This is a genomic window from Curtobacterium citri (assembly GCF_030362955.1).
In the GTDB taxonomy this organism is placed as follows: Bacteria; Actinomycetota; Actinomycetes; order Actinomycetales; family Microbacteriaceae; genus Curtobacterium; species Curtobacterium citri.
In genome coordinates, this window is the sequence record NZ_JAUCML010000009.1 from 55,365 (window position 1) to 111,513 (window position 56,149).

54 protein-coding genes (2 of these 54 only partly in view) are annotated in these 56,149 nt (G+C 73.1%); 30 read left to right on the forward strand and 24 right to left on the reverse strand.

Annotated elements, in window-relative coordinates; translation table 11 throughout:
• Positions 1–438, reverse strand: the start of a protein-coding gene (locus QUG92_RS13335) for a CPBP family intramembrane glutamic endopeptidase (RefSeq protein WP_289459392.1). It extends 666 nt beyond the left edge of the window; the window shows 438 of its 1,104 coding nt (coding positions 1–438); the start codon lies at positions 436–438; its stop codon lies beyond the left edge, outside the window.
• Positions 439–474: 36 nt separating this feature from the next.
• On the opposite strand from QUG92_RS13335, the gene QUG92_RS13340 reads away from it, so the two are divergent.
• Entirely contained in the window at positions 475–1,413 is a 939-nt protein-coding gene (locus QUG92_RS13340; RefSeq protein ID WP_289459393.1) for an EamA family transporter, read from the forward strand.
• Between the two features lie 26 nt (positions 1,414–1,439).
• On the opposite strand, the gene QUG92_RS13345 is transcribed toward QUG92_RS13340, so the two are convergent.
• The gene (locus tag QUG92_RS13345; RefSeq protein ID WP_289459394.1) at positions 1,440–1,913 is read right to left on the reverse strand and encodes a GNAT family acetyltransferase; all 474 of its coding nucleotides are present in this window, start codon (positions 1,911–1,913) and stop codon (positions 1,440–1,442) included.
• Positions 1,914–2,022: 109 nt separating this feature from the next.
• On the opposite strand from QUG92_RS13345, the gene QUG92_RS13350 reads away from it, so the two are divergent.
• Together QUG92_RS13350 and QUG92_RS13355 are read left to right on the forward strand one after the other, a co-directional pair.
• A complete protein-coding gene (locus tag QUG92_RS13350; RefSeq protein WP_289459395.1) occupies positions 2,023–2,829 on the forward strand; it encodes a class E sortase in 807 nt (268 codons plus the stop codon).
• Complete coding sequence (locus tag QUG92_RS13355) at positions 2,826–3,002, forward strand: hypothetical protein (protein ID WP_182047193.1); 177 nt, start codon at positions 2,826–2,828, stop codon at positions 3,000–3,002. The genes QUG92_RS13350 and QUG92_RS13355 overlap by 4 nt, the downstream gene beginning before the upstream one ends.
• A gap of 50 nt (positions 3,003–3,052) precedes the next feature.
• Here QUG92_RS13355 and QUG92_RS13360 read toward each other — a convergent pair whose 3' ends face one another.
• The 4 genes from QUG92_RS13360 to QUG92_RS13375 form a co-directional block, all read right to left on the reverse strand.
• Complete coding sequence (locus QUG92_RS13360) at positions 3,053–6,112, reverse strand: AAA family ATPase (protein WP_289459396.1); 3,060 nt, start codon at positions 6,110–6,112, stop codon at positions 3,053–3,055.
• Positions 6,112–7,275: a metallophosphoesterase family protein gene (locus tag QUG92_RS13365; protein ID WP_182047178.1), complete on the reverse strand. Its 1,164-nt coding sequence runs from the start codon at positions 7,273–7,275 to the stop codon at positions 6,112–6,114. Before QUG92_RS13365 ends, QUG92_RS13360 begins: the two co-directional genes overlap by 1 nt.
• Positions 7,276–7,369: 94 nt before the next feature.
• Positions 7,370–8,575 (reverse strand): S24/S26 family peptidase, encoded by a 1,206-nt coding sequence (locus tag QUG92_RS13370; protein WP_289459397.1) that lies wholly within the window; start codon positions 8,573–8,575, stop codon positions 7,370–7,372.
• A 19-nt stretch (positions 8,576–8,594) separates the two neighbouring features.
• Positions 8,595–9,197, reverse strand: coding sequence for a M73 family metallopeptidase (locus tag QUG92_RS13375; protein ID WP_289459398.1), 603 nt, complete (start codon positions 9,195–9,197; stop codon positions 8,595–8,597).
• A gap of 244 nt (positions 9,198–9,441) precedes the next feature.
• Here QUG92_RS13375 and QUG92_RS13380 point away from each other — a divergent pair, with 244 nt between their 5' ends.
• Both QUG92_RS13380 and QUG92_RS13385 read left to right on the forward strand, forming a co-directional pair.
• On the forward strand, positions 9,442–10,008 hold the full coding sequence (locus QUG92_RS13380; protein ID WP_182047181.1) for a MarR family winged helix-turn-helix transcriptional regulator: 567 nt from the start codon (positions 9,442–9,444) through the stop codon (positions 10,006–10,008).
• A 60-nt stretch (positions 10,009–10,068) separates the two neighbouring features.
• On the forward strand, positions 10,069–10,578 hold the full coding sequence (locus QUG92_RS13385; protein ID WP_069712460.1) for a mycothiol transferase: 510 nt from the start codon (positions 10,069–10,071) through the stop codon (positions 10,576–10,578).
• A 74-nt stretch (positions 10,579–10,652) separates the two neighbouring features.
• On the opposite strand, the gene QUG92_RS13390 is transcribed toward QUG92_RS13385, so the two are convergent.
• Together QUG92_RS13390 and QUG92_RS13395 are read right to left on the reverse strand one after the other, a co-directional pair.
• Positions 10,653–12,749 (reverse strand): DEAD/DEAH box helicase, encoded by a 2,097-nt coding sequence (locus tag QUG92_RS13390; protein WP_289459399.1) that lies wholly within the window; start codon positions 12,747–12,749, stop codon positions 10,653–10,655.
• 266 nt (positions 12,750–13,015) lie between these two features.
• Positions 13,016–13,870, reverse strand: coding sequence for a PPK2 family polyphosphate kinase (locus tag QUG92_RS13395; protein ID WP_069712458.1), 855 nt, complete (start codon positions 13,868–13,870; stop codon positions 13,016–13,018).
• A gap of 115 nt (positions 13,871–13,985) precedes the next feature.
• On the opposite strand from QUG92_RS13395, the gene QUG92_RS13400 reads away from it, so the two are divergent.
• Complete coding sequence (locus tag QUG92_RS13400) at positions 13,986–15,008, forward strand: alpha/beta hydrolase (RefSeq protein ID WP_289459400.1); 1,023 nt, start codon at positions 13,986–13,988, stop codon at positions 15,006–15,008.
• A gap of 78 nt (positions 15,009–15,086) precedes the next feature.
• Positions 15,087–15,341: a hypothetical protein gene (locus QUG92_RS13405; RefSeq protein WP_069712456.1), complete on the forward strand. Its 255-nt coding sequence runs from the start codon at positions 15,087–15,089 to the stop codon at positions 15,339–15,341.
• A 13-nt stretch (positions 15,342–15,354) separates the two neighbouring features.
• Here the strand turns inward: QUG92_RS13405 and QUG92_RS13410 are convergent, their stop codons facing one another.
• Together QUG92_RS13410 and yczR are read right to left on the reverse strand one after the other, a co-directional pair.
• Positions 15,355–18,774: an efflux RND transporter permease subunit gene (locus QUG92_RS13410; RefSeq protein WP_289459401.1), complete on the reverse strand. Its 3,420-nt coding sequence runs from the start codon at positions 18,772–18,774 to the stop codon at positions 15,355–15,357.
• 52 nt (positions 18,775–18,826) lie between these two features.
• Entirely contained in the window at positions 18,827–20,269 is a 1,443-nt protein-coding gene (gene yczR, locus QUG92_RS13415; RefSeq protein WP_289459402.1) for a MocR-like transcription factor YczR, read from the reverse strand.
• A gap of 62 nt (positions 20,270–20,331) precedes the next feature.
• On the opposite strand from yczR, the gene yczE reads away from it, so the two are divergent.
• Both yczE and QUG92_RS13425 read left to right on the forward strand, forming a co-directional pair.
• Positions 20,332–21,060, forward strand: coding sequence for a membrane protein YczE (yczE, locus tag QUG92_RS13420; RefSeq protein WP_289459403.1), 729 nt, complete (start codon positions 20,332–20,334; stop codon positions 21,058–21,060).
• Entirely contained in the window at positions 21,003–21,872 is an 870-nt protein-coding gene (locus tag QUG92_RS13425) for a sugar phosphate isomerase/epimerase family protein (RefSeq protein ID WP_289459404.1), read from the forward strand. Before yczE ends, QUG92_RS13425 begins: the two co-directional genes overlap by 58 nt.
• An 18-nt stretch (positions 21,873–21,890) precedes the next feature.
• Here the strand turns inward: QUG92_RS13425 and QUG92_RS13430 are convergent, their stop codons facing one another.
• From QUG92_RS13430 to QUG92_RS13445, 4 genes are read right to left on the reverse strand one after another with little or no spacing between them, the layout of a single operon-like run.
• The gene (locus tag QUG92_RS13430) at positions 21,891–22,922 is read right to left on the reverse strand and encodes a Gfo/Idh/MocA family protein (RefSeq protein WP_289459405.1); all 1,032 of its coding nucleotides are present in this window, start codon (positions 22,920–22,922) and stop codon (positions 21,891–21,893) included.
• A complete protein-coding gene (locus tag QUG92_RS13435; RefSeq protein WP_289459406.1) occupies positions 22,919–23,932 on the reverse strand; it encodes a Gfo/Idh/MocA family protein in 1,014 nt (337 codons plus the stop codon). Before QUG92_RS13435 ends, QUG92_RS13430 begins: the two co-directional genes overlap by 4 nt.
• The gene (locus tag QUG92_RS13440; RefSeq protein ID WP_289459407.1) at positions 23,929–24,930 is read right to left on the reverse strand and encodes an ROK family protein; all 1,002 of its coding nucleotides are present in this window, start codon (positions 24,928–24,930) and stop codon (positions 23,929–23,931) included. The genes QUG92_RS13435 and QUG92_RS13440 overlap by 4 nt, the downstream gene beginning before the upstream one ends.
• Positions 24,927–26,147, reverse strand: coding sequence for an ROK family transcriptional regulator (locus tag QUG92_RS13445; protein WP_289459408.1), 1,221 nt, complete (start codon positions 26,145–26,147; stop codon positions 24,927–24,929). Before QUG92_RS13445 ends, QUG92_RS13440 begins: the two co-directional genes overlap by 4 nt.
• 139 nt (positions 26,148–26,286) lie before the next feature.
• On the opposite strand from QUG92_RS13445, the gene QUG92_RS13450 reads away from it, so the two are divergent.
• From QUG92_RS13450 to QUG92_RS13490, 9 genes are all read left to right on the forward strand, one after another.
• Positions 26,287–27,243 carry a carbohydrate ABC transporter permease gene (locus QUG92_RS13450; protein WP_083263861.1) on the forward strand — a complete coding sequence of 319 codons (957 nt, stop codon included), beginning with the start codon at positions 26,287–26,289 and terminating at the stop codon, positions 27,241–27,243.
• 10 nt (positions 27,244–27,253) lie between these two features.
• Entirely contained in the window at positions 27,254–28,156 is a 903-nt protein-coding gene (locus tag QUG92_RS13455) for a carbohydrate ABC transporter permease (protein ID WP_289459409.1), read from the forward strand.
• 97 nt (positions 28,157–28,253) lie between these two features.
• A complete protein-coding gene (locus tag QUG92_RS13460; RefSeq protein WP_289459410.1) occupies positions 28,254–29,558 on the forward strand; it encodes an ABC transporter substrate-binding protein in 1,305 nt (434 codons plus the stop codon).
• 145 nt (positions 29,559–29,703) lie between these two features.
• Positions 29,704–30,549 (forward strand): DUF4097 family beta strand repeat-containing protein, encoded by an 846-nt coding sequence (locus tag QUG92_RS13465; RefSeq protein WP_289459411.1) that lies wholly within the window; start codon positions 29,704–29,706, stop codon positions 30,547–30,549.
• Entirely contained in the window at positions 30,546–31,127 is a 582-nt protein-coding gene (locus QUG92_RS13470) for a PadR family transcriptional regulator (protein WP_069712447.1), read from the forward strand. The genes QUG92_RS13465 and QUG92_RS13470 overlap by 4 nt, the downstream gene beginning before the upstream one ends.
• A gap of 118 nt (positions 31,128–31,245) precedes the next feature.
• On the forward strand, positions 31,246–32,010 hold the full coding sequence (locus QUG92_RS13475; protein WP_069712446.1) for a hypothetical protein: 765 nt from the start codon (positions 31,246–31,248) through the stop codon (positions 32,008–32,010).
• A 99-nt stretch (positions 32,011–32,109) separates the two neighbouring features.
• The gene (locus QUG92_RS13480; protein WP_289459412.1) at positions 32,110–32,379 is read left to right on the forward strand and encodes a DUF3072 domain-containing protein; all 270 of its coding nucleotides are present in this window, start codon (positions 32,110–32,112) and stop codon (positions 32,377–32,379) included.
• A gap of 157 nt (positions 32,380–32,536) precedes the next feature.
• Positions 32,537–32,977 (forward strand): DoxX family protein, encoded by a 441-nt coding sequence (locus tag QUG92_RS13485; RefSeq protein WP_182047434.1) that lies wholly within the window; start codon positions 32,537–32,539, stop codon positions 32,975–32,977.
• A 180-nt stretch (positions 32,978–33,157) separates the two neighbouring features.
• Positions 33,158–33,379, forward strand: coding sequence for a DUF3073 domain-containing protein (locus QUG92_RS13490; RefSeq protein WP_069712443.1), 222 nt, complete (start codon positions 33,158–33,160; stop codon positions 33,377–33,379).
• Between the two features lie 648 nt (positions 33,380–34,027).
• Here QUG92_RS13490 and purM read toward each other — a convergent pair.
• Complete coding sequence (gene purM, locus QUG92_RS13495) at positions 34,028–35,128, reverse strand: phosphoribosylformylglycinamidine cyclo-ligase (protein ID WP_289459413.1); 1,101 nt, start codon at positions 35,126–35,128, stop codon at positions 34,028–34,030.
• 71 nt (positions 35,129–35,199) lie between these two features.
• Here purM and purF point away from each other — a divergent pair, with 71 nt between their 5' ends.
• On the forward strand, positions 35,200–36,657 hold the full coding sequence (gene purF / locus QUG92_RS13500) for an amidophosphoribosyltransferase (protein ID WP_069712441.1): 1,458 nt from the start codon (positions 35,200–35,202) through the stop codon (positions 36,655–36,657).
• Between the two features lie 87 nt (positions 36,658–36,744).
• On the opposite strand, the gene QUG92_RS13505 is transcribed toward purF, so the two are convergent.
• The gene (locus QUG92_RS13505; RefSeq protein WP_083263860.1) at positions 36,745–37,194 is read right to left on the reverse strand and encodes a hypothetical protein; all 450 of its coding nucleotides are present in this window, start codon (positions 37,192–37,194) and stop codon (positions 36,745–36,747) included.
• Between the two features lie 200 nt (positions 37,195–37,394).
• Between QUG92_RS13505 and QUG92_RS13510 the strand changes: the two genes are divergently transcribed.
• On the forward strand, positions 37,395–40,001 hold the full coding sequence (locus tag QUG92_RS13510) for a helix-turn-helix transcriptional regulator (protein WP_289459414.1): 2,607 nt from the start codon (positions 37,395–37,397) through the stop codon (positions 39,999–40,001).
• Between the two features lie 297 nt (positions 40,002–40,298).
• On the opposite strand, the gene QUG92_RS13515 is transcribed toward QUG92_RS13510, so the two are convergent.
• On the reverse strand, positions 40,299–40,661 hold the full coding sequence (locus QUG92_RS13515) for a sterol carrier family protein (protein ID WP_182047438.1): 363 nt from the start codon (positions 40,659–40,661) through the stop codon (positions 40,299–40,301).
• Between the two features lie 57 nt (positions 40,662–40,718).
• On the opposite strand from QUG92_RS13515, the gene purD reads away from it, so the two are divergent.
• Together purD and QUG92_RS13525 are read left to right on the forward strand one after the other, a co-directional pair.
• Entirely contained in the window at positions 40,719–41,987 is a 1,269-nt protein-coding gene (purD, locus tag QUG92_RS13520; protein WP_182047439.1) for a phosphoribosylamine--glycine ligase, read from the forward strand.
• Positions 41,984–42,853, forward strand: coding sequence for a phosphoribosylaminoimidazolesuccinocarboxamide synthase (locus tag QUG92_RS13525; RefSeq protein ID WP_289459415.1), 870 nt, complete (start codon positions 41,984–41,986; stop codon positions 42,851–42,853). The genes purD and QUG92_RS13525 overlap by 4 nt, the downstream gene beginning before the upstream one ends.
• Positions 42,854–42,934: 81 nt before the next feature.
• Here the strand turns inward: QUG92_RS13525 and QUG92_RS13530 are convergent, their stop codons facing one another.
• On the reverse strand, positions 42,935–44,131 hold the full coding sequence (locus tag QUG92_RS13530; protein ID WP_289459416.1) for a PP2C family protein-serine/threonine phosphatase: 1,197 nt from the start codon (positions 44,129–44,131) through the stop codon (positions 42,935–42,937).
• Positions 44,132–44,210: 79 nt separating this feature from the next.
• Here QUG92_RS13530 and QUG92_RS13535 point away from each other — a divergent pair, with 79 nt between their 5' ends.
• Positions 44,211–44,531, forward strand: coding sequence for a hypothetical protein (locus QUG92_RS13535; protein ID WP_141718912.1), 321 nt, complete (start codon positions 44,211–44,213; stop codon positions 44,529–44,531).
• Positions 44,532–44,582: 51 nt separating this feature from the next.
• On the opposite strand, the gene lepB is transcribed toward QUG92_RS13535, so the two are convergent.
• Together lepB and QUG92_RS13545 are read right to left on the reverse strand one after the other, a co-directional pair.
• A complete protein-coding gene (gene lepB, locus QUG92_RS13540) occupies positions 44,583–45,206 on the reverse strand; it encodes a signal peptidase I (protein ID WP_289459417.1) in 624 nt (207 codons plus the stop codon).
• Entirely contained in the window at positions 45,203–45,757 is a 555-nt protein-coding gene (locus QUG92_RS13545) for a hypothetical protein (RefSeq protein ID WP_182047443.1), read from the reverse strand. Before QUG92_RS13545 ends, lepB begins: the two co-directional genes overlap by 4 nt.
• A gap of 110 nt (positions 45,758–45,867) precedes the next feature.
• Here QUG92_RS13545 and QUG92_RS13550 point away from each other — a divergent pair, with 110 nt between their 5' ends.
• The 3 genes from QUG92_RS13550 to QUG92_RS13560 all read left to right on the forward strand — a co-directional run bounded on the left by QUG92_RS13550 (position 45,868) and on the right by QUG92_RS13560 (position 48,285).
• Positions 45,868–46,659, forward strand: coding sequence for an SDR family oxidoreductase (locus tag QUG92_RS13550; RefSeq protein ID WP_289459418.1), 792 nt, complete (start codon positions 45,868–45,870; stop codon positions 46,657–46,659).
• Positions 46,660–46,711: 52 nt separating this feature from the next.
• On the forward strand, positions 46,712–47,584 hold the full coding sequence (locus QUG92_RS13555; protein WP_289459419.1) for a VOC family protein: 873 nt from the start codon (positions 46,712–46,714) through the stop codon (positions 47,582–47,584).
• 134 nt (positions 47,585–47,718) lie between these two features.
• Positions 47,719–48,285, forward strand: a complete 567-nt coding sequence (locus tag QUG92_RS13560; protein WP_289459420.1) for a GNAT family N-acetyltransferase — start codon at positions 47,719–47,721, stop codon at positions 48,283–48,285.
• 72 nt (positions 48,286–48,357) lie between these two features.
• On the opposite strand, the gene QUG92_RS13565 is transcribed toward QUG92_RS13560, so the two are convergent.
• Positions 48,358–49,881, reverse strand: coding sequence for a catalase (locus QUG92_RS13565; protein WP_182047446.1), 1,524 nt, complete (start codon positions 49,879–49,881; stop codon positions 48,358–48,360).
• 9 nt (positions 49,882–49,890) lie between these two features.
• Positions 49,891–50,376 carry a Fur family transcriptional regulator gene (locus QUG92_RS13570; protein WP_289459421.1) on the reverse strand — a complete coding sequence of 162 codons (486 nt, stop codon included), beginning with the start codon at positions 50,374–50,376 and terminating at the stop codon, positions 49,891–49,893.
• Between the two features lie 248 nt (positions 50,377–50,624).
• On the opposite strand from QUG92_RS13570, the gene QUG92_RS13575 reads away from it, so the two are divergent.
• A complete protein-coding gene (locus tag QUG92_RS13575; RefSeq protein WP_259346231.1) occupies positions 50,625–51,485 on the forward strand; it encodes a cytochrome c oxidase assembly protein in 861 nt (286 codons plus the stop codon).
• Positions 51,486–51,730: 245 nt separating this feature from the next.
• Here QUG92_RS13575 and QUG92_RS13580 read toward each other — a convergent pair whose 3' ends face one another.
• Together QUG92_RS13580 and QUG92_RS13585 are read right to left on the reverse strand one after the other, a co-directional pair.
• On the reverse strand, positions 51,731–53,371 hold the full coding sequence (locus QUG92_RS13580; protein ID WP_289459461.1) for a DHA2 family efflux MFS transporter permease subunit: 1,641 nt from the start codon (positions 53,369–53,371) through the stop codon (positions 51,731–51,733).
• A 20-nt stretch (positions 53,372–53,391) separates the two neighbouring features.
• Positions 53,392–54,006: a PadR family transcriptional regulator gene (locus tag QUG92_RS13585; protein WP_069712426.1), complete on the reverse strand. Its 615-nt coding sequence runs from the start codon at positions 54,004–54,006 to the stop codon at positions 53,392–53,394.
• Positions 54,007–54,151: 145 nt separating this feature from the next.
• Between QUG92_RS13585 and purS the strand changes: the two genes are divergently transcribed.
• The 3 genes in view from purS to purL are tightly spaced (at most 17 nt apart) and all read left to right on the forward strand, a layout consistent with a single transcriptional unit that may run on beyond the window.
• On the forward strand, positions 54,152–54,403 hold the full coding sequence (gene purS / locus QUG92_RS13590) for a phosphoribosylformylglycinamidine synthase subunit PurS (RefSeq protein WP_069712425.1): 252 nt from the start codon (positions 54,152–54,154) through the stop codon (positions 54,401–54,403).
• A 5-nt stretch (positions 54,404–54,408) separates the two neighbouring features.
• Complete coding sequence (purQ, locus tag QUG92_RS13595) at positions 54,409–55,104, forward strand: phosphoribosylformylglycinamidine synthase subunit PurQ (protein WP_289459463.1); 696 nt, start codon at positions 54,409–54,411, stop codon at positions 55,102–55,104.
• 17 nt (positions 55,105–55,121) lie between these two features.
• A protein-coding gene (gene purL, locus QUG92_RS13600) for a phosphoribosylformylglycinamidine synthase subunit PurL (protein ID WP_259346086.1) crosses the window boundary here: on the forward strand, positions 55,122–56,149 show its 5' end (the start). It continues 1,354 nt past the right edge of the window; the window shows 1,028 of its 2,382 coding nt (coding positions 1–1,028); the start codon lies at positions 55,122–55,124; its stop codon lies off the right edge, out of view.

Here is a 56,149-nt window from a genome sequence, read left to right on the forward strand (position 1 = left end):
CCCGAGGCCACCGTCGAACGAGAACATGCCCCACGTCTGCACCAGGAACATCGCGATCGCGATGACGAGCGTGGGGAGGAGGCACCAGAGCGTCCAGCGCCAGCGCACCCGGAAGCGGGTGGACGACAGGATGCCGGCGGGCCCGACGCGCGCGATCTTCACCGCGAGCAGGATGCCCGGCAGGAGCACGACCAGCGACACGAGCGACAGGGACAGGACGAGCGGGTCCGTCGGGTCGAGGGCACCGCTGGACAGGTCGTCCTGCAGGCCCATCAGCCCGTCCGCACCCTGCGACGCCCCGATCGGCACGAAGTAGGCGACGGCGATGACGACCTGGCTCGCGACGTACCACCCGACGAGGAACGCGAGGGCGACCAGCGGGCGCCACCAGCGCCAACGGGCATCGACACGGGGCAGGCGGTGGTACGGAACACTCACGCTCCGGAGGCTACCGGCCCGGGCAGGATGGGAGCCGTGCTCACCGTCCTGCTCGGCCTGACCGGCGCGGTCGTCTACGGGGCCGCCGACTTCCTCGGCGGCCTCGCCGCGCGTCGCGTCCGCGCGGTGCGCGTCGCCGCCGCGGCCGCGGCGGTCGGCCTGCTCCCCCTGCTGGCCGGGGTGCCGGTGGTGGGGGCCGGCTTCTCCGGGCAGGCGGTCCTCGCCGGGGTGGCGGCCGGGGTCTCGGGGTCGGTGGCGGTGCTCCTGCTCTACCGCGCCCTCGCCGTCGGCCCGATGAGCGTCCTGTCGCCGTTGACCGCGGTGTTCGCGGCCGTCACGCCCGTCGTGGTCGCCCTGGTGCGCGGGACGGTGCTGTCCGTGCCGGCGTCGGTCGCGCTGGTGGTCGCGGTGGTCGCGGTGGTGCTCGTCGCGGCCGTGCGGGACGCCTCCGGCGCACGGGTCACCGTGACCGGCGTGGTCACGGCGGCGGTGGCGGGGTGCGGCTTCGGCGGGATCGTGCTCGCCTACGACGCGGTACCGGCCGACGCCGGGGTCGCGTCGCTGCTGGTCGCGCGGGTGGTGCAGACGGTCGTGCTGGGTGCGGCGGTGGTCGTGGTCGCGCTGCTCCGGAAGGGAGGCCCGGCGGATCCCGGCACGACGGCCCACCCCGGGCGGTCTGCCGCGGTCACCACGCGCTCGTCGCGCTCGTCGCGCTCGTCGCGCTCGTCGCGCCGGACCGTCGTCGCCGTCGTTGCCTGCGGGCTGCTCGACGCGCTCGCGAACGCCTGCATCCAGGCTGCGCTGCACGTCGGGACGGACGACGCGACGCTGCCGGTCGTCAGCGTCCTCAACGCGCTCTACCCCGTCGGCACGGTCGTGCTCGCCGGGGTGGTCCTGCGCGAGCGGCTCACCGGCGTGCAGTGGACGGGCATCGCGCTGGCGTTCGCAGCCTCGGTCGGTCTCGCGCTCGCCTAGGTCGGTCGCGCGCTCGCCCAGGTCGCTCAGTCGTCGGCGATCAGCCGCTTGCCGAGGGACACCGCACGGTCGGGGGCGTACCCGAGCGAGGCGTAGAAGCCGAGCACCTGCTCGTTGCCCTCGCGGACCTGCACGTTGATCTTCGGGCAGCCGCGGTCGGTCAGGAGTCGCTCGAACTCGGCCATGAAGGCGCGCCCGAGTCCGGTCCCCTGCTGGTCGGGTCGGACCGCGAGGTAGTTCACCCAGCCGCGGTGCCCGTCGTAGCCGGCCATGCCGACGCCCACGAGTCCCGGCGCCGCGCGGCCCTCGCCGGTCTCGACGGCGCTGTCCTCGACGGCGCCGTCCTCGACCGCGACGAGGAAGAGCTCGGGCTGCTCGGCGACCTTGCGCGCGATGTCCCGCCGGGGGTCGTTCCACGGACGGACGAGCCCGCAGGCCTCCCAGAGCGCGACGACCGCCTCGGCGTCGTCGGACCGGAACGGGCGGAAGATCGTGGTCATCCCGCCACGGTAGCGCCGCACCGTGCACCGCCCGGTCCGTCCACACCCCCACCGGCTCGTCGTCGTGGTCTGCTATACCTGTTCGACCACCACCTGGATCAGGAGCACCGTGACCGCACACGACACCGCCCCGTCGCGCAGCTCGGAGCGCGACGCCGAGGACCAGCGGCCGCCACGGCGCACTCGACGTCGCCAGTCCGTCGGCGGAGCACTCGTCGCACTGCTGGCCGAGCTCCTCATCATCGCGGGCGCCGGCACCGGGCTCTACGTCGCGTGGACCGCGTGGTGGACCGACGTCGTCGCCGTGAACGAGCAGACCAAGCTCGTCGACGACCTCGGGCAGAAGCAGGCACCGAAGCTCGAGGGCTCGGAGCACCGCGGCGAGGCACCGGTGCTCGCCGAGCCGCCGGAGCTGACGGACGTGTTCGGGACGATGCAGATCCCCCGCTTCGGCGCGGACTACCTCCGCCCGATCGGCGAGGGCACGGACCGCGAGCGCGTGCTCAACACGATCGGCCTCGGCCACTACCAGGACACCGCCATGCCGGGCGCCGAGGGCAACTTCGCCGTCGCCGGACACCGCGTGACCTACGGCAAGCCGCTCAACCAGATCGCCGACCTGAAGCCGGGCGACCCGATCGTCGTCCGGGTGACGGACAAGGCGAAGGACTTCGACGTCTGGTACGTCTACAAGGTCACCGACTCGCAGATCGTGACGCCGGACAAGATCGAGACGATCGCGCCGGTGCCGAACCAGCCCGGGGTCACGCCGACCGCCGAGGACCGCTGGCTCACCCTCACCGCGTGCCACCCGATGTGGTCCGCCAAGGAGCGGTACGTCACGCACGCCAAGCTCGACTACTGGATGCCCGTCTCGGAGGGCACCCCCAAGGAACTCTCGGAGACGCCGAAGTGATCTTCCCGTTCGTCTGGCGGATCCTGCCCGGCCCCGCCGCCCTGAAGGTCCTCGAGCTGCTCGTGCTGCTCGCCGTGATCGTCTACGCGCTCTTCACCTGGGTGTTCCCGTGGATCGCCGCGGACATCCTGCCGCCGCCCGACGGCACGGTGGACGCCACACCGTCGCCGTAGCCGTAGCCGTGACGGCTCCTGCCGGAGCACCGTCGTGACGGAGCTCCGGCTCAGACGGTCGTCGTGACGCGAGACCCGCCGTCCGGCGTGCGCCGGACCGCGATCCGCTCCGGGATGCGCTGCTTGAGCTCCTCGACGTGGCTGACGATCCCGACCTGTCGGCCGCCAGCGGTGAGCCGCGCGAGCTGCCCGATCACGTCGTCGAGCGTCTCGGGGTCGAGCGTCCCGAAGCCCTCGTCGACGAACAGCGTGCCGAGCGACACCCCGCCCGCCTCGGCCTGCACCACGTCGGCGAGCCCGAGCGCGAGGCAGAGGGAGACCGTGAAGGTCTCGCCGCCCGACAGGCTGCCGGGTGCACGACGGGTGTCGGTGCTGTGGTCGTGGACGGCGAGGGCGAGACCGGTCCGACGGGCTCGGGACCCGGCCTCGCGCTCGTCCGAGGTCTCGAGGGTGAACCGTCCCGCGAGCATGCCACGGAGGCGGTCGTTGGCCGCGGCGACGACGTCCTCGAAGCGGCGCATCAGTACGTAGGTGCCGAGCGTGATGCCGGTCGGGTTGACCCCGGCGGCGCCGTTCGCGACGTCGGCCAGACGGACGACCGCACGGCTGCGCGCCGAGAGGGCGTCGCGGGACCGGACGGCGCGGTCGAGGTCGGTGGCGCAGCGCGCGCTCGCGTCGGCGCGGTCGGTCGCGCTCACCGCCGCACGGGTGGCCTCGTCGGCCTGCTCGACGGCGGCGCGGTGTGCGGCCCGGGCAGCCTCGGCGTCGAGGTCCTCGTCGGTGTCCTCGGCGGCGGCGACGACCCCGGGTTCGGCGAGACCTGCCTCGACCACGGCGTGCTCCCGCTCGGCGGCGGTGACCTCGGTCCGGAGTGCCGACGCCTGCTCGGTCGACAGCACCGCGGTCCGGGCCGTCTCCAGGGAGTCGAAGTCGTGGTCGGCGAGCGTCCGTGCCACCTCGACCTCGCGCTCGAGCACCGCACGTGCGGCGGCAGCGGCGCGCTCGTCCGCTGCGGACACGGCGTCGGCACGGGCGACGAGCGCCTCGAGCGCCTCCACCGCCGCGCGGAGCGACGGGACGGCACCGGCACCGGTACCGGCACCGGCGTCCGGCTCCTGGTCGGTGGTCGCCCACGGGGCGGCCAGCAGCTCCCCGGCTCGGTCGACGGCGTCCGCCACCGCCGCGGCGTCCTGCCCCAGCCGGTCCTCGTCCGCCGCGCTCGTGGCCACCAGGACCGCGCGGTCAGCCTGCACGGCGTGGTGCTCGCGCTCGAGCGCCCGCGTCTCGTCGTCGAAGGCGGTGCGTCGGCCCTCGAGCTCCGCGACGTGGACGGCGGCGTCGTGGGCGGTGCGGAGCCGCGCTGCTGCCGCCGCTGCCCGCTCGGCCAGGGTCGCGGCATCGGTGTCCCCCACGGCTGCGCGGAGCCGCTCGAGCGCGGCTCGCTCGACCGCCAGGTCCGTCGCGGCCTCGGCCAGGGCGGCCTCGGCGGCGCGGGTCGCAGCGGCGGCGGCCTCCACGCTGTCGGCGTCGGGGTGGTCGGACTGCGGCACGGCGACCGCCGGGTGCTCCACCGCGCCGCACACCGGGCACGGGTTGCCGGGCTCGAGTGCGGCGCCGAGCTCACCCGCCAGGCCGGCGATGCGACGGGCGCGCAGGGACCGCTCCGCCTCGAGGAGCTCCTCCGCACGCCGACGCCGCTCGGCGACGACCGGTTCGGCAGCGGCGACGGCGGCGACGGAGGCGTCCCGGGCGTCGAGGTCGGCCCGGAGCTGCCGCACCTGTTCCGTCTCGGCCCGCGCGGCCTCGGCGTCGGACGCCGCCGTCGCTGCGGCCCGGGCGTCCTCGACCAGGGCGGTCCGTCCGGCGGGGCGGGCCTCGAGCGCGACGTCGAGCTCGCGGATGCGCTCGGCGAGGCGTCCGGCCCGTGCGGCGGCGTCCGCCAGCGCACGTCGGCGCCCGGCGATCGTGTCCTCGACCGGCACCAGGTGCCGCACCGCTCCGAGGCACGTGGCGACGTCGGCGCGACGGGCGACCACGTCCGCCGTGTCCGGGATGCCCGAGCGGCGTCGCAGGTCGGACGCGGCTCCGGCGGTGTCAGCGGCCCGGGCGCGGGCGGCGTCGAGCCCGTCGGCGGAGGCGGTGACCCGCGCCGCCCGCTCCGCGAGGTCCAGACGCTCGCGTGCGGCAGCGACCCGGGGAGCCCGCTCGTCGAGCTCCCGGCGCCGGGCGAGGAGCGCGGCGCGTCGGTCGCGGGCGGCGAGCCGCGCGGCGACGTCCTGCTCGTGCGCGCGCGCCCGGTCGAGTGCGGCGACCGCGTTGGCGCGCCGGGTCACGGCCTCCGACGCCGCGGCCTGCAGCGCGTGCAGCGTCGCGGACACCGCGTGCTCGTCAGCCACCGCGTGGTCGTCGGCGGCCGACTGCTCGTCGGCAGCCGTCCCCGCCGCCTGTGCGAAGCGGGCGAGGGCGTCACGGACCCGGGCGTCGGCAGCCTCGACCTCGGCCTGCACCGCACGCCGTCGTGCCGCGAGCTCGTCGGCCGTGCGGTCGTAGACCTGCGTGCCGAACAGGGACTGCAGGAGCTTCCGGCGGTCCTCACCGGGCGACCGGAGGAAGCGGGCGAACTCGCCCTGCGGCAGGACGACGGTCTGCAGGAACTGCGCGCGGTCGAGCCCCACCACCCGGGTGACCTCGAGCCCGATCTCGGGGATGCGCGAGGACACGGGCTCGCCGATCGCGTCCGCCGGGTGTGCGAGGCGGAAGAGCTGGGCGGACGCCTGCTGCCGGACCGTCCCCGCCCCGCGCTGCTTCGGGCGGTCGTACTGCGGTGTCCGGCGCACCCGGTACACCCCCGCACCGGTCTCGAAGACGAGCTCGACGAAGGGCTCGACACCCGGGTCGGCGTGCTGGCTGTGCAGTCGGTCGTGGGTCGAGCCCTCGCCCGCGAGCCCGCCGTACAGGGCGAACACCACGGCGTCGATGATCGTCGACTTGCCGGAGCCCGTCGGCCCCTCGAGCAGGAACACCCCGGACGCGGCGAGCGCCGCGAAGTCGATGGTGACGAGCTCCGGGTACGGCCCGATCGCCCGGAGTTCGAGTCGGTGCAGGTACATCAGCGCCCCCGGTCGTCGTGCATCGCGAGCGCCGCCGCCTCGTACGCCTCGGTCAGGACCGCCCGGTCGTCGTCGTCCGGCGCGGTCCCGGTGGCGAAGGCGACGAAGTCGGCCGCGACCTCGACCGGGTCGGACGTCGCCGTCACCGGGCGCGCTGCCGGGCGCTCGGGGCGGTCGGCGGGTTCGTGGGTGATCGCGAGGGCGTGCGGCAGGTGGTCCTTCACCCGCGCGTACATGCGCTCGGGGTGCACGGCGTCCGTCACCGCGACCCGGACCCAGGCGTCCGCGTCGGCGCGGTGCGCTCCGGACTCGATCTCCGCGATGGTGGCACGCACGTCGACGAGCCGTCGTGGGACGGGCGTCGGCACGAGCTCGACCGTGACCGAGCCGTCCGCCGCCAGGTCGACCACCGTGACGCTCTTGCGCTGGTGTCGCTCGCCGAACGAGAACGCCAGCGGCGACCCCGCGTACCGGATCCGGTCGTCGGGCCCGACGCGCTGCGGACCGTGCAGGTGGCCGAGCGCGACGAGGTCGATGCCGTCGAAGACGGACGCGGCGACCATGTCGACCCCGCCGACCCGGATGTCCTGCTCGCTGTCGCTCGGTTCCGCACCGCCGACGAAGGCGTGGGCGACGACGACGCTCCGGGTGCCGGGACGCGTCGCGAGGTCGGCGCGGACGCGGTCCGTCGCCGCGCCGAGGACCGCCTGGTGCGACCGGGCGAGCGGTTCGTCCGGCACCGCGGCGAGGGCGTGCCGGGTGAGGTCGGGGTGCAGGTACGGGATGCCGTAGACCGCGACCGGGCCGTCGTCGTCGGTGAGCAGCACCGGGGTGCCGATGCTCGTCGGCTCGGCGAGGATCCGCACCCGGTCGTGCATCACACCGGACCCGAAGCCGAGCCGGCCGGCGGAGTCGTGGTTGCCGGGCGTGAGCACGACCGTCGCCGTCGCGGCCAGGCGTTCGAGCGTGCGGGAGAGCATCCGGACGGCGTCCACCGGCGGGATCGCCCGGTCGTAGACGTCACCCGCGATGACCACGAGGTCGACACCCCGGGCACGGACGGTCTCGACGAGGAAGTCGGTGAAGGTCGCCTGGTGCGCGAGCAGGTCCGCCCCGAGCAGCGTGCGACCGAGGTGCCAGTCGCCGGTGTGCAGGATCCGCATGCCGACACGGTAGCGGCGTCCGGGGACATCCCCGGACCGGCACCGCCGGGCTGTGGAGGACCTGCGGATGGCCGGACGCGGTGCAGGACCGGGGTCAGCGGACGCAGCTGGTCCCGTCCCCGAGGCCGATCCCCGCGAGGGACGAGTACCGGACGGACACGGGCGCGCTCGGCACGGCGGTCCACGAGCTCGCGTCGGTGGCCTGCACCCGGACCGCCCGGGTGGTCCCGAGGGCGAGCACGCTGCTCAGCCGGACGGACGCGGACCGGGCCCTGCCGTCGGTCGTCGCGAGCACGGCGCCGGTGTCGTCCGACAGGGTGAACGACCGAGGGTCGTCCCCGGCGTACTGCCACGCGATGACGACGGAGCCGCTCGCGTCGGCGCACGTCGGCGACGTCGCGGGCGCCACGACGGCCGCGGTGAGCCGCAGGTCGGTCGCCGTCGCCCGGCCGAAGGGCCCCGCGTCCGCCCGACCAGCGGGCAGCACGACGGACCCGCCCGCGGCGAGCACGACGAGCACGACCGCCCCGGCACGTTGGGCCCGGCCGCGATCCGCCCCGGCACGATGGGCCCGGTCACGACGGGCCCCGCTGCCCGTGCGCGCGACGGCACGGAGCGACCGACGGCTCGGGTCGGGACCCGCGCCGGACGGCGGGCCGACGTCGGGGTCCCCACGTGCCTCCCGGCCGGTCACCGCAGCGTCGGCGACGGGACCGGCGTGCCCGGCACGACGTGCAGCGCGGTGCGCGGCCGGCCGCCGGAGCGCCCCGTCGACGGTCGCGAGCGCGAGCAGCGCGACGACCACGAGGGTGAGCACACCGGTCTCGACCCACCGCCCCTCGCGGACCCAGAGGACCGGACTCGCGACGAACGGGACGCGGAGGGCGGCCACCCCGTGCACGGCCGAGCGCTCGATCGGGGTCGAGTCGGCCCGCGGGTTGGCGTCGCCCTTCGTGACGACCGTCCCGTCGCCGCCGGGCTCGACGAACCGGTGCATCCGCAGGCGCCCCGGGTGGTCCGGGTCGTCGGCGAGCAGCACCTGCCCGGGCCGGACCTCGGCCGGGGCAACAGGGCGCGAGACGACGACGTCACCCGGCAGGAGCCGCGGCGCCATCGACCCGGTCATCACCGTGGTCGGGTGCCAGCCGAGCAGCGCCGGCGCGGCCGACCAGACGGCGAGGCCGACGAGGGCCGCGAGGACCGCACGGGCCGCCGTCGCGACGACCACCCGAGCCCAGTCGACGGCGTCGTGCAGCCCGTCGTGCGGCGCAGCGCCACCGCGCACGGCGATGGTGACCATGACCGTACCGAGCCCGCCGCTAGTTGTTCTGGGCCTCCCACGTGAGGCCGATCGACGCGGTCGTGCCCTGCGCGGCGTTCGGCGTCGCCGCGGCCACCGAGTAGGTGACCCGGTAGACGCGCGTCTCGTTCGTGCCGCCGGTGGTGGTCCACGCGCCGAGACCGTTGCCGAAGCCGGTCGCCTGGGTGCCGAGGTTCGGCAGGCTGTCGTTGAAGAGCGTGCCGCCGGTCGCCGCCGGGGTGAAGCCCGCGCACGAGGCGAAGCCGCCGCCGGTCCCCTGCTCGATCTTGATCGTGGTGTTCGTGGCGAGCACGCTCGTGGTCTGCGGGCTCGTGGCGTACAGCTTCACGGTCGACGGCAGCGACCCGCTCGACGTCACCGTGATGCACCGGCTGTCGGTCGACCCCGGCTTGAGGTTCGTCGCCGCGAACAGGGCGGTGTTGGCCGTGGCGTCGTTCGACAGGGCGACGGTGCCGGCGGTCCAGTTGCTGGTCGGCGTGGACGTGGTGGCCGAGAAGGCCGAGTACGAAGCCGTCGAGACGACGACGCCCGACGCCACGAGGGCGGCGGGCACGGCGATCCAGGCCGCCAGACGGGCAGCACGAGGGGTGACACGGGACATGGTCGTCCTCCAGAGGGGTTCCTGATCGGTGGCGGCTCCGGACCCGCGGTGGTTGGTCGCGCTTCGGAGCCTGGTACTACGGCGATCAAGCTACTCGGCGACTGTACGAACGACAAGGAGCGGTGTGCCCCCATTGTTGGGGGGTATCTCAATCATTGAGATACTTGTTCGATGGACCGGTGACCCGGCCCCGCCCGCGTCCCGTCGATCGCCGCAGCGATCACCCACCCGAGAAGAGCCATCCGTGCCCGACGCCTCCCCCGTCCTCCCGCCCCGCAGCCTGCCGTCGACGTCCTCGGCCCCCGTCTCCCCCGACGTCGACGTCGACCCCGCGGCCGTCGTCGCGCCCGCGGGCGGCTGGCCCGGCGACCCGGCACTCGGTCGCATGGTGGAGGCCTTCCGGCTCCTGCAGGTCCGGCACGCACGGCTGCTGGCCCACGAGAGCGCGACCCGCGGGCTGAACGTCACGGACACGCGGTTCCTCGTGCACCTGGGTGCCACCGACGGGCACGCGACGACCCCGAAGCAGGCGGGCGACCAGCTCGAGCTGAGCACGGGCGCGATGACGTCGCTGCTCGACCGGCTCGAGCGGCGCGGTCTGGTCGAGCGCCGTCCGAACCCCGGCGACCGCCGCAGCATCCTCGTGCAGAGCACACCGGCCGGGCTCGCGGTCGCCCGCGAGGTCGGCGACACCTGGGCCGCGGTCTTCGGAGCGGCGATCGCTCCCGCGGACCGGACCGCCGTGGCGTCGGCGTTCGAGGCCATCGGCGCGTCCCTCGACGGACACCACCGGGCAGTCACCGCGCGCTGAGCGAGCGCCGGTGGCGACCACCGGAAGCGAGGTCGGCACGCCCCGCGTAGCGTCGGCCGCATGACCCCAGCGGAACTCCTCACCGAAGCGTTCGCCCGCGTGCCCGAGACCGTCGCGCGCGCGCTCGACGGCCTCTCCACGGACCAGCTCGCCGCCCGCCCGGCCGCGGGCGCCAACACGCTCGCATGGCTGGCCTGGCACACCGCCCGTGGGCAGGACGCACAGGTCGCGGACCTCGCGGGCACCGAGCAGGTCTGGACCGCGGACGGTTGGGTGGAGCGCTTCGGCCTGCCCTTCCCGGCCGAGGCGCTCGGCTACGGGATGTCCCGCGAGGACGTCGGTCGCGTGCGCGCATCGGCGGACCTGCTGAACGGCTACCTCCGCGCCGTGCACGAACGCACCGCGGCCTACCTGGCGACGCTGGGTCCGGACGACCTCGACCCCGTGGTCGACGACGCGTGGGACCCGCCCGTGACGCGCGGGGCCCGGCTGGTCAGCATCCTCGACGACTGCACGCAGCACGCCGGCCAGGCTGGCTACGTGCGGGGCCTGCTCTTCTTCAACCGCTGACACCGGTCCCACCAGACGGACGGGAGGCGCGGTGCCAGCTGGCACCGCGCCTCCCGTCCGTCGTCTGGTCGCGACTAGCGCGCGGCGAGCTCCGCCACGATGCCGTCACCGGGCGCCGCCTGCACGAGGTCCGCCTCGATCTCGGCGTTCTCGAGGATGCCCTCGATCTTCCGGATGCGACCGCGCGGGACGATCGTCACGACCGTGCCCTCCTTGCCGGCACGACCCGTGCGGCCCGAGCGGTGCATGTAGGCCTTGTAGTCGTCCGGGGCGTCGGCCTGCACGACGAGCGACACGTCGTCGACGTGGATGCCGCGCGCGGCGACGTCGGTCGCGACGAGCACGTTCACCCGGCCGCTCGTGAGCAGCTGCAGGTTGCGGGTGCGCCGCGACTGGTTCAGGTCGCCGTGGAGCGAGGTCGCACGGATGCCGGCGTCCTCGAACTGGTCGGCCAGACGCTCCGCGTAGGCGCGGGTGCGGGCGAAGACGATCGTCTTGCCGTCACCGGCCACGAGCTCCTCGAGGACCTGGTCCTTCTGGCGCTGCTCGACGACCAGCACGCGGTGGTCGATGGTCGAGGAGGCCTGGTCCTCGCCGGCGACCTCGTGGACGCTCGGCTCGTGCAGGAACTCGGACACCAGCGACGCGACCTGCGCGTCGAGGGTCGCGCTGAACAGGAGCTTCTGCGCCCGGTTGCCCTGCGGCGTGACCTCGGCCGTGGCCGAGAGGATCTCCCGCACGGGCTCGAGGAACCCGAGGTCGCACATGTGGTCGGCCTCGTCGAGCACGGAGACGACGACCTCGCTGAGGTCGAGCTTCCCCTTGTTCATCAGGTCCTGCACGCGACCGGGGGTGCCGACGATGATGTCGACACCGCGCTCGAGGGCGCCCTCCTGGCGGCCGTAGGGCACACCGCCGTAGATCTGCGTCGTGAAGAGGCCCACCGAGCGGGCGATCGGCTGCACCGTGCGGTCGATCTGCAGGGCGAGTTCGCGCGTCGGGGCGAGGATGAGCGCGCGCGGGGCGCGGCCCATCTTCCGCTTCGTGCCGCCGCCGTGCTCCATGAGCTTCTCGACGAGGGGCGCACCGAAGGCGATGGTCTTGCCGGAGCCGGTGCGGCCTCGGCCGAGCACGTCCTTGCCGGCGAGCACGTCGGGGATCGTCGCGGCCTGGATCGGGAACGGGCTCGTGGCGCCCATCTCGGCGAGCGTGCGGGAGATGTTGCCGCCGATCCCGAGGTCGGTGAAGCTCACGCCCTCGACGTCGGCCGCGACGGTCGCCTCGGCCTGGAGCTTCTCGAGCTTGACGTCGTCGGCGGGGACGTACGAGCCGCGGGAGTCGTCGCGGTCGCGGCGGGGAGCGCGGTCCTCGTCGAACGAGCGGCGCTGGGGGCGGTCGTCGCGGTCGGAGGAACGACGCGGGGCGCGGTCGTCGCGGTCGAAGCGACGGGGAGCACGGTCGTCGCGGTCGAACGAACGGCGCTGACGGTCGTCCTGGTCACGACGGGGAGCACGGTCGTCACGGTCGAAGCGGCGGGGCGCGCGGTCGTCATCACGACGGGGAGCACGGTCGTCACGGTCGAAGCGGCGGGGCGCGCGGTCGTCATCACGACGGGGCGCACGGTCGTCACGGTCGAACGAACGGCGCGGAGCACGGTCGTCGCGGTCGAACCGACGCGGAGCACGCTCGTCGTCACGGCGCGGGGCACGCTCGTCACGATCGAAGCGACGCGGAGCGCGGTCGTCACGGTCGAACCGACGGCCACCACGGTCGTCGTCACGACGCGGTGCACGGTCGTCGCGGTCGAAGCGACGCGGGGCACGGTCGTCACGGTCGAACCGACGGCCACCACGGTCGTCGTCACGACGCGGTGCACGGTCGTCACGCTCGAACCGGCGCGGGGCGCGTTCGTTGCGGTCGAACCCGCGACCACCGCGGTCGTCACGGCGCTGACCACCGTCGCGCGGCTCCCAGTTCGGGCGGGCCGGACGCTCGCCCTGCGCCTCGCGGCCGCGGCGCGCATCGGCGTCCCAGCGCTGCTTCTGCCGCGGCTGCGACGGGTCGGCGGCGCGGTAGCCGCGGTGCTTGCTGGAGCGAGCGGCGGGGGTGCCGTTCGCGTGGCGGACTCGGTCGTCGGCACGCTGACGCGCGCCCTTGTCGTACGGGGCCATGACTTCTTTCCGGGGTGCAGACGTCCGCGTGCCCGGCAGCGACGTCGGCGCAGGCTCATGAGGCGGAGAGGGGGTTCTTCCCGTCGCGGTTCGACGTGAATCCAGCCCTCGAACAACACACACCCGAGCAAAGGCCGTGATCACAGTGTCACGGCGTCGAAGGCCGACCGAGTGAGTCTACGCGACCCGGCGCGCGCCCGCCAGCCCCGGGGCGGACGTGAGCCGCGGGGACGGGGTGGGGCGGGCCTCCCGACCGGAGCCCGGGATCAGGACTCCGCGAGCCGCTGCCGCTGCTCGGCCACGTCGAAGTCGGCCGCGGGCCAGCTGAGCTGCATGTCCTCCAGGGCGCGGAGGAGGAGCTGCTGGACGGCGAGGCGGGCGTACCACTTGCGGTTCGCCGGGACGACGTACCAGGGTGCACGCGCCGTCGAGGTCCGGTCGAAGACCGTCTGGTAGGCCTCCTGGTACTCGTCCCAGAGGAGCCGCTCGTCGATGTCGCCCGGGTTGAACTTCCAGTGCTTGTCCGGGCGGTCGAGCCGGTCGCCGAGCCGCTCGCGCTGCTCGTCCTTCGAGATGTGCAGCATCACCTTGACGACGGTCGTACCCGCGGCGACGAGCCGGTCCTCGAACTCGACGATGGCGCCGTAGCGGCGTTCGATCTCCTCGGGCGGGGCCATCGACCGCACCTTCTGGATGAGGACGTCCTCGTAGTGGGACCGGTCGAACACCCCGAGCTGCCCGGCCCGCGGGAGCTCGCGCTCGACGCGCCAGAGGAAGTCGTGCTCGCGCTCCTCGGCGGTGGGGGCACCGAAGCCGGCGTAGTGCACGCCGTTCGGGTCGACCGCGCCGACGACGTGCGAGACGATGCCGCCCTTGCCCGCGGTGTCCATCGCCTGCAGCACGAGGAGCACGCGGCGCTCGTCCCCCGCCGTGCTCGCGGCGTGCAGTCGCTCCTGCAGGGCCGCCAGGCGATCAGCGCCGGTGGCGAGCGACTCGAGCCCGTCGATCTTGCGCCCGGGGAAGCCCGGGGTGCCGTCGGGGTCGACGCGGTCCAGGCGGAAGCCCTCCTCGACGCGGAGCAGCGGTTCGGGGTCGGTGTTCCAGGCCTTGCGACGGCTCACGGGTCCTCCTGCGGGTCTCCTCCATCCTGGCACCGCGGGCCCGTCCTGGCACCGGAGGCTCGGCGGCGGACGCAGCGGACGCGGCGCACGGGACCGCGGGTTAGCGTGGACGCCGATGAGGACAGGCCGCCGGACACTGCTCGCACTCCTCACCGCGGGGGCGGTGCTCGGTGCGCTCGTGTCGTGCAGCGGCGCCCCCGCGGCGGACCGGGACGAGACCGTGACGGCCGAGCCGGTGATCTACCCGCTCTCGCTGCGCTACCCGGGGATCGACGTCGTGGCCGACGTGCCGTACGGCTCCGCGGACCTGCAGCGACTCGACGTCTGCCTGCCGCCGGACAGCGCGCCCGACACCACGGCGACACCGACACCCTCGCCCTCGCGCTCGCCCAGCACGGCGGCGGACCCCGCCCGGGCGGACCCCCGCCCATCGTCGGGCCGCCCGGCCGTGATGATGATCCACGGCGGCAGCTGGTCGCACGGCGACAAGGCGACCGCGGCCTACCGAGCGGTCTGCCAGTACCTGGCGTCCGAGGGCTTCGTGACCGTCAACGTCGACTACCGCCTGGCCCCGACCGACCCGTGGCCCGCCGGGTACGACGACGTCCGCCGGGCACTCGACTGGGTGTTCCGCCCGGCGACCCTGGAGACCTACGACATCGACCCCGACCGGGTCGGCCTGTTCGGCGGCAGCGCCGGCGGCAACCTCGCCGCGCTGCTCGCCGTCCAGGACCACGAGTCCGCCGCCTGGGCCGCCGGCGACCGGGTGCGCGCGGTGGTGGACCTGAGCGGTCCGACGGACCTGACGGCACGGTCGACCGAGCCGGACGGGGTTTCCGCCTCGTTCCAGCGCAAGCAGCTGCTCTACCTGGGCTGCCGGACGTACGCCGACTGTCCGGCCGCGGAGCAGGCGTCGCCCGGGTCCCACGTCACCGCGGACACCCCGCCGTTCTTCGTCGGGCACTCGACCGACGAGTTCATCCCGCTCTGGGAGTCGCAGGAGTTCGTCGCGACGCTGCGTGCCCACGACGTGCCCGTGACGTTCGTGGCGGTCGAGGGCACGGCCCACTCGATCGCGCAGCTCGACCGGGCGATGAGCGAGCGGGTCGTGGCCTTCCTGCGGGCGCGGCTCGGGTAGTCGGGTGCGCCGTGCCCCGTGCGGGTGGCACCCGGATTCGGGTGTGCGGCAGCTGAGCGCTCCGCGCAGACTTCCTGTGTGACCGACACCATCGACCGTCCCCTGAGCGTCCCGACCGAGTGGCCCCACCGCAGCTCCGTCCGGACCTACGCGGAGCTCCTCCTCGGGCTGTCGTTCACGGCCGCGGTGGCCTTCGGGGGCTACTCGGCAGCGACCGGCCGCATGGCCGTCGCCGCGCAGGGGGCCGCGATCGTGTTCCTCGTCACGCTGACCTGCGTCGTCGTCTCGTGGTTCCGCGAGGTCGACGCCGAGGAGTCCGGCTCCCGCGACTAAGCCGAGCGCCGCGCTACGCCTCCGCCGTGCCGGTGTCGGCCCCGTCACGCTCCGCGGCCCGCGCCGCCCGTCGGTCGGCCCGTCGCTCGAAGAACCCCTCGACCACCGAGTAGAGCACCGGCAGCACCACGAGGGTCAACAGCGTCGAGGACACCAGCCCACCGATCACGACCAGCGCGAGCGGCTGCGAGATGAACCCGGACTTCCCGGTGAGCCCGACCGCCATCGGCAGCAGCGCGAAGATCGTCGCCAGTGCCGTCATGAGGATCGGCCGGAGTCGCCGGGTCGCGCCCTCGACCAGGGCCTCGCGCACCCGGAGTCCCCGGCGCCGGTACTGGTTCACGAGGTCGATGAGCACGATGGCGTTCGTCACGACGATGCCGACGAGCATGAGCAGGCCGATGATCGAGGCGACACCGAGCGGGATGCCCGTGACGATCTGCAGCAGGACCGCACCGGTCGCCGCGAACGGGATCGAGACGAGCAGCATGAGCGGCTGCCGCAGGCTGCGGAACGTCGCGACCATGATCACGTAGACGATGAGCACGGCCACCAGCACCGCGAGCAGCAGCTGACTGAACGCCGACGACTGGCTCGAGGCCACACCGCCGATCGTCGCCGACGCGCCGCGAGGCAGGTCGAGCCGGTCCACCGCCGCCGTGACGTTCTGCACGGCCTCGCCGAGGTTCGTCGAGTCCGGCGTCACCGTGATGGTCGCGGTGCGGACCGCGTCGGACGTCGTGATCGTCGTCGGTCCGTCGGACTGCTCGATCGTGGCGACGTCGGACAGCGGGACGTCACCGCTCGCGGTCGGGATCGACAGCGCCTCCAGGGCGTCGATCGTCGTGGGCGGCTCCGGGTCGGCGATGTAGACGTCGAGGGTGGCGTCGTCGATCTCGACGCTGCCGGTGTCGCGCGGGGACACCGACGCGGCGACGATCCCGCCGACCTGCGTCTCGGTGAGCCCGCGCTCGGCCGCCTTGCTCCGGTCGACCTTCACGGCCAGGTACGGCTCGGCGGCGGAGAGGTTGCTCGTCGCCCCGGTCGTGCCCGCGACGCCGCGCATCTGCGTGAGGACCTTGCCGGCCGCGGTCTCGAGCTCGGCCTGGGTCGGCGCGGTGACGTCGACCTCGATGTCGCTCGACCCGCCGAACCCGCCGCCGCCCGACGACAGGCTGACCTCGCCGACGCCGTCGATCCGCCCGATGCGGTCACGGGCCGCCGACTGGATCGTCGTCTGGTCGGCACCCGCGTCGGTCGTGACGTTGTACTGCACCGACGCCGAGGCACCACCGCCGAACGCCGCCTGGATGGACTGGCCGCTCGACCCGATGGTGGTCTGGACGGTCTCGACGCCGGAGACGTCGCGCAGGACGCCCTCGACCTTGCGGGCGGCGTCCGACTGCTCGTCGAGGCTCGTGCCCGGCTCGAGGTCCTGCGTCACGGTGAAGGTGTTCTGCCCGGAGTCGCCGAGGTAGTTCGTCTTGACGAACGGGACGGCCGCGACGGTGCCACCGAGCACGAGCAGGGCGAGGACGAGCACGAGCGCCGGACGACCGATCGCCCAGCGGAGCACGGGCAGGTACCCGCGGCGCAGCCGGTCGGAGGCGCCCGCGTCGTGCAGGTCGTCGGCGGAGGCCAGGGCACCGGTCGCGGCGGCCGGGGCGGAGGCGGCGGGCTGCGGTTCCCGGGCACGGCCGACGTCGGCGTGCCGGTGCGTCCGCGGCGCCCGGAGGAACCAGTACGCCAGGACCGGCACGATCGTCAGCGACACGAGCAGCGATGCGATCAGCGCCATCGTGACCGTGAGCGCGAACGGCCGGAAGAGCTCGCCGACGAGCTCGGCGACGAAGGCCACGGGCAGGAACACCGCCACGGTGGTGAGGGTGGACGCGGTCACGGCGCCCGCGACCTCGCGCACGGCGTCGAGCACCGCCCGTCCGCGGTCGACCCCGGGCTGCAGGTGCCGCTTGATGTTCTCGATGACCACGATCGAGTCGTCGACCACGCGGCCGATCGCGATCGTCAGCGCGGCGAGCGTGATGATGTTGAGCGTGTAGCCGGCCGCCTGCATGCCGATCGCGGCGAGCAGCACCGACGTCGGGATCGAGATCGCCGTGACCAGCGTGGAGCGCCAGGACAGCAGGAACACGAGGATGACGACGACCGCGAAGCCGAGGCCGAGCAGCCCCTCCTCGGCGAGCGAGTCGATGGACTGCTGGATGTAGGGGGCCTGGTCGAAGACGACGGTGAACTGCGGGGAGCCCGCGACCTTCGCCTCGATGCCGGGCAGGGCGGCCTTCACCGTCTCGGAGACGTCGACCGTGTTCGCCTCCTGCGTCTTCGTGATGGCGATGGTCAGCGCGGTCTTGCCGTCGACACGGCTGATCGACGTGCGCGGCGACTCCTCGATCTGCACGGTCGCGACGTCACCGAGCGAGGTCGGCGTGGAGGCCGTGCTCGCGCCCGTCCCGCCGGTCGCGGTGGTCCCGGTGCCGGTCTGGCCCGCGCCGGACTGGCCCGCGGCGGTCCCGCCGGCCGTGCCGTCACCGGAACCGACGGCTCCGGTGCCGGTCCCCGTCCCCGCGCTTCCCGGTGTGCCGGCCGCGGCGCCGCCCTGGGTCGCGGCACCGCCGGCACCCGAGGTCGAACCGGACGAGCCGGACCCCGACCCGGAGCCCGACGACCCCGACCCGCTCGACGCGGTCAGCGGCAGCCCGCGGATGTCGTCCAAGGACGCGATCCGCGCACCCGTCTGCACCGAGAGCGTCCGGCCGTCCTGCGTGATGGTGCCGCCCGGGATGAGCGTGCCGTTGTCGTCGAGCGCGTCCGAGATCGACTGCGTCGTGAGCCCCCGCGACGCCAGTTCGTCCTCGTTCGGTGTGATGACGACGCGACGCCCCGGGTTGCCGAACACGTCGGCCTGCCGGACGCCGTCGAGCTTCTCGAGGTCCGGCACCGCGGTCGCGTTCAACCGGTCGACCAGCTGCTCCTGGTTGCCGGAGCCGGTCACCGCGAGCTGCAGGACCGGCAGGTCGTCGAAGGACCCGGTGACGATCTGCGTCTGCACGGTGTCCGGCAACGAGAGCGCGTTCACCGCGGTCTGGATCTTGTCCTCGGCGCTCGCCAGGTTCGAGCCGTAGTCGAACGAGGCCGAGACGACGCTCTGCCCGGTGGACGAGGTCGCGCTCGTCGACTCGAGGTCCGGCACCACCTGGATCGCCTGCTCGATCTTCGTCGAGACGTCGTTCGACACGACCTCCGGCGTCGCGCCCGGGTAGGCGCTCACGATCGCCACCTGGGGGAACTGGACGCTCGGGATGAGCTCCTGCTTGAGGTTCGTCAGCGCGATGCCGCCGAACACCGCGACGACGATCGTGACGAGCGCGATGAGGGCACGGTTGCGGAGGCTGAAGACCGAGAGGAAGTGCACGAGCCGATCCTCGCAGTTCCACCTGCGAACAGAACCGGCCGCCCGACACCGCTCAGACGACCGCGGCGAGCGACCCGCGGACGCCCGTGCCCTCGCCCCCGACGCGGGCCCACGCTCGCTCGAGCACCTCGACCATGCGCTCCCGGTCGGCCGCCCCCATCGTGTACGGCACCCGCAGGAAGCGCTCGAACCCGCCGTCCGGGCCGAACACCCCGCCGGAGGCGAGCACGACGCCCTCGGCACGCGCCGCGAGCACGAGCGCGCTCGACACCGGCCGGCCGAGCCCGACCCACGTCGTCAGGCCGCCGTCCGGCGACGGGACGTCCCACTCGGGCAGGCGCGCGCGCAACGCGGCCACGACGTCGTCGCGACCGGTGCGCAGGGCGGTGCGCCGCGCCGCCAGGACGGCCGCGGTGCGCGGGACGAGCTCGCGCGCGACCAGCTGGTCGAGCACGGGCGTGCCGAGGTCGCCCGTCGGGCGGGCGAGGAGCAGCAGCTGCAGCAGGTCCGGGTCCGCGCGGATCCACCCGATCCGCAGCCCGCCCCAGAACACCTTGGCCGCCGAGCCGATCATGACCACCGCCGGGTCCGCCGCGGCCAGCGGCGGCGCGGGCGTCCCGTCGATGCGGAGCTCGCCCATCGTCTCGTCGGCCACCACGACGGTCCCGGTCGACGCCGCGACGGTGAGCAGGCGTTCGCGGGTGGCGGCGGACATGGTCGCCCCGGTCGGGTTGTGCAGTTCGGGCATCAGGTAGGCGACCGCGGGCGCGGTCCGGCGGAGCGTCGTCTCGAGCGCCGTGGCGTCCCACCCGGTGCGCGCGTCGACGGGGACGCCGACGAGTCGACCGCCGGCCTCGCGGAACGCCTCGTGCGCGTGCGGGTAGGTCGGGGACTCGACGAGCACCGTGTCGCCGCGGCGGACGAGCACACGGGCGAGGAGCGCGATGGCGTGCTGGGCGCCGATCGTCACGACGACCTGCGACGGGTCGGTCGGCAGCCCGCGCTCAGTGTACCGGTCGGCGATCGCGGCGCGGAGCCCGGGATCGCCGACCGTGTCGTAGCCGATCCCGGCGAGCGCCGCGGGCACGTACCGGACCGCGCGCTCGACGGCCTCGGCGACCTCGGGTGCGGCGTGCATCGCGGCCTTGCGGAGGTCGAGCAGGTCGTCCCCGACCACGCCGCCGGGCCGCTCGGGATCGGGACGCCCGACGAGGTCCCGCGGCAGGTGCACGACGCTGCCGGAGCCCCGGAGCGACACGAGGAAGCCGTCGGACCGGAGTCGGGCGTACGCGTTCGCGACCGTGGTCCGGGACACCCCGAGGGCATCGGCGAGCCCGCGTTCGGCCGGGAGCCGGACGCCGAGCGGCACCCGCCCGTCGATCACGAGCACGCGGAGCGCGTCGGACAACGCCTCGTACGCCGGGGCACCGCTGGCAGCACGCCAGTCGGGAAGCAGGAGGGCGGCGGCGCGGGCGCTCAGCGAGACCGGGGACACGGGTCCACCGTAGTGCGATTGGCTCTCGACCAACAGGCCAATCGAGGACGAGCATCGTCGGCATGCACCGCACCCCCGCACTCGTCCTGCGCTCCGTCCAACTGCTCGTCGGCCTGTTCCTCTACGGCGCGTCGACCGCGCTGCAGGTCCGCGCCGTGGTCGGCGTCGGGTCGTGGACGGTCCTGACGCAGGGCCTGGAGAACGTGCTGCCCTGGTCGTTCGGCGTCATCACCGTGGTGTCGAGCGTCGTGATCCTGCTGCTCTGGATCCCGCTCCGCCAGCGGCCCGGCATCGGCACGCTCTGCAACGTCCTGGCGATCGGCCCCGCCGCCGACCTCGTGCTCTGGCTCGTCCCCGAGCCGGACGGGCTCGTGGCCCGGGTCCTGCTCTTCGCGGCGGGACTGGTGCTGCTCGCGGTCGCGACGGCGTGCTACATCGGCGCGGGCCTCGGCACCGGTGCGCGCGACGGCCTGATGGTCGGCGTGCACGAACGGTTCGGCTGGCCGCTCTGGCTCGCGCGGACCGTGATCGAGGTCACCGTCGTCGTGGTCGGGTGGCTCCTCGGCGGTGACGTCGGCGTCGGCACGGTGGTCGCCGCGTTCGTGATCGGGCCGATGGTCCAGCCGCTCATGCCGCTCTTCCGTCGGCTGCCGTGGTCCCCCACCCGCGCGAGCGGCGCGGGGGCCGTCCGCACCCCTGGTGGCGGCGAGACCGGAGCGGCTAGGGTCGCGCCATGCGCCTCGGAGTGTCCTCCTACAGCTACGCCCGCTCCCTCCAGCGCGGTGCGCTGACGATCCTCGACGTGGTCGACCGCGTCGCCGATGCCGGCGGCGAGCACCTGGAGATCGCGGCCGGCGGCTTCGGCGACGACCTGCCCCGGCAGCCCGACCTGGTCGACCGCATCCGCGAGCACGCAGCTTCGCGCGGCATCGGGCTCGCGAACCACGTGATCGGTGCGGACTTCTCCGACCCCGCCACCGTCGACGCCGAGGTGCGGCGCGTGCACGAGCACCTCGACGTCGCCCACCGGCTCGGGATCACCCGGTTCCGCCACGACGTGGTGCCGTGGGCCTGGCGGGACGCGGACCACGCCGAGTTCGAGCGGGTGCTCGCGCAGGTCGTGCCGGTGTGCCGTGCGGTCGCCGAGCACGCCGAGACGCTCGGCATCACCACCATGGTCGAGAACCACGGGTTCGCGTTCAACGACAGCGAGCGGATCCTGCGGCTCGTGCACGAGGTCGACCGACCGAACTTCCGCACCCTGCTCGACGTCGGGAACTTCGTGTGCCTCGACGACGACCCGCTCCGGGCGGTGCAGCGGACGCTGCCGGTCGCGGCCGTCGTGCACCTCAAGGACTTCCTGGTGCGCGAGACGCCGCCCGCCGCGGACGGCTGGTTGCCGACCCTCGCCGGTCGCGCGGTGCTCGGCACGGTGGTCGGGCACGGGGACCTGCCGCTCGGTCGGATCGTGGAGCGGATCGTCGCGAGCGGCTTCGACGGGCCGGTGTCGATCGAGTTCGAGGGGCTCGAGGACGACGTCGACGCCGTCGAGCGCGGGCTCGCGAACGCGCGCCGGCTCTGGGCGGCGGCCGGCGGTTCCTGAGACCGTCATGTGGTCGCGTCAGACGGACCGCACCCGCACCGTCTCGCCGCTCGCCGCGGACTCCTGCGCCGCCAGCACGACCGCGAGCGTACGCAGCCCCACGGCCGCGTCGGGCTGGGGCTGTTCCCCGCTGCGGACGGCCGCCACGAACGTCTCGAGCATCGCCGCGTCGAAGTCCGGCCCGTAGGGCAGCACCACCGACCGACCGCTCGCAGCGTCGAGCCCGCGGACGCTCGGCCGGAAGAAGTCGACGTCCACCGATCCCTCGGTCCCGACGACGGTGAGGGCCAGCCCGCCCCACGTCGGCGACGTGTCCGGTCGGCTCCACGAGCAGTCGATCGCGGCGATCGTGCCGTCGGCGTAGGTGATCGTCACCAGGCCCGCGGTCTCGGCCCGTGCGCGTGCCGCGTGCAGCACCCGGTTCGTCACGGCCGTGACGGTCACCGCGGGCGTGCCGTCGAGGAGCGCGTCGAGCAGGTCCGCGATGTGCACCACGTGGTCGACGATCGCGCCGCCGCCCGAGAGCTCCGGCTCCGTGAACCACGACCGCGTCAGCGGGAGCATGCCGTTGTTCGCGCCGCGCACCGAGAGGACGTCGCCGAGCCGTCCGGCACGCTTCGTCGCGCTGAGCCGGGCGAAGGTCCCGGCGAACCGCACCGGGAAGGCGACCATGAGGAGCACGCCCGCGGCGTCGGCGGCGGCGCGCATGGCCAGACCGTCCTCCCACGTCGTGGCGAGCGGCTTCTCGCAGAGCACGTGCGCCCCGGCGGCGGCGGCCTGCTCGACGAGGGCACGGTGCCGGGCGTTCTCGCTCGTGACCACGACCGCGTCGACGCCCTGGGCGAGGAGCTCCTCGACGGTGTCGACGTACGGCACGTCGAGGGCCTCGGCGAGCTCGCGGCCGCGGAGGTCGACGAGGTCGGTGCCGGTCGACGTGCCGTCCGGATCGGTGCCGACGACCTCGACGTCCGGCATCGCGCGGAGCGCGGCGAGGTAGGAGATCGCGTGCGTGTGCGCGAAGGACAGCACGCCGATGCGCAGGGGGCTCATGCGGTGACCGTCCCGTGCGTGCGGCCGGCGGCGGGCTCGAGGTCGACGGGCTGGCCGGTCTCGACGGAGCGGAGCGCGGCGTTGACGATCCGGACGGCGGTGGCGCCGTCCTCCGCCGAGACGCGCGGCACCGCGCCGCCCCGGAACGCCCCGAGGTACTCGCGGATCTCGAGGAAGTAGGGGTCCTCGGTGGGGTCGAGCTCCGGCAGGTCGCCGCCGACGGCCTCCTCGTCGAGGAGCTCCGCCGTGTAGTTCCGCTCGTCGCGGGAGTCGTGCGACAGGGTGCCGAGCGTGCCGGCTGCGGAGAACTCGGTGACGAACGGCAGGTGTGCCGGGCCCCAGATGCCCGCGACGTGGCTGATCGCGCCCGAGGCGTGGGTGAGCAGGACGTGCGCGGCCTCGACGGGGTGGTCGACGGTGCCCTTCCGCACGTGCACCGCGCTGACCCGGACGACCTCGCCGGCGATCCAGCGCGCGATGTCCAGGTCGTGGATCATCTGGTCCATGATGATGCCGCCGGAGAGGGCGGGGTCGGCGAACCAGGCCGAGCGGGTGGGGAACGCACCGGACCGCACGAACCGCAGGACGGCGAGCTCGCCGAGCTGCCCGGCCTCGACGGCGGCCTTCAGGCGGACGTACTCCGGGAAGTACCGCACGACGTGCGCCGGGTAGAGCTGCCGCCCGGCCTCGTGCGCCAGGCGGACCAGGTCGTCGGCGTCGGCGTCGGTGCGGGCGAGGGGCTTCTCGCTGATGACGTCCTTGCCGGCGGCGAGCGCGGCACGGACGACCTCGGCGTGCGCGTAGGTGGGGACGACGACGTCCACCACGTCGACGCGGGCGAGGAGCTCGTCGAGGGAGCCGACGACCTCGCCGCCGTGCGCGGCCACGAGTTCCTCGGCACCGACCTCGGAGAAGACGACGACGTCACCGATGCGGAGCAGGTTCGGCAGGTGGGCGTGGGCGATCACCCCCGCGCCGACGAGGCCGATCCGGAGTCGCTGTTCGGTCATGGGTTCCTCCTGGTTCCGTGGTCTGGTGCTGGTGCCGGTGCGGCGGCGGCCGTGGCGAGCAGGGCGGCCCCGGCCAGTCCCGCGCCGGCGCCGGCGAGCGACTGCTCGATGCGGGGCGACGGTCGCCAGCCGAGCCGGGCGTCGACGGCCGTCCGCAGCGGGGCGAGCAGTCGCTCGCCGGACTCCCCGAGTCCCCCGCCGACGACGACGACCGCGGGGTCGAGCACGGCCGCGAGGATCGCGACACCGGCGGCGAGGGCGTCGACCGCGTCGGCCCACACCGCGGCGGCGACGGGGTCGGTGTCCACGGCGGCGACGATGTCCTCGGCGCCGCCGTCGATGGTGCCGCCGGCCTCGCGGTAGCGCCGCGCGACGTTCCGGGCGGAGGCGTACGCCTCGACGCAGCCGCGCTGTCCGCATGTGCACTGCTCGCCGCCGGGTCGGACGCAGACGTGCCCGACCTCGCCGGCACCCCCGGCGGCGCCGACGACGAGCCGGCCGTCGACGACCAGGCTCGCGGAGATGCCGGTACCGATCGGGATGAAGACGAGCTCGGTGACGTCGCGCCCGGCCGCGGTCCGTGCGGCGATCTCGGCCGTCGCCGCGGCACGGGCGTCGTGTGCGACCGCGACGGGGACGCCGTACCGGTCGCCGAGGAGCGCGACGATCGGCAGGTCGCGCCAGTCGAGGTTCACCGCGACGACGACCGTTCCCGCCGGGGAGTCCACGACGCCCGGGGTGCACAGGCCGATCGCGGCGAGCGGGTGCCCGGCCCGGGCAGCGGCGGCAGCGAGGCGGTCGACGACCGCGGCGATCGCGGCGAGCGCCGGGCCACCGGCTGCCAGGGCGTCGACGACCGGCGCAGCGCCGAAGGTCGGGACGACGACACGGTCGAGCACGACGTCGCCGACCCGGACCATCCCCTTGACCGTGGTGCCGCCGACGTCGACGGCGACGACCGCGCCGTGCCGCTCGGACGTCCCCACCGCGGCGCTCACGCGGTCTGCTCCGCTGCCGTCCGGACGAGGTCGTCGATCCGTGTCGGCGCCAGGACCTCGTCGACCGCGAGCACGGTGGCGCCGCGGATGCCGGCGTCGCGCGGCGCGGCGCTGGCCCGGACGTCGAGCGCGTCGGCGACCATCGGCAGGCACGACCGGTAGAGCTCCCCGCGGATCGTCGCGACGAGCACGGACGAGGCGGACATCGCCCCCGCGAGCACGACCTCGCTCGGGTTGCAGAAGTTCACGATTCCGGAGAGCACCCGGCCGATGTGCTCGCCCGCCCGGCGGAGTTCGTCGAGCGTGTCGGTGTCGCCCTGCGCGGCGAGCGCCAGGACGTCGCTCGTCCCGCCGACACGGTGTCCGGCGGCCCGGAGCCGCGCGACGATCGCTCCGCCGGACGCCACCGACTCGAGGCAGTCCGGCACGCCGCAGGTGCAGCCGATGGCGGCCTCGCCGTCCACCGGCGTGTGGCTGATCTCCCCCGCCGCACCGCTCACGCCGCGGTGCAGCCGACCGTCGAGCAGGACCCCGGAGCCGATGCGGGTGCCGAGCTTCACGGCGACGAGGGTGCCGACGCGGTCCGGGCCCGGACGCTCGGCGAGGGCGATGAGGTTGGCGTCGTTCTCGACGAGGACGGGGACGTCCGTGTACTCCGCGAACAGCTCGGGCAGCACGGCCCCGTGCCAGGACGGCTCGAACGAGGGCGTCGCCACGCTCCCGCCCGGGTACGACACCGGCGCGGGGACGCTGATCGCCGCACCACGGAAGCGCGCCATGTCGAGCCCGCTGTCCGCGGCCAGCTCGACGAAGCGCTCCCACAGCGCGGCGACCGAGGCACGGGGTCCGGCCGCGACCGGCACGGTGCCGGCACCGTGCTCGAGCGCGTCGGTGTCGGCGAGCACCGTGCCGGCCAGGTCGGTCAGCACGATGCGCACGTGGTGGGCGCCGAGGTCGGCCGCGGCGACGAAGCCGGCGTCCGCGACGAGCTCGAGCCGTCGTGCCCGGCGGCCGCCGCGCGACCCCTCGGCACCGCTCTCGCGGACGAGACCGAGGGCCATCAGGGCATCGACGCGGGCCGAGGCCGTGGACGGCGCGAGGCCGGTGCTGCGGGCGATGCTCGAGCGCGAGGTGGTGTCCGAGACGCGGACCAGGCGGAGGACGTCCCCGACCGATCCGGGGCTCCGTGCCATGTCCTGGAAGTGCTGCTCGTGCATGCCGTCACTGTAGCGACGAAACGGTCGATTGCCGAACGAAGTCGTTGCAGAATCGACTGTTTACTTTTGGTGATCGAACGGTAATGTGCTCGAAACAGCCGATTCCTAGCGTTCAACGACGAGCCAAGAGGAGGTCCGCATGACGAGTGCGGTTCAGAACCCGACCAGGGTGACCGTTCCCGGTCGACGGTCGTCCACCGCGGACGCCAGCCGGATGGAACGACGCGAGGGCCGCGCGGGCTACGTGCTGATCGCCCCGACGACGGTGCTGCTGGCGCTGTTCTACCTGTACCCGCTGGCACAGACGGTCTTCTACTCGTTCACGAACTGGAACCCGGCGTCGGGCGAGACCAACGGCTTCGTCGGACTGTCCAACTTCACCGGACTGTTCCGCGACGGCGAGTTCGTCCGCGCGGCGGGCAACACCGCGCTGTACGTCGTCGTGGTGGTCCCGGTCACCATGGCAATCGGGCTGTTCTTCGCCGCGCTGCTCGCCCAGCCCTTCCGCGGTCGCGGGGTCTACCGGGCGCTGCTCTTCGTGCCGTACATCGCCCCGATCGTCGGCAGCGCACTGATCTTCAGCTTCATCCTGTCGCCGCTCGGCGGCCTGGTGAACGGGGTCGTCACCGCACTCGGCGCACCCCCCATCGGCTTCCTGACGTCCGAGCCGTGGGCGCTGGTCTCGGTCATCGTGTTCTCGATCTGGCAGGGCGTCGGCTACACGATGATCATCTACTCGGCCGCGCTGACGAACATCCCGCAGTCCTACATGGAGGCCGCGACGCTCGACGGTGCCGGCCCGATCCGCCGCTTCTTCACGATCTCGCTCCCCCTGGTCGCCCCGACCACGGGCTTCCTCGCGATCACCGGCGTGATCGGCGCCCTGCAGGTCTTCACCCAGGTCTACGTCCTGACCCAGGGCGGTCCGATCAACTCGAGCGAGACGATCCTCTACTACATCTACAACCAGGGCTTCGTGTTCTTCCACGGCGGCTCGGCCAGTGCCGCCGCCGTCCTCCTGCTCATCGTCGGCATCCTCGTCGCGGTCGTCCAGCTGCGGGTCATCAACCGCCGCGACCCCATCGAGCTGAACTAGGACCGCCACCGTGACCCAGATCGCTCCCCGCGCCCTCCCGTCGGACGCGCACCGTGCCTCCCGTCCGCACCGCAGCCGCCCCTTCCGGGTGCTGTTCCGCAAGCACTCGCCGGCCGTCCTGCGCCACGTCATCCTGCTCGTCGCGGTCGTGCTGTTCTTCGGCCCGTTCCTCTGGATGCTGCTGACGAGCTTCAAGTCCTCGGAGGAGGCCCTCGCCTTCCCGCCGAGCTTCCTGCCGCGGCAGTGGGAGCTGTCGAACTACGCGGACATCTTCACCGTCGCGCCCTTCGGGCTGTACTTCTTCAACTCGACTGTCGTGGCGATCGCGACGACCGCCGGCCAGATCGTGACGAGCCTGGCCGCGGGCTTCGCGTTCTCGCGCCTGAAGTTCCCCGGCAAGAACATCGTCTTCGTCGTCCTGCTCGCCGCGCTCCTCGTGCCGTTCGAGGTCGTGTTCACGCCGCTCATCACCCTGCTGTCCTCGCTGCACTGGCTGAACAGCTACCAGGGCCTCATCGTCCCGAACATCCCGTCGATCCTCGGCACCTTCCTGTTCCGGCAGTTCTTCACCTCGTTCCCGAGCGAGATCGAGGACGCCAGCCGGGTCGACGGCGCCGGCGTCTGGCGCCGGATGTGGTCCGTGGTGACGCCGATGGCGACCCCGATGATCGGCTCCTTCGCCGTCCTGTCCTTCGTCTACAACTGGAACAACTTCTTCTTCCAGTTCCTCGTGGCGTCGCGGACCGAGTTCTTCACGGTGTCGGTCGGCCTCACGCAGCTGCAGTCGGCGAACGCGAGCCAGAGCTTCAACCTGCTGATGGCCGGGTCGACGCTCGCGATCCTGCCCGTCTTCATCGTCTTCGTCATCTTCCAGAAGCAGATCGTGTCGGCGATGGCCGGCGGGCTCCGCTGACCCCAGACCCCCCTCCCGTACCCCCCTCGCACCACTCCCTGCTCCACTCCTCGCTCCACTCCTCGCTCCACCCAGATGTCCGAGAAAGGACGACCTCATGCGCAAGCGACTGCTCGGCGCCACGGCCCTCGCCGTGGGTGCCGCACTGGCCCTGGCCGGGTGTTCCGGCGGCTCCGTCACCGGCAACTCCGGCGGCAGCGGTGGGAAGACCACGATCACGGTCTGGCACAACTACACCGGCCCCCAGGCCACCGAGGTGAAGAAGCTCATCGACGAGTACAACTCCTCGCAGGACGGGATCCAGGTCCAGGCGCAGTACGCCGCCTCGTCCGACCAGTTCGACGCGAAGCTCATCAACGCGCTGAAGAACGACACCGGGCCCGACATGGTGCTCGGGGACAGCACCCCGCAGCAGACCGGGCAGGTCATCGAGACCGGCAAGGTGCTCCCGCTCGAGGACTACCTGGGCAGCGGTGACATCACGAAGGAAAGCTTCACCGAGGGCATGCTGTCGACCGGCGAGTTCGACGGCAAGCAGTACACGCTGCCGACCGACATCGGCGACTACGCGGTCGTCTACAACAAGCAGATGTTCAACGAGGCCGGGATCACGGACACCCCGACCACCTGGGCCGAGTTCCAGGACGACGCGAAGAAGCTCACGAAGGGCACGACCCAGTACGGCGCCTACCTGCCGATCGGCACCGGCGAGTGGCCGGTCTTCACCTGGCAGTCGATGCTGTGGGGCGCCGGCGGCGAGTTCCTCAACGAGGACAACACCAAGGTCGAGTTCAACAGCGACGCCGGTGTGCAGGCCCTGACCGGCTGGACGGACATGCTCGAGGACGGCACCGCCTACCCGCAGTCGCTGCTCACCACCTCGACCAACGGCGCCGTCCCGGCCCTGACGTCGAAGAAGGCCGCGATGGCGATCACGGGCGCCTACGACCTGTCGACGATCGACAGCACGCTCGGCAAGGAGAACGTCGGCGTCTTCGCCCTGCCGGGCATCAAGGAGCCGGCGATGAACCTCGGGACGAACAACTCGTACATCATCAAGACGTCGACGAAGCAGCAGGACGCCTCGTGGAAGTTCCTGCAGTGGTGGCTCAGCCCGGACACCCAGGCGAAGTGGGACATCGCCACGGGCCTGCTCCCCGCGAACCAGGCCACGGCGGACAACGCCACGTGGAAGCAGTACCTGGAGGAGAACCCGCGGCTCAAGGCCTTCGCCGACGAGCTCGAGTACGCCAAGGCCCGTCCGTCCATCACGGCCTACGGCGAGGTGAGCGCCGCCCTGTCGACGCAGCTGCAGACCGCGATGCTGCTGAAGACGAGCCCGAAGGAGGCGCTCGACGCCGCCGCCGAGCAGGCACAGGCCGCGCTCGACAAGGCGAAGTAGGCACGACCGTCCGACGGCCCCGCTCCCTCTCCGGGAGCGGGGCCGTCCGTCGTCCCGGGAACGGGACCGGCCCCGTGACATCCACCGACTCGCGATGTACCGTGACACCACCAAACGCGATGCATCGCGAGTTCGAGGAGGCAGCATGGCCCAGGAGAAGTGGCTCGTCGAGGAGCCCAAGGTGATCGACACCGGCATCGTCCGCGCGCTGCGCGTCGGACTCGCCGGTGGACAGGTCGACGTCGTCGCGCACGACGAGCCGACCGCCCGGGTGGAGGTGCACAGCGTCTCCGGCAAGCCGCTCAAGATCGAGCTGGACGGCGACACGCTCACGATCGACCACCCGCAGATCCGCTGGGACGACCCGCTCGGGTTCCTCAGGTCCTTCAGCGGACGCGCCACGGCCGACGTCAGCGCCCTCGTCCCCCGCGACGCCCGGCTGACGGTCGGGGTGGTCTCCGCCGGCGCCCTGCTGTCCGGCACTAACCGCGGCGCCTCGGTCAACTCGGTCTCCGGCGACGTCGTCGTCGACGGGCTCGCCGGCGACCTCGCCGTGCACGCGGTGTCCGGCGCCACCACGGTCCGCGACCTCGACGGCGAGCTGACCGTCCGCACCGTCTCCGGCGACGTCGTCGCGACCGGGTCCATCCCGCGGTTCACGGCCGACGGGGTGAACGCCGACGTCGTCCTCGACCTGCAGGGCACCCCCGACTCCGCCCGGGTGAACACCGTGTCGGGCTCGGTCAGCGTCCGGCTCGAGGACGGCGTGCCGTACCGCTGCACGGTGGGCACGGCGACCGGCAAGCTGCAGTTCGACGACTCCGAGATCCGCGGGGTGCGCGGTTCGTACGTCAAGCAGGGCGGCGACCTCTCCGGGCAGTGGCTCGACCTCAAGGTGAACTCGGTCTCGGGCGACATCGCGGTCCTGCACGCCCCACCGGCGCAGCCCGCCCCGGGATCCGGAGCCGACGAGACGGTGGTCCCCGAATGAGCCCGGTGTTCGCGCACGGTCACCTGCGCCTGTCCCTGCTGTCGATGCTCGCCGACCGCCCGATGCACGGGTACGAGCTCATCCAGGCCCTCGGCGAGCGGTTCGGCGGTGCCTACGTCCCGAGCGCCGGCACGGTCTACCCGCGCTTGGCGAAGCTCGAGGCCGAGGGGCTCGTCACCAAGACCGCCGACGGCCGCAAGACCGTCTACGCCATCACCGACGCCGGCCGGGCCGAGCTCGACGCCCGCGCCGAGGAGCTCGCCGCGATCCAGTCCGGTGTCGCCGACTCGGTCCGGACGCTGGCCGACGGGGTCCGCGCCTCGGTGGGCGAGGCAATGCGGTCCCTCCGCGCGGACCTCGCCGCGAGCGCCCAGGCACCCCGCGGGCAGACGGCCGACGAGCCCGAGGACGTCCCGACCGCCGGCGCCGGCGCACTGCGCGAGGTCGAGATGGCCGTCGCGTCGTTCCGACAGCAGGTGCGCGCCGACCTGCGTCGCCGCGCGACGCGGGGCACGCTCACCGACGACACGGTGACGCGTCTGCGGGACGGGCTGGAGGCCCTGCGCCGCTCCCTCTGACGGCCCGCAGCGGACGGGTGGACGCGATGCGCGCCTCCCGTCCGCTGCACCCGTTGCTGCCCGTCGTCCCGGCCCGCCTGGGCCGATCCGGGCAGACGGTCGTAGCATCGTCGGCGACATGACGATCTCCGACCTGCGCACCTTCGCGACGTTCGACGGCCACGGCGGCAAGGTGTCGAAGCGCGTCGAGGTGCTCGACCACGAGCCGCCCGCCGCCGGACCGTACGCGGGCCTCGTCGCCGTGCGCGGGGAGCACCCGATCGGCGCGCTCGACGAACGACCCGCCGCCGACGGCGACGACCTGACCCGCGGCGTCCCGAGCATCGGCTGGGTCGACCCGGCGACGCTCCGCGACTGGTACCGCCCGGACCGCGTGGTCGTGTCCCGGCTCGAGGCGCGGCGCTCCGGGCTCGAGCCCGGCCTGTACGCCGACTCGCGTGGCCGCGGTCGCGTCCGGATCGACGGCCTGGAGGCGCGGCTCGCCCCCGACGGTCGGCCCGCCTTCCGCGCACTGGCCGGTCCCGCCGACGCGCCGGTCGTCGACGTCCCCCTGCCGACCGACCAGGCCGTCCGGCTCGTCGCGGTCCGGGACGTCGCGGACGGGCTCGAGGTCGTCACCACCCCGGTGTCACCGTTCCTCTCCCCCGGCCGGTACGCCGCGTACGACGCCGACGTGGTCGGGCTGCCGCCGCGACCCACGACCGGTGCGGTGGACGTCCGTGCAGCGGTGCTGATCGACGGCACCCTGCACGAGGTGGTGCGGATCGACGAGCGCGCCGCGACCGTGTGGCTGCGGCGCGGCGACGACGAGGTGCCGATCGCCGCGAGCGGCATCGGGCCGGACCTGGTGCGGTACACCGGCACGCCGGTCCCGCCCGCCTGACCCGGGGTCCTGGGTCCTCGGCTCTGGATCCGGGGTCCTGGGTCCCGGGGGACGGGCACGCTGCGTGCAGTGTCCGACCCCGCGCGTAGGTTCGGCGCCATGAGTGATGCAGAGCAGCAGCAGACCCCGGACGCCGGGCACCAGGGCGAGACCCTCGGTGGCGAGCGTCCCGACCCCTCGACGACGGCCAGCAAGGACCCCTCGCAGTGGGTGACCGGCGACGAGCCGATGACCGGCCCGCAGCGCAGCTACCTCGACACCCTCGCCCGCGAGGCCGGCGAGGAGCTCCCCGCCGACCTCAACAAGGCCGAGGCGTCGGAGAACATCGAGCGCCTGCAGCAGGAGACCGGGCGCGGCACCGACTCCTGAGTCCGTCCCGACCGGGCACCGGTCCGTCGTTCGGCGGACCGGTGCTCCGTGGCGGTCCGCCGTTCGGTGGACCACAGCCTGAGGGAGTCCTGGCGAAGTCCGGGCAGTCCTCCGAACCACCCTGGTCGATGACGCGTCACCGGTTAGCGTCTGGCGCATGCGAACGACATCGACCTCCATCGGCCTGACCGCGCTCCGCATCGTCCTCGGCGTGGTGTTCATCGCCCACGGCGCCCAGAAGTTCGCCCAGGGCATCCCCGGCGTCGCCCAGGGCTTCGCCGGCATGGGCGTCCCGCTCGCCGAGGTGGCGGCCCCCGTCGTCGCCGGCCTCGAACTCGTCGGCGGCATCCTGCTCGTGCTCGGCGTCGCGACCCGGGTCGTCGGCCTGCTCCTCGCGGTCGACATGGTCGTCGCGGGCCTCCTCGCACACACGACCGCCGGGTTCTTCGCCCAGGACGGCGGCTTCGAGTACGTGCTCGTGCTCGCCGTGGCCTCGCTCGCCGTGGCCCTGACCGGACCGGGGCGGTTCTCGATCGACGCCCTGGTGCTGCGGTCGTCACGGCGCAAGCGCGGCGTCCCCGAGCCCCTGCCCGCCTGAGTCCTGATCAGGTCTTCGGTGCTCCCCCGGCCGATCTCCGGGGGACGCCGGTGGCCGAGTCGGGAACGGGGTACATGGTAGAGTGATCGGCAGATTTCAAACCACGAATCGTTCGGTTCCCCGGGTGGCAACCCTGCACCCGCCAGGACCGGACCAGAGCCGATCACGAGGGGGTCACGCATGGGGCGCGGCCGTCAGAAGGCAAAGCACACCAAGGTCGCCCGGGAGCTGAAGTACTTCAGTCCGGAGACGAACTACGGTGCGCTCGAGCGAGAGCTCTCCGCCGGGCAACACTCGGACGAGAACTCCTACGTCGACCGCTGGGCTGACCAGTACGGTGAGGAACCCGGCGACGACGAGGACGACTTCGAGACCCAGCAGGACCAGAACAAGTCCGCCTGACCCACATCGTCGACGCCGCGCGCCCCGTGGGGCCGCGCGGCGTTTCCGTGTGCGCGGGCGGCGGTGCGGTCGTGCTGCGTGCCGAGTGCGGCGTGCGGCGTGCGGCGTGCTGAGCGTGCACGATCCGTCACGCTCGGCGCCGCCTGGCGACTGATCACGCGCGCTCGGAGAACGTGAGCGGCACGTCCTGCCCACTCGGCAGGGGCGACGGCGGCTGCGGCGCCCGCGACACCGGCTCCGGCTCCGGCTCCGGCAGCGTCGCGCCCGAGCGTCCACGATCAGCGCCTCCGGGCCAGGTCCGCCCTGGCGAGCGTGCAACATCCGTCACACTCGGCGCCGCCGGGCGACCGATCGTGCACGCTCGACGAACGTGAGCGGCCCGTCCTGCCCACTCGGCAGCGCGACAGCGGGACCGGCGGCTCCGGTCGAGCGGCACGTCCTGCCCGCTCGGCAGGGCGCCGGCGGGCGCGGCGGCTCCGGTCGAGCGACCCGCGCGGTCCCGGACGCCGAGGTCGCACGACTCGCCGCGCGCGGATCACCGAGGTCCCACGACCGCAGGCGTGGCAGCGCGAGAGTGCAGAATTGCGGAACCTCGGCGTATGGCGCCGAGCGCGGGCAGCGTCAGCCCCCGCGCCGGACCGCCCCGCGTCAGCCGGCGTAGGCGCCGACGAGCCGCACCGCGCCCCCGTCGACACCCTTGGCGCCCTGCTCGAACCCGTCGAGGTCCCGCGCCGAGGTCGACACCGTGCCGACCGTCCACGCGGGCAACCCCGCGGCACGCAGGTCCCCGAGCACGTCGGACGCCGCCGAGGCCGCGACGACCGCGAACATCCCGATGCCGAGGTTCCACGTGCCCTCGGTCTCCTCGATCGGCGTGCCCGCCATCGACGCGAGCACCCGGAACACCGACGGGGGCGTCCACGTCGCGCGGTCGACCTCGACCCAGGTGCCGACGGGCAGCACGCGCGCCAGGTTCGCCGCGATGCCGCCACCGGTCACGTGCGAGAGCGAGTGCACGACACCGGGACGCGCGTCGAGCAGGGCGAGCAACGGCGACGTGTAGAGGCGGGTCGGCTCGAGCAGGGCCTCGCCGACGGAGACCCCGGTGCCGAACTCCGGTAGCTGGTCGGTGTAGCCGACACCCTTGCCGGCCAGGATGTGCCGGACGAGCGAGTAGCCGTTCGAGTGCAGCCCGGAGGACTCGATCGCCACGACGACGTCGCCGTCCTCCACCAGGTGCGCCCCGAGCTGCCGGTCCGCCTCGACGACGCCGGTGGCGGCACCCGCCACGTCGTAGTCGTCCGGGCCGAGCAGCCCCGGGTGCTCCGCGGTCTCCCCGCCGACGAGCGCCGTGCCGGTCGCCGAGCAGCCCCGGGCGATGCCCGCGACGATGTCGGCGATGCGGTTCGGCACGACCCGGCCGCACGCGATGTAGTCCGTCATGAAGAGCGGCTTCGCGCCGACCACGACGATGTCGTCGACGACCATGCCGACCAGGTCCTGCCCGATCGTGTCGTGCTTGTCGATCGCCTGCGCGATCGCGACCTTGGTGCCGACGCCGTCGGTGGACGTGGCGAGCAACGGCCGTGAGAAGTCGCGCAGGAACGAGACGTCGTAGAGCCCCGCGAAGCCGCCCACACCCCCGAGCACCGAGGCGTTGTGCGTCGCCGAGACGGCGGACTTCATGAGTTCGACGGCCAGGTCACCGGCTGCGGTGTCGACGCCGGCGGCTGCGTACGGGTTCGGCATGCGTGGTCCTCCGCGGGGCGTGGCAGACTTGTTCGGTACCACCCGATCCTACGGTCTGGAGCACACCGCGAATGTGCGGCATCGTCGGCCTCGTTGCGCAGGGGCCCGTCAACCAATCCATCTACGACGCCCTGTTGCTCCTGCAGCACCGGGGTCAGGACTCGACGGGCATCGCCACGGTCGAGGGTCGCGTCCACCACATGCACAAGACACGCGGCCACGTGCGGGAGTCCTTCCGCACCCGTGACATGCGGGCCCTGCTCGGCACCATGGGCCTCGGCCACGTCAGGTACGCCACGAAGGGTGCCGCGAGCAACGAGGAAGAGGCCCAGCCCTTCTACGTGAACGCGCCGTACGGCATCGTCCTGGTGCACAACGGCAACCTCACGAACACGCGGGAGCTCACCCGCGAGCTCTTCGACATCGACCGTCGGCACCTCAACACGACGAGCGACACCGAGCTGCTCGTCAACGTCCTGGCGCACGAGCTGCAGGGCCAGGTCCGCGGCAGCGAGCTCGACGCCGGTCAGGTGTTCGACGCCGTCGAGCGCGTGCACGAGCGCGTCGAGGGCTCCTACGCCACGATCGCGACCATCGCGGGCCACGGCCTGCTGGCGTTCCGTGACCCGTACGGCATCCGTCCGCTCATCCTCGGGCACAAGTTCGACGAGGCCGGCCAGCCCGAGTGGGTCGTCGCGAGCGAGTCGCTCGTGCTCGAGTCCGGCGGCTACGAGATCGTCCGCGACATCGCCCCCGGTGAGGCCGTGTTCATCGAGATGAACGGCCAGATGCACGCCCGGCAGTGCGCGAAGGACCCGCGCCTGGTGCCGTGCTCGTTCGAGTACGTCTACCTCGCCCGGCCCGACTCGGTGATGAACGGCATCTCGGTCTACGACGCCCGCCTCCGCCTCGGCAACCGCCTGGCGGACACGATCGCGCAGTACGCCCCCACGGGCGACATCGACGTCGTGATGCCGATCCCGGACTCGTCGCGCCCCGCGGCGATGCAGGTCGCGCAGAAGCTCGGCATCGACTACCGCGAGGGCTTCTTCAAGAACCGCTACGTCGGCCGCACGTTCATCATGCCGGGGCAGGCGGAGCGCAAGCGCTCGGTCCGGCAGAAGCTCAACGCCATGTCGTCGGAGTTCAAGGGCAAGAACATCCTCATCGTCGACGACTCGATCGTCCGCGGCACCACGAGCCGCGAGATCGTCGAGATGGCCCGGGCCGCCGGCGCGAACGAGGTCACGTTCACGAGCGCCGCTCCCCCGGTCCGCTACCCGCACGTCTACGGCATCAACATGCCGACCCGTGCGGAGCTCATCGCGCACGACCGGAAGATCCCGGAGATCAACCGCGTGCTCGGCAGCGACCACCTCATCTACCAGGAGGTCGCCGACATGCGCGACGCGATCATCGAGGGCTCGGACGTCACCGACCTCGAGATGAGCTGCTTCACGGGCGAGTACGTGACCGGCACGGTCAGCCCGGAGTACCTCGCCTGGGTGGAGGCGAACCAGCTCAGCTGAGCGGCGTCGCCCCGGCGACCACGCGACGGACGGGAGGCTCCCCACCAGCTGGTGGGGAGCCTCCCGTCCGTCTGCTGGTGGCGACCGTCAGCGGTCGGTGCGCTCCACGGGTCCGGTCGCGTCGCCCTGGTCCTCGACCTCGCCGTCGACCGTCTCCTCCGCGGGCTCCACCGCGACCCGCTCCGCCGTCAGGCGAGCGGCGCGACGGGCGAGGACCCGGTCGAGGACGATCGCGACGAGGGCGCCGGCGAACGCGCCGATGGTGACGCCCCAGAGCGAGAAGTAGCCGACGAGCGTGCCGAAGGACGCGTCCTGCTGGTCGCCGCGGTCGATGTCCATGGTGAGCGTCACGATCACGAGGGTCGCGAGGAACCCGAGCACCGCACCGCCGAGGATGAAGACGCCGAACTTCGGCGCACGGCGGATGGTGACCTCGTCCGGTGACTCGACGGCGTTCGGCGCCGGTGCCGGTGCCGGAGTCGGTGCCGCAGCCGGGGTCGGTGCCGGGCGGTCCTCGGGTCGGTCGGTGTCGCTCACCGTCCCATTGTCCCCCACTGTGGGACGTGCTCCGGCCTGTTCATCCCCGTGCGCGACGGTGCAAGATGTGACGACCGGCCGGTATCCACTGCGCGCAGCGCGTCGGGTGCCGGTCGCCCGGTCGAGGACGATGTGCGAGCCCGGACACCGGACCCGCTCGACCGGGGACGTACGGGCGACCACGAACGGGAGGTGACGGGGTGCGCGAACAGTCGATCAACGGCCGTCGTCGTCCCGCCGCGCCCGGACGCGTGATGTGGACGATCGTGCAGCGTCGCGAGGAGGACCGCGCCGTGTCCGTCGTCGCCGAGCACCGGTGGAGCGTCGCGCTCGTCGGTGCGCCCGGTCTCGGGAAGACGTCCACGGCCGAGAGGGTGACCGACCGGGTGGCACGTCGCGACGCCTCGGGTCGGACGGTCGTCGTGCCGATCACCGCCGTGGCGTCCGGTCGGACGATGCCGTTCAGCGCCGTCGCCGACCGCTTCGGCGACCTGCCCGCCGGTCTCGCCGACCTGGTCGACGACGCGGGCGCCGCGCAGCGCCTGCGGGAGTTCGACGACCTGTCGGACCGTGACGTCGTGCTCCGGGTCGACGACGCAGACCACCTCGACGCCGTCTCCGCCCGCTACGTCGCTTGGCTGGTCCGCGACCAGGGCGCTCGGCTCGTGCTGACCTGCCGCGACTTCACCGCACTGCCGGAAGCGCTCCGCGCGCTGTGGCAGGACGACCTGCTCGAACGCATCGACCTCGCCCCGCTCGACCTGCACGAGACCGGTGAGGTCGTGGCCCGGGCGCTCGGTGCCCAGCTCGAGACGGCCTCGACCGAACGGGTGCACCGGGCGACCGCGGGCAACCCGCTGTACCTGCGCGAGGTCGTCCGTGCGGCGCTGGCGTCCGGCGCGCTCGAACAGACCGCGTCCGGGTGGTACTGGCGCGGTCGCATCACGGCGTCGAACAGCCTGGCGGACATGTACCGGACCGAGCTCGGCGCGCTGCCCGAGGACCTCCGCGACGTCGTCGACATCGTGGCCCTCGCCGATCCGATCCCCCTGGCCCGGCTGCTCGGCATGGTCTCCGGCGGGGACGTCGACCGCGTCGTCGCGCTCGGCCTGGTCGCCGTCGACTCGACGGAGGACGGCACCACCGTCGTCCGGCCGTCGCACCCGCTCGTGGGCGAGGTCGTCCGCGGCCTCGTGCCGGTCGCCCGACGGACCACCCTCTTCGCCCGCGCGAACGCCTTCCGCACCACCCGTCCCGAGGGCGCGCCGCCCGCCGCCCGTCTGCGTGCGGCGCTGTGGTCGCTCGAGTGCGGCGTCCTGCCGCCGGTCGGGCAGCTGATCGACGCCACCCAGGTCGCGGTGCGGCTGCAGGAGCACGAGAGCGGCGTGACGCTCGCCTCCGCCGCGCTCCGGACCGCGTTGACCGCCACCGAACGGGTGACGGTGCACTGCCTGCGGTCGCTCGCGCACTCGTACAGCACCGGGCGCGAGGCCGGCCGGTGCGACGCCGAGGCGGCGTGGGGCATCGCGACCGGGCGGTCGACCGAGGTGGACGACGCCGCGATCGTCGAGGCGTGCGAGACCCTGGCCAACATCCGGCAGTTCCACGACGACGACGTCGACGCGGCGGTCGCGCTGACCGACGCGGCGATGCCCCTCGTCGACGCCGCGACCGCCGAGCGGCTGCGGCTGCTGCGGCTCGCGCACCTCGGCTGGGGCGGGCGCTTCACCGAGGTCCGCGCGGAGATCGAGCGCTCCCGGGTGCTCGAGCAGCCGACCGTCCCGGTGTCCTTCCTCTGCGTCGCCCCCTGCGCGGTGACGGCGCTGGCCACCGCCGGTCGGCTCGAGGACGCCACCGTCCTGGCGAAGCGCTCCCTCGCGACCGCCGTCGAGCACGTCGAGGAGGCGCCCTGGAGCGTCGGCGAGATCGTCTCGGTCCTGCACCAGGTGCAGGTGTGGCGCGGGGACATCGCCGACCTGCTCACGGAGATCCCCGTCCGGCGGTCGAGCCCCTTCCTGAAGTACGACTTCACGCTCGAGCTCATCGGCGTCGGCAACCAGGCGATCGGGCAGCGCCGGTGGGCGGACGCGGTCACGGCGTTCTCGGCCGCCTGCGAGCGGTACGACGTCGCCGACCACGGGGGCTTCGCCGCCTACCCGTGGGCGCGGCTGGCGTTGTCGCTGGCGTACTCCGGCGACGCCGAGGGTGCGACCGCGGCGCTCGAGCGCGCCAGGACCACCCCGCTCCGGGCGATGCGGATCCTCGGCGAGCAGGTCGCGGTGTCGATCGCGTGGGCGGAGTCCGTCCTCGGCAACCCGGCCGGGCTCCGGCACGCCGACGAGATCACCGAGCGGTCGACGGCGAGCGGGGCGTGGTTGCCCGTCATGTACGCCCAGACGCTGCACTACGCGAACGACATGGTGACCGGGCGCGACACCTCGGCGTCGCTCGCGCGGATGCGCGGTGCCGCTGCCCGCGTCGACGGTCCCCTGGCGCACGCGATCGTCGCGTACGCCGACGCCGTCCGGTCCGGGGACCGCGTGCGGATCATCGCCGCGCAGGGCGTCCTGGCTTCGCACGGCATGGCCGTCTCGGCCGGGCACGTGCGCCCGCCGCTGACGAACCGGGAGCACGAGGTCGCCGAGCTCGCCGCGAGCGGGCTGAGCAACCGGCGCATCGCGGAGTCGCTCGGCCTGTCGGTCCGGACGATCGACGCGCACATGTCGCGGGTGTTCGCGAAGTGGGACGTGCACGCGCGGTCCGAGCTGGCCGAGATGCTCGGCGGACCGCTGCGCTCCGACCGCTGACTGCCGGAAGACGTTCCACCCCGGTACGGAATCACGTCGTCGACCACGCAAGGACGTTGCAATCTGCGCCACGACTCGCCGGAACGGTTGACAGACGACGGCACATGTCGCGTACCTTTGACCCTGTCGCCGGGTTCGGACCCGTTCGGGTCGGGTCCGAATCCCGGCGACACTCACGTTACGCAGGGGCTCGTGTCCACCACATCGGTAGGACCTACCTACCCCGCAGCGATCCTCCGCGGTCGGCCAGTCGCGCTCCGTCGGTCGGCCCGAGGGCGTCAGGCGGCCGTGCGGGCGTCAGGCAGTCGTACGGACGGGCAGGAACGCCGCCAGGTCCGCTCGTGACCCGGACGCACTGACCCGGGACTGCGCCACCGCGTCGTCCCACCGGAGCACTCCGGTGGCGAGCGCCAGCCACGTGGTCGCGTCCGTCTCGACGACGTTCGGCGGGGTCCCACGGGTGTGCCGTGGACCCGGCACGGCCTGCACGGCCGCGAAGGGCGGCACCCGCACCTCGACGCTGTTGCCCGGCACGTCGTCGGCCAGTCGCTGGAGCGTCCACCGCACCGCGGTCGCGACGGCGGTCCGGAGCGTCGACCCGCCCTGCACCGCGGCGAGCGCGGCGAGACCGTCGGCGTCCTCGATCCTCTTCGGCGGCATGTCCCCAGGCTAACCGTCGCATCGCGAGCGGCGTGTCGACGTCGGTAGGGTGATCGCGTGCGAATTCTCGTCCTCGGTTCCGGTGCCCGCGAGCACGCGATCACCACGGCCCTCCTCGCGGAAGGAGCCGGACACGTCATCACGGTGGCCCCGGGCAACGCCGGCATCGCCGCCGACGTGGAGACGGTGTCGCTCGACCCGACGAACGGCCCCCTCGTCGCGGAGTACGCGATCGAGAACGGCATCGAGCTCGTGGTCGTCGGCCCCGAGGCCCCGCTCATCGCCGGTGTCGCCGACCCCCTGCGCACCCGGGGCATCCCCGTCTTCGGGCCGAGCGGCGCGGCCGCGCAGCTCGAGGGCTCGAAGGCGTTCGCGAAGCGGATCATGGCCGAGGCCGGCGTGCCGACCGGCCGTCCCCTCCCCGCCGGCACCGTCGAGCAGGCGGTCGCCGCGATCGACGAGCTCGGCGCCCCGTACGTGGTGAAGGCCGACGGGCTCGCCGCGGGCAAGGGCGTCCTGGTCACCGAGGACCGTCAGGCCGCGGTCGACCACGCCACCTACTGGCTGCAGCACGGACCCGTCGTGGTCGAGGAGTTCCTCGACGGCGAAGAGGTCTCGCTGTTCTTCCTCAGCGACGGGCACGACGTCCGCGCGCTCAGCCCCGCGCAGGACCACAAGCGCCTCGGCGACGGCGACACCGGCCCGAACACCGGGGGCATGGGCGCCTACTCGCCGCTGCCGTGGCTCACCGACCGGTGGGAGTCCGAGCAGGCCTTCGTCGCCGAGGTCACCGAGCTCGTCGCGCTCCCCACGGTCCGCCGGCTGGAGCACGAGGGCACCCCGTTCGTCGGGCTCCTCTACTGCGGGCTCATCGTCACCGAGCAGGGCGTGCGGGTCATCGAGTTCAACGCCCGGTTCGGCGACCCGGAGACCCAGGTGGTGCTCCCCCGTCTCACGACGCCGCTCAGCGCGCTGCTGACCGCCGCCGCCACCGGGCAGCTCGCCGGCGCCCCCGAGCCGACCTTCAGCGCCGACGTCGCGGTCACCGTGGTGCTCGCGAGCGAGGGCTACCCGGAGAACCCGCGGACCGGGCGCGTCATCACCGGGGTCGACGCCGCGAACGCCCGCGAGGGCGTCTCCGTCGCGCACGCCGCCACCGCGGTCCTCGACGGCGACCTCGTCGCGACCGGGGGCCGGGTGCTCAGCGTCGTCGGTACCGGCTCCGACTTCGCCGAGGCCCGCGAGCGCGCCTACGCGGGCATCGCCGACATCACGCTCGAGGGCGCGCAGTACCGCACCGACATCGCCGCGAAGGTCGCCCGGTGACCGCCGCTCCGGAGCTGCCGGGCTGGCGGCACGTGTCGTCGGGCAAGGTCCGCGAGCTCTACGTGCCCGAGGGCACGGCCGACGTCGCGAGCGCCACCGAGCTGCTCCTCGTCGCCTCCGACCGCGTCAGCGCCTACGACTTCGCGCTCGAGCCGCCGATCCCGGGCAAGGGCGAGCTCCTCACCCGGCTGTCGCGCTTCTGGTTCGACCGGATCGCCGACGTCCCGAACCACCTCGTCGACCCCGCCGGCGGCGGTACCCCGGTCCCCGCGTCCGTGGCGGCCCGGTCGATGCACGTGCTGCCGCTCGACATGTTCCCCGTCGAGTGCGTCGTCCGCGGGTACCTCGTCGGCAGCGGCTGGGCGGAGTACCGCGAGACGAGCAGCGTCTGCGGCGTCCCGCTCCCCGCGGGGCTGTCCGAGGGCGACCGGCTCCCCGAGCCGATCTACACGCCGGCGTACAAGGCCCCGCAGGGCGAGCACGACGAGAACATCTCCTTCGAGCAGACCGTCGAGCTCGTCGGCCGCGCGGACGCCGAGACGCTCCGCGACCTGTCCCTCCGCGTCTACGCCGAGGCGGCCGCGATCGCGCGGGAGCACGACGTCGTCATCGCCGACACGAAGTTCGAGTTCGGCCGCGACGCCGACGGCACGATCCGGATCGCCGACGAGGTCCTGACGAGCGACTCGAGCCGCTACTGGGACGCCCGCTCCGGCGGCCGCACCGACTCGTTCGACAAGCAGATCGTCCGCGACTGGCTCACCGCGCACTGGGACCGGCAGGGCACCCCGCCGGTGCTCCCGCCGGAGATCGTCGAGCGCACCGCGGCGCGGTACGCCGAACTGATCGAGCGCCTGGGCGCCTGACCGGCGACCACCGGACGGACGGGAGGCCCGTGGCGACGCCGCCACGGGCCTCCCGTCCGTCCGCTGCCGTCGTGACGGCCGTCAGTCGCGTGCCAGGACCACGACCGTCAGGTCGTCCCCCGGGTCGTGCTCGAGCGCGCGGGCGCGCACCCGGGCGAGGAACGCGTCGATGTCCGGCTCCTGCCGCCAGAGCGCCCCGAGGCGCGAGAGCGACGTGAGCGTCGAGTCCCAGAGCTCGAGCGCGCCGTCGCTGACCAGCACGAGAACGTCGCCGGGCTCGAGCACGAGCGACCCCGTCGACCGGGACAGCCCGGCCGGGTGCAGCCCGATCGGCAGGTCACTCGAGAGCAACGTGCGCTCGGCCCCGTCCGCCCGCATCTGCAGCACCAGGCCGTGACCGGCGTCCACGAAGTCGAGCTGCCCGGACGCGGGGTCGAGCCGGCCGGTGAACATCGTCGAGAAGGACTCGGCGCGACCGAGGTCCGGCGCGACCTGCTCGTCGAGGGCGGCCACCACCCGCTCGGGGTCCTCGTCGGGACGTGCGAGCAGGGCTCCGCGGATCGTCGCGGCGAGCAGTCCGGCCGCCATGCCCTTGCCCATCACGTCCGCGATGGTCAGGTGCAGCGCGGTGCCGGACAGGTGCCACTCGTGCAGGTCGCCGGACACGACGCCGTGCGGGACGGACATCCCGCCGAGGCGGTACCCGGGCACCGCGACCGGCAGGGGCTGCAGCCCGGCGAGGACGCCGCGCAGCCGGTCCTCGTCGGCACCCGTGGCGAGCTCGCGCTCCGCCCAGACGCCGAGCTCCTCGAGCAGGGCGACGTCGTCGTCGTCGAGCGTGCGCGGCTGCGGGTCGACCAGGCAGAGCGTGCCGACCTTGACGTGGTCCTCGCCGACGCGGAGCGGTACCCCGGCGTAGAAGCGGACGTTCGGGTCCTCGACGACCATCGGCATGTCGGCGTACCGGGCGTCGGCGCGCGCGTCCGGCACGACCACGGGCCCGAGCTGGTCGAGCGTGCGACCGCAGAAGGTGTCCTCGAGCGGGATGGTCGGGCCGTACACGGCGTCGCTCTGCTGCGACTTGATCGTCAGGACCTCGGCGCCCGCGATGTTGAGGAAGGAACCGGAGACCCCGAAGGCCTCCCGAGCGATGCGGGTGATCCGCTCGAAGCGCTCCTCGGGCCCGCCGTCGACGACGTCGAGCGCGGCGACGAGTGCGGCGCGACGGACGGCCTGGGCCGAGGTGCCGGTGGAGGTCGGTGAGGTCCCCTGGTACATGGTCCAACGCTACCGGTCCGCCGGGATCGCGCCCGTCCCCAGTACGGAGGACGCCGCGGCGCGGCGTAGCCTGGTCGTCGTGCTCCGCCGCCCCCTGCTCGCCCTCGCCGTCGTCGTGCTCGGCGCCGTCTCGCTGACCGGCTGCGGCGCGCACGACTCGACCGGACAGATCGCCGTGACGGTGTCCCGGGACGCCGCCGACCACCCGTACGAGGTGAAGGTCTTCGCGGCGACGGGGAAGCTCTCGGAGCACCAGCGCGTGTTCCCGGGCGGCACGGCGGACTTCGCGGGGGTGCCGCTCGGCGACGTCACGGTGCGGGCGGGGGACCTGTGCCCGGTGCGGACGACGGTCTCCGGCGAGGACGTCGCACGGGTGACCCTCACGACCACCGGCTGCTGACGGCCCGGCCCTGCTGACGACCGGCTCCGCCCTCCGGGTGGGCACCGCCGGTCAGCGGGCGTCGGGCACCCGGTCCCACTCGTGCGCGTACCGGCCGAGGACGCTCCAGTGGTCGACCGGCCACGTGACGACGAACGCCCGACCGACGACGTCGTCCGACGGGACGGTGCCGTGCACGCGCGAGTCCGCCGAGTCGTACCGGTTGTCGCCCATCACCCAGATGCGCCCGGCCGGCACCCGGACCGAGAAGTCCTCGGCCGCCACCCGGTCGGACCCCGGCGCACGCACGACGTACGGCTCGTCGACCGCGTGCCCGTTCACGGAGAGCCGTCCCCGGTCATCGCAGCACGAGACGGTGTCGCCCGGCAGGCCGACCACGCGCTTGACGAGGTCGTCGCCCTGGTCCGCCCGGAGCCACCCGCCGGGGTCCCGGAACACCACGACGTCGCCCCGCCGCAGCGGCACCACACCGGGGACGAGCTCGTTCACCAGGATCCGGTCGCCGACCAGGAGCGTGCGCTCCATCGACCCGGACGGGATCGAGAACGCGCGCACGAGGTAGGCCTTGACCAGGAAGGACGCCAGCAGCGCAACGACGACGATGATCGCCAGGTCACGGACGAACCGCCACCCGGACCGCTGCGGACGCTCCCGCTCGGTCGGCGTCCCACTCAATGCGTCAGCACCACCTTCACGAGCCCGATCGCGAAGGCGACGGCGGCCAGGACGACACCGCCCCACAGCCCGAGGAACGACGGCCGCCGTCCGCTGAAGCGCTGCAGGAACACCCCGACCAGGCCGATGCGCACCACGAGGATGACGATCGCAGCGGTCTGCGCCCACGGCGCGGGCAGCCAGCCGACCCAGGCGGCGGCGTAGAGCACGGCGGGGATCAGGCCGGACGTCGCGATGGGGTTCGCGTCGCGGACGATCGCGCCGAACGTCTCCCGGTGTTCCTCGTCGTCCCCGCTGTCGCCGACGGCGTGCGCGACGAGGTGCGACAGCACGTGCGCCAGGTAGGTCAGCACGGCGGTCGCCAGGACCGTGAGCACGGCCGAACCGTGCCGGATCGCCTCCGGGTCCACCGCGATGGCGACGGCGAGCACGGTGATGTTGCCGTAGATGTACGACGACAACCGGTCGCGCAGGCGCTCGACCGGGAACGTCGACAGGTCGGGTCGGCCGCGCCGCTCACGGGGCCGGACGGGCGGGCGGGAACGAGGCATCCTCCCATCCTGGCCCTGCTGCGGCGCGTACCGCCGACCGGACACCGGGTGCGGTGCCATCCTGGGCGGGTCGGCGCACGGTCGCGTCGCACGGACGGGAGGCACGACCCATGACCCACGAACCGCTCACCAGCCGACCCCTCGCCCTGGTGACCGGCGTCGGTCGGCGCGCCGGCATCGGCGCTGCGATCGCGTCGCGACTCGCATCCGACGGGTGGGACCTCGCCCTGTCGTGGTGGGGCCCGTACGACGAACGCGTGCACGGCGCGGCCGACCCCGACGGGGTGGACGCGGTCGTCGCCGAGGCCGAGCGTGCGGGGGCAAGCGTGACGCGCCTCCCGGTCGACCTGGCCGACGCGGAGCAGGCGGCCGCACTCGTGGGCCGAGCCGAGGCGGAGGCGGGCGTGCCCGTGACCGCGGTGGTGCTGTCGCACTGCGAGTCGGTCGACTCGGACTTCGCGACCACGACGGTCGAGTCGATGGACCGGCACCTGGCCGTGAACGTCCGCGCGCCGTTCCTGGTCGTGCAGGCGTACGCCAGGCGACTCCGCGAGGGTGCGGCCGCGCCGGAGGACCGTCGTCGCGTCGTCGCGCTGACGAGCGACCACGTCGGCTTCAACCTGCCCTACGGCACGAGCAAGGGCGCGCTCGACCGGTTGATCGTCGGGGCGGCGCTCGAACTCGGCGACGTACGGGTGAGCGCGAACCTGGTCAACCCGGGACCGAACGACACCGGGTGGATGACCGACGAGATCCGCGCGGCCGCGGTCGCACAGACGCCGCTCGGACGGCCCTCGATGCCGACGGACACCGCCGCCCTGGTCGGGTTCCTGCTCGGTCCGGACGGCGGGTGGGTGAACGGGCAGCTGCTGAAGACGGACGGCGGGTTCAGCGCGAAGTAGCGCGATGACCCATTTGGTTGACGCGTCAACCATTCGGGCGCACACTGGTGCCATGCACACGCAGGACCTCCTCGCCGCGGACACCGGGATGGGCGCCGTCACGCTCCGGGTCGCCGACCTCGACACGATGGTCGCCTACTACCGGGACGGCGTCGGGCTGCAGGTCCTGACGAACGACGGCGGTACCGCGGTGCTCGGCCGCGGCGCGACGCCGATCGTGGTGCTCGAGCACGCCCCGGCGATGCGGCAAGCGTCCCCGCACGAGGCCGGACTGTTCCACACCGCGATCCTGTTCGACACGCAGGCCGACCTGGCGGCGGCGCTGTACTCCGTCGCGACGCGGTACCCGCGGACCTTCACGGGCAGCGCCGACCACCTCGTGAGCAACGCGTTCTACTTCCAGGACCCCGAGGGCAACGGCGTCGAGCTGTACTGGGACCGCGACCGCACCGAGTGGTCGTGGACGCACGGCATGGTCGACATGGCCACGATCTACGTCGACCCGAACGCCTTCGTGCAGGAGCACCTGACGTCCTCGGCGCTGGAGTCCGCAGCGTCGCGCCCGGGGCGGGTCGGCCACGTGCACCTGTCCGTCGGGGACGTCGCCACCGCGAGGGCGTTCTACGTCGACCGGCTCGGCTTCGCGACCACCGCGGCGATGGGTGACCAGGCGCTGTTCGTCAGTGCGGGCGGCTACCACCACCACATGGCCATGAACACGTGGAACTCCCGCGGTGCCGGGCGTCGGCAGCTCGGGCTCGGCCTCGGGCTGGTCCGGATCGAGGTCCCCGGCGCGGACGACCTCGGCGCGCTCGTGTCCCGCATGCACGACACCGGCGTGCAGACCGCCGACGACGGCCGGACCGTGGCGTTCGAGGACCCGTGGGCGAACCGCATCGAGGTGACCGCGCCCGGTCGCGGCTGACCCGGCGCGGGCGGGGGCGGCTGCGCCGAGGCTCGGCTCCGCGGACACTTTCGTGGTCGAGCAGACGCGAAACTGTCCGCCTGGCCGAGCCTCGGGCCGCACGGACGCGCAGACGGAACCGGCAGGATGGGCGCGTGAGCGAAGACATCCGGTGGGAGGTGGTCGAGGAGAGCGCGCTGACGCTCCCCGACCACGAGGCGATCGCGGCGATGCTGGGGCAGGCGTTCCCGGACTGGTCGCACTGGTACGTGGGCGGCCGGGACTACGCCGGGATGCAGCCCGAACGACGGGTGATCGGGTGGGGTGCGGACGGCGTCGTCCTCGCGCACCTCGGCATCCGCCGGATGTACGTCACCGTCGGCGGCGAGGACCTCCTCGTCGGCGACACCGGCATCGTCGCGGTGTCGCCGTCGCTGCAGGGCACGGGCGTCGGGCGCGAGTTGCTCGTCCGGACGCGCGCCGTCCTCGAGGGGCTCCGCGTGCCGTTCGGCTTCCTCGGCACCGGCGAGGACCGCGTCCCCTTCTACGCACGCTGCGGCTGGCACGAGCTCGAGGGCGCCGTCGGCACCTTCTCGGCCTTCACCGCGGACGGCGCCGGCGTGACCGAGACCGAGCAGGGCGGCTGGATGGTCCTGCCGATCGAGGCCCGGCTCGAGGACTGGCCGGCCGGGCCCATCATGCTCAACGGCCAGCAGGTCTAGGACCGACCGGACGACGGACGGGAGGCCCGGTGCCAGCTGGCACCGGGCCTCCAGTCCGTCGTGTGGTGGCGACTACGCCTCGACGGCGACCTTCTCCGGGTCCTCGTTCGAACCCGGCGCGCTCGGCGCGACCGCCGCGCGCACGCGCGCACCCAGGTCGGCGTCGACGTTCGTCCAGTAGGCGAACACGCGCTCGAGCAGGTCGTCGCGCGTCACCTTCGAGACGTGCCCGGCGATGTTGCCGACCAGGCGCTCACGGGCGGCGTCGTCGAGGACCTCGCGGTACATCGTGCCGGCCTGGCCGAAGTCGTCGTCCTCCGGGTGCAGCGTCGCGGCCGCGCGCTGCAGGGCACCGTCGGACTCCCAGCCGGGCACGTCGTCCGTGGCGTTCGGGTCGGCGTGGGCACCGCCCTGGGTGTTCGGCGCGTACACCGGCACCTCGGCCTTCTGGAAGTCGAACCGCATGGCGCCGTCCTTCGAGTACGAGTGGACCTCGTTCTTCGGGGCGTTCACCGGCAGCTGCGCGTGGTTCGTGCCGACGCGGTAGCGCTGGGCGTCCGCGTAGCTGAAGATGCGCGCGAGGAGCATCTTGTCGGGGCTCGCCGCGATGCCGGGCACGAAGTTCGACGGCGCGAACGCGGCCTGCTCGATCTGCGCGAAGTAGTTCTCCGGGTTGCGGTTCAGCTCCATCGTGCCGACCTCGATGAGCGGGTAGTCCGCGTGCGGCCACACCTTCGTCAGGTCGAACGGGTTGAAGCGGTAGCTCGCGGCGTCCTCGTAGGGCATGACCTGCACCTTGAGGACCCACTTCGGGAAGTCACGGCGCTCGATCGCCTCGAAGAGGTCGCGGATGTGGAAGTCCGCGTCCTCACCGGCGATGCGGTCGGCGTCCTCCTGCGTCAGGGTCTTGTGGCCCTGCTGCGTCTCGAAGTGGTACTTCACCCAGAAGCGCTCGCCCTCTGCGTTGATCCACTGGTAGGTGTGCGAGCTGAAGCCGTCCATGTGGCGCCAGCTCGACGGCAGGCCGCGGTCGCCCATGAGCCACGTGACCTGGTGGGCCGACTCGGGCGACAGGGTCCAGAAGTCCCACTGCATGTCGTGGTTGCGCAGGTGCGAGCCCGACAGGCGCTTCTGCGAGCGGATGAAGTCCGGGAACTTGATGCCGTCGCGGATGAAGAACACGGGGGTGTTGTTGCCGACGAGGTCGTAGTTGCCCTCCTCGGTGTAGAACTTCAGCGCGAAGCCGCGGGGGTCGCGCCAGGTGTCCGGGGAGCCCTGCTCGCCGGCGACCGACGAGAAGCGGGCGAGCATCTCGGTCTGCTTGCCCGGCTGCAGGAACGCGGCGCGGGTGTACTGCGACACGTCGTTCGTGACGGTGAAGGTGCCGAACGCACCGCCGCCCTTCGCGTGGACGACGCGCTCCGGGACACGCTCGCGGTTGAACTGGGCCAGCTTCTCGACCAGGTAGTGGTCGTGCAGGGCGAGGGGGCCGTCGGCGCCGACACCCATCGAGTGCTGGTCGCTCGAGACGGGGGCGCCACTGTTGGTCGTGGTGGTGGGGGTGCCGGCGGGGCCGGTCGTGTTCTGGTCGGACACGGTTCCTCCTCAGGTGGAACGGTTGGTTCGGTCAGGGATGCTCGGGTTGCTCCAGGCGGGGACGGCCGCGGCGTCGTCGCGCTCGGCGGCGGCGCAGCGCTCGCAGATGCCCCAGTAGGTCACCTCGGCAGTCGTCACGGCGAAGCCGTGGGTCTCCGAGGGCGTCAGGCAGGGTGCGTGACCGACCGCGCAATCGACGTCCTCGATCGCGCCGCACATCGTGCAGACGACGTGGTGGTGGTTGTCGCCGGTGCGTCGCTCGTACCGCGCCGGGCTGCCGGCGGGCTCGATGCGGCGGACGAGCCCGACACCGGTCAGGGCGCCGAGCACCCCGTACACCGCCTGGTGGCTCGTCGTGGGGAGCTCGGCCGCGACCGCGCCGAGGATGTCGTCCGCGGTGGCGTGCGGCATCGCGGCGGACGCGCGCAGCACCGCGAGGCGCGGTGCCGTGACCCGCAGCCCCGAGGCCCGCAGCAGATCCGCGTCGGCGTCCATCGCGTCCCCTCTCCCGCATCGGTTCGCTTGCATGGATTTTCTTGCATCGATCAAGACAACGTCCACCGTACACGGTCGTCGTCTGAACATGCGCGACGCGCGCGTGTCGGAGCACCCGCTCACCGACCACCTGTGCCGATCCTCACCGGTGGGACTCCCGCGCGGGAGGCTCCCGAGGGCCTCCGGGCGGAGGATGACGACGCCCGTCCCGCCGCGCCACCAGGAGGCACCCCACGCCCGAACCCGACGTGTTCTGGAGCACCTGGCACCTCGACCCCCTGGCCGCGGTGCTGCTCGTGACCGCCGCCGCGGCCTACTTGTGGTGGCTCGTGGGGGCACGGCGACGCGGGGCACGGTGGTCGGCCTGGCGGACGACCTCGTTCGTCGCCGCGCTCGCGCTCTTCGCCGTGCTGCAGTTCGGCATCGTCGGCCGGTACGACCAGGAGCTCCGGTGGGCCTTCACGCTCCGGCTCGCACTGCTCTTCTTCGCCGTGCCGACGTTCGCCGCCCTCGCCGCCCCGGTGTCGCTCCTGCGGGTCGGTGGACCGGCGCGGTGGTCCACGACCGCCGACCGGGTGATGGGCTCGCGACCCGTGCGGGTGCTCGGGAACGCGATCGTCGCCCCCGTCGTCGGCCTGGTGCTCTTCGCGGTGCTGCTCACCCCGCTGTCCGCCGCGATCCGGCAGTCGGGCGTGTGCGCGACGGCCATCACGGTGCTCGTGCCGGTGCTCGGGTTCACGCTGCTCGCGCCGCTGTCCGAACCCGGGGTCCTGCGGAGCTCGACGTTCGTGACGATCGAGTTCCTGCTCGCCTTCGTGGAGCTGCTGCTCGACGCGGTGCCCGGCATCGTGCTGCGGGTGTCGAACCACGTGCTCGACGGGTCGCTCGTGCAGGCCGTGGGGCAGCCGTGGTTCCCGTCGCCGCTGCGCGACCAGCACCTGGCGGGCGACCTGCTCTGGTTCATCGCCGAGGTCGCCGACGTGCCCGTGCTCGTGATGCTCTTCGTCCGGTGGCAGCGGACCGACCGCCGCGAGGCCCGCTCCGTCGACGCCCTGTCCGACGAGGAGATGGCCGAGCTCACCCGGGCGCACCTGCAGCGACGGGGGTAGCGCGGGCGGCGTGCGGCGGGCGGCGGGCGGGCCGGCCGGCGTGCGGGTCGCGCGCGTTCTGCGACGAGACGCGCGTCGATCGACACGTGCGACGTCGCACGATGCACGCGTACCGGTTGCGTGCGCATCGAACGACACGGCACGCGTCGATCGACACGCGCGATGTCGTGAACGTCGACCACGCCGCGGGCCGGCGGGACGACGACCACGCCGCCGGCGGCCGGGACGACGGCGCCCCGGCCGGACTAGGCGTCCGCGTCCGCGTGTCGGCCGTGGTGGTCGACCGCCGCGAGCTCGTCCTCCGCGGTCGCGGGCGCGGCACCGGCAGCGTGAGCACCGGCCGGCCGACCCGCCGCGGCGTGCTGGTCGCCGTCGGCCGCGGGCGCTGCGGCACCGGGCTGCGTCGCCGCCGGGGCACCCGAGCCCCATGCCGCGGTCTGCTTCGGCTTCGCCAGGAACAGCGCCGCCACGATCGCCGCGACGAGCACGACGGCCGGCAGCACGAGCGACTGCCCCATGGCCGTGGCGAACGGCTGCTGCAGGAACGCGGGCAGCGCCCCGACCTGCTGCTCCGCGCCGCCGCCGGAGGTGGAGCCCGCCCCGGACGGGAACTCCGCCGTGATCCGGGCCTCGATCAGCGCGGCGATGCCGGCCGAACCGAGCACGGCGCCGATCTGCCGCGTGGTGTTGTAGACGCCCGACCCTGCACCGGCGAGCGCCGGCGGCAGGTTGCGCGTCGCGGAGACCGAGAGCGGTCCCCACATGCAGGCGTTCGCGAGCCCGAGGAGCGCACTCGGCAGGAGCGTCCAGCCCCAGTCGGCGCCCGACCAGAGCAGGGACCCGAACCAGAACAGCGCACCCGAGAAGCACGCGAGACCGAACGAGCCGACCCACCGCGGGTTCCACTTGTTCAGGTTCTTGCCGACGTACGGCGCGAGTCCCGCAGAGATCACCGCCTGCGGCACGAGCAGGAGCGCGGCCTGGGTCGGGCTGAAGCGCAGCACGTCCTGCGCCCAGAGCATGATCGGCAGCGCGAACGACGAGATCGCGACGCCGACGGCGGTGATGGCGATGTTCGCGAGCGTGAAGTTGCGGTCCTTGAACAGCCCGAGCGGCAGCAGCGGCTCGCCCTTCTGCACGCCCTGCCAGACGACGAACGCGGCGAGCACGACGACGCCGGTCACGATGAGCGACCAGACCGAGATCGGGCCGGTGATGGTGCCCCAGTCGTAGGTCTCGCCCTCCTGGATGCCGAACACGAGCAGGAACATGCCGACCGCTGAGAGCACGATGCCGAGGTAGTCGAAGCGGTGCCCGTTGCGCTCGAACTGCGGCACGAAGCGCTGCGCGAGCACGAACGCGACGATGCCGACGGGGACGTTCACGAAGAAGATCCACTCCCAGCCGAACCCGTCGACGAGCAGGCCGCCGACGATCGGGCCGACGAGCGAGGCGACACCGGCGACGGCGCCCCAGAGGCCCATCGCCGCACCGCGGTTCTGCGGCGGGAAGATCCGGGTGATGACCGCCATGGTCTGCGGCGTCATCATCGCGGCACCGAGGCCCTGCACGACACGGGCGATGATGAGCACCTCGATCGACCCGGCGAGCCCGCACCACAGGCTCGCGAGCGTGAAGACGACGAGTCCGGCCTGGTACAGCACCTTCGGGCCGAAGCGGTCACCGAGACGGCCCGTGATGAGCAGCGGCACGGCGTAGGCCAGCAGGTAGGCGCTCGTCACCCAGATGACGGCGTTGATGTCGGCGTCGAGCGCCTGGGCGATCGTCGGGGTGGCGACCGACACGATGGTCGAGTCGACGAGGATCATGAAGAAGCCGACGACGAGCGCCCAGAGCGCGGGCCACGGCTTCTTCCCGTGTTGCAGGTCGGCGGACGGTGCGGTGGTCATCGAGTGGGGTCCTTGCTCGTGCTGGTCGGTTCGGTGTCGGTGGGGAGCGCCGGGCCGTCCCAGGGGACGTCCCCACGCTCGATGCGGTCCGCGGTCGCGGTGAGCCACTCGAGTTGCGCGGCGAGCATGGCACGGACGTACGACACGTCCAGCCAGTACCGGGGCGCCAACCCCTTGGCCTGGAGGCCCGTGGCGGCTTCGTCGTACTGCTCCAGTCGTGCGCGGATCGCCTCGGTGCGGGCACGGAGGGCCGCGACGGCGTCCTGGTCGCTGAGGTTGTCGACGTGCGAGACCGCGAGGTGGAACTCGGGGTACTCGTCGGCGGGCTCGGCGACCATGCGCCGCAGCCCGGTCAGGAGCGCGTCGCGACCGGCGTCGGTGATGGCGTAGGTCGTGCGCTCCGGACGGTTGCCCTCGCGCGCGGTGCCGAGCTGTTCGGCGTACCCGAGGTCGACCAGGCGGCCGATCTGGTGGTACAGCGTGCCCGGGCGGACCTTGACGTTCTCGTCCTCACGCCGTCGCAGCATGAGCTGGAACATCTCGTACGGGTGCATCGGAGCCTCGGCCAGCAGGCCGAGCGCGGCGTACGCGAGGGGCGTGAGCGACGTCATCCGCGCCTCCAGTCCGGTCTTCTGCTCCGACTATTCCAAATGGAATGTACGCCTTCGACCACTTCTCCACAACCGGCCCGGCGCGCCGTGCGCGCCACCTAGACTGGTCGCGTCCCACCCATCCCCGAAGTGCTGGAGTGAACACGTGCCAACGATCGTCGTCGAGGTCATGCCGAAGGCCGAGATCCTCGACCCGCAGGGCAAGGCGGTGGGCAACGCGCTCGCCCGTCTCGGCAAGGCCGACCTGACCAACGTCCGCATCGGCAAGCGCTTCGAGGTGACCGTCGACGGCCCCGTCGACGACGCGAAGCTGGCCGAGGTCCGCGAGATCGCGGCCGACGTCTTCTCGAACGCCGTCATCGAGGACGTCGTGTCCGTGACGGTCGAGGGCGCGTGACCGCGATGCGGATCGGCGTCATCACGTTCCCGGGCTCGCTCGACGACCGCGACGCCCAGCGCGCCGTCCGTCTGGCCGGCGCCGAGCCCGTCGCCCTCTGGCACGGCGACCACGACCTGCAGGGAGTCGACGCGATCGTGCTCCCCGGCGGGTTCTCCTACGGCGACTACCTCCGCGCCGGGGCGATCGCGGCGAAGGCCCCGATCATGGCCGAGGTCATCGACGCCGCCGGCAAGGGCATGCCCGTGCTCGGCATCTGCAACGGCTTCCAGATGCTCGCCGAGGCACGCCTGGTGCCCGGTGCGCACACCCGGAACGCGCACCAGCAGTTCATCCGTCGCGACCAGAAGCTCCGCGTCGAGACCGCCGGTACCGCATGGACCTCCGGGTTCAGCGCCGGGCAGGAGATCACGATCCCGCTCAAGAACGCCGACGGACGCTTCGTGGCCGACGCCGACGAGATCAAGCGCATCGAGGAAAACGGCCAGGTGGTGTTCCGCTACGTGGGCGTGAACCCGAACGGGTCGATCGACGACATCGCCGGCGTCTCGAACGAGCGCGGCAACGTCGTCGGGCTCATGCCGCACCCCGAGCACGCGACGGAGGCGGGCTTCGGCCCGGACACCCCCGCCGCCATGGCCTCCGGCACGGACGGCCTCACCTTCTTCACCTCCGTGATCGAGTCGACGCTCGTCAAGTGACAGGGAACAACACCACCGTGACGACCTCCGTTCGCCCGAAGCCCGACACCGTCCAGGACGCCGCCGCCACGCCCGACAAGGAGCAGCCGTACGAGGCGCTCGGGCTCAAGGCGGACGAGTACGCGAAGATCCGCGAGATCCTCGGTCGCCGCCCCACCTCGGGCGAGCTCGCCATGTACTCCGTGATGTGGTCCGAGCACTGCTCGTACAAGTCGAGCAAGAACTACCTCCGGCAGTTCGGCAAGAAGGTGACGCCGGAGATGACGAAGAACCTCATGGTCGGCATGGGTGAGAACGCCGGTGTCGTCGACGTCGGCAACGGCTGGGCGGTGACGTTCAAGGTCGAGTCGCACAACCACCCGTCCTACGTCGAGCCCTACCAGGGCGCCGCGACCGGTGTCGGCGGGATCGTCCGCGACATCATCTCGATGGGCGCCCGCCCGGTCGCCGTGATGGACCAGCTCCGCTTCGGCGCAATCGACCACGAGGACACGCAGCGCGTCGTGCACGGCGTGGTCGGCGGCATCTCGTTCTACGGCAACTGCCTCGGCCTGCCGAACATCGGCGGCGAGACCTACTTCGACCCGGTGTACCAGGGCAACCCGCTGGTCAACGCCCTCGCGGTCGGCGTCCTGCGCCACGAGGACCTGCACCTCGCCAACGCCTCCGGCACCGGCAACAAGGTCGTGCTCTTCGGCGCCCGCACGGGTGGCGACGGCATCGGCGGGGCGTCGATCCTGGCGTCCGACACCTTCACCGAGGGCGGCCCGACCAAGCGCCCGGCCGTCCAGGTCGGCGACCCGTTCGCCGAGAAGGTCCTCATCGAGTGCTGCCTCGAGCTGTTCCGGGAGGACCTGGTCGAGGGCATCCAGGACCTCGGCGCCGCGGGCATCTCCTGCGCGACGAGCGAGCTCGCGAGCAACGGCGACGGCGGCATGCACATCTCGCTCGACGACGTCCTACTGCGCGACCCCACACTCACGGCGGAGGAGATCCTCATGTCGGAGAGCCAGGAGCGCATGATGGCGGTCGTCCGCCCCGAGAA

What these genes read in the sequence shown, in the direction of transcription:
- QUG92_RS13345 (WP_289459394.1), bottom strand. Translation starts at nt 1,913, where the DNA reads ATGACCACGATCTTCCGCCCGTTCCGGTCCGACGACGCCGAGGCGGTC.
- QUG92_RS13360 (WP_289459396.1), bottom strand. Translation starts at nt 6,112, where the DNA reads ATGTACCTGCACCGACTCGAACTCCGGGCGATCGGGCCGTACCCGGAG.
- QUG92_RS13365 (WP_182047178.1), bottom strand. Translation starts at nt 7,275, where the DNA reads ATGCGGATCCTGCACACCGGCGACTGGCACCTCGGTCGCACGCTGCTC.
- QUG92_RS13370 (WP_289459397.1), bottom strand. Translation starts at nt 8,575, where the DNA reads ATGGTCACCATCGCCGTGCGCGGTGGCGCTGCGCCGCACGACGGGCTG.
- QUG92_RS13375 (WP_289459398.1), bottom strand. Translation starts at nt 9,197, where the DNA reads ATGTCCCGTGTCACCCCTCGTGCTGCCCGTCTGGCGGCCTGGATCGCC.
- QUG92_RS13385 (WP_069712460.1), top strand. Translation starts at nt 10,069, where the DNA reads ATGACCCCAGCGGAACTCCTCACCGAAGCGTTCGCCCGCGTGCCCGAG.
- QUG92_RS13390 (WP_289459399.1), bottom strand. Translation starts at nt 12,749, where the DNA reads ATGGCCCCGTACGACAAGGGCGCGCGTCAGCGTGCCGACGACCGAGTC.
- QUG92_RS13400 (WP_289459400.1), top strand. Translation starts at nt 13,986, where the DNA reads ATGAGGACAGGCCGCCGGACACTGCTCGCACTCCTCACCGCGGGGGCG.
- yczE (WP_289459403.1), top strand. Translation starts at nt 20,332, where the DNA reads ATGCACCGCACCCCCGCACTCGTCCTGCGCTCCGTCCAACTGCTCGTC.
- QUG92_RS13425 (WP_289459404.1), top strand. Translation starts at nt 21,003, where the DNA reads ATGCGCCTCGGAGTGTCCTCCTACAGCTACGCCCGCTCCCTCCAGCGC.
- QUG92_RS13430 (WP_289459405.1), bottom strand. Translation starts at nt 22,922, where the DNA reads ATGAGCCCCCTGCGCATCGGCGTGCTGTCCTTCGCGCACACGCACGCG.
- QUG92_RS13435 (WP_289459406.1), bottom strand. Translation starts at nt 23,932, where the DNA reads ATGACCGAACAGCGACTCCGGATCGGCCTCGTCGGCGCGGGGGTGATC.
- QUG92_RS13445 (WP_289459408.1), bottom strand. Translation starts at nt 26,147, where the DNA reads ATGCACGAGCAGCACTTCCAGGACATGGCACGGAGCCCCGGATCGGTC.
- QUG92_RS13450 (WP_083263861.1), top strand. Translation starts at nt 26,287, where the DNA reads ATGACGAGTGCGGTTCAGAACCCGACCAGGGTGACCGTTCCCGGTCGA.
- QUG92_RS13460 (WP_289459410.1), top strand. Translation starts at nt 28,254, where the DNA reads ATGCGCAAGCGACTGCTCGGCGCCACGGCCCTCGCCGTGGGTGCCGCA.
- QUG92_RS13465 (WP_289459411.1), top strand. Translation starts at nt 29,704, where the DNA reads ATGGCCCAGGAGAAGTGGCTCGTCGAGGAGCCCAAGGTGATCGACACC.
- QUG92_RS13470 (WP_069712447.1), top strand. Translation starts at nt 30,546, where the DNA reads ATGAGCCCGGTGTTCGCGCACGGTCACCTGCGCCTGTCCCTGCTGTCG.
- QUG92_RS13475 (WP_069712446.1), top strand. Translation starts at nt 31,246, where the DNA reads ATGACGATCTCCGACCTGCGCACCTTCGCGACGTTCGACGGCCACGGC.
- QUG92_RS13480 (WP_289459412.1), top strand. Translation starts at nt 32,110, where the DNA reads ATGAGTGATGCAGAGCAGCAGCAGACCCCGGACGCCGGGCACCAGGGC.
- QUG92_RS13485 (WP_182047434.1), top strand. Translation starts at nt 32,537, where the DNA reads ATGCGAACGACATCGACCTCCATCGGCCTGACCGCGCTCCGCATCGTC.
- QUG92_RS13490 (WP_069712443.1), top strand. Translation starts at nt 33,158, where the DNA reads ATGGGGCGCGGCCGTCAGAAGGCAAAGCACACCAAGGTCGCCCGGGAG.
- purM (WP_289459413.1), bottom strand. Translation starts at nt 35,128, where the DNA reads ATGCCGAACCCGTACGCAGCCGCCGGCGTCGACACCGCAGCCGGTGAC.
- purF (WP_069712441.1), top strand. Translation starts at nt 35,200, where the DNA reads ATGTGCGGCATCGTCGGCCTCGTTGCGCAGGGGCCCGTCAACCAATCC.
- QUG92_RS13515 (WP_182047438.1), bottom strand. Translation starts at nt 40,661, where the DNA reads ATGCCGCCGAAGAGGATCGAGGACGCCGACGGTCTCGCCGCGCTCGCC.
- QUG92_RS13530 (WP_289459416.1), bottom strand. Translation starts at nt 44,131, where the DNA reads ATGTACCAGGGGACCTCACCGACCTCCACCGGCACCTCGGCCCAGGCC.
- QUG92_RS13545 (WP_182047443.1), bottom strand. Translation starts at nt 45,757, where the DNA reads ATGCCTCGTTCCCGCCCGCCCGTCCGGCCCCGTGAGCGGCGCGGCCGA.
- QUG92_RS13550 (WP_289459418.1), top strand. Translation starts at nt 45,868, where the DNA reads ATGACCCACGAACCGCTCACCAGCCGACCCCTCGCCCTGGTGACCGGC.
- QUG92_RS13555 (WP_289459419.1), top strand. Translation starts at nt 46,712, where the DNA reads ATGCACACGCAGGACCTCCTCGCCGCGGACACCGGGATGGGCGCCGTC.
- QUG92_RS13570 (WP_289459421.1), bottom strand. Translation starts at nt 50,376, where the DNA reads ATGGACGCCGACGCGGATCTGCTGCGGGCCTCGGGGCTGCGGGTCACG.
- QUG92_RS13585 (WP_069712426.1), bottom strand. Translation starts at nt 54,006, where the DNA reads ATGACGTCGCTCACGCCCCTCGCGTACGCCGCGCTCGGCCTGCTGGCC.
- purQ (WP_289459463.1), top strand. Translation starts at nt 54,409, where the DNA reads ATGCGGATCGGCGTCATCACGTTCCCGGGCTCGCTCGACGACCGCGAC.